This window comes from Streptomyces sp. NPDC054794, assembly GCF_053611585.1.
Window position 1 is genome coordinate 61,905 of record NZ_JBSHAQ010000031.1, and the last position, 52,329, is coordinate 114,233.

The 52,329-nt window shown below is 70.8% G+C and carries 50 protein-coding genes and 6 pseudogenes; 23 read left to right on the forward strand and 33 right to left on the reverse strand.

Annotated elements, in window-relative coordinates:
- Both ACWGKT_RS29305 and ACWGKT_RS29310 read right to left on the reverse strand, forming a co-directional pair.
- On the reverse strand, positions 1-1,505 hold a 1,505-nt coding region (locus tag ACWGKT_RS29305; protein ID WP_453276057.1), incomplete at its 3' end, for a tetratricopeptide repeat protein.
- 974 nt (positions 1,506-2,479) lie between these two features.
- Entirely contained in the window at positions 2,480-2,623 is a 144-nt protein-coding gene (locus ACWGKT_RS29310) for a hypothetical protein (RefSeq protein WP_453276058.1), read from the reverse strand.
- Positions 2,624-3,689: 1,066 nt separating this feature from the next.
- Here ACWGKT_RS29310 and ACWGKT_RS29315 point away from each other — a divergent pair.
- Together ACWGKT_RS29315 and ACWGKT_RS29320 are read left to right on the forward strand one after the other, a co-directional pair.
- Positions 3,690-4,127: a DUF5959 family protein gene (locus ACWGKT_RS29315; RefSeq protein WP_453276059.1), complete on the forward strand. Its 438-nt coding sequence runs from the start codon at positions 3,690-3,692 to the stop codon at positions 4,125-4,127.
- Between the two features lie 977 nt (positions 4,128-5,104).
- A pseudogene (locus ACWGKT_RS29320) lies at positions 5,105-5,272 on the forward strand (flavoprotein); the annotation flags it as partial.
- A 246-nt stretch (positions 5,273-5,518) separates the two neighbouring features.
- On the opposite strand, the pseudogene ACWGKT_RS29325 reads toward ACWGKT_RS29320, so the two are convergent.
- Positions 5,519-5,701: pseudogene (locus ACWGKT_RS29325) on the reverse strand (imine reductase family protein); the annotation flags it as partial.
- A 143-nt stretch (positions 5,702-5,844) separates the two neighbouring features.
- Between ACWGKT_RS29325 and ACWGKT_RS29330 the strand changes: the two are divergent.
- Together ACWGKT_RS29330 and ACWGKT_RS29335 are read left to right on the forward strand one after the other, a co-directional pair.
- A complete protein-coding gene (locus tag ACWGKT_RS29330) occupies positions 5,845-6,333 on the forward strand; it encodes a hypothetical protein (RefSeq protein ID WP_453276060.1) in 489 nt (162 codons plus the stop codon).
- A gap of 47 nt (positions 6,334-6,380) precedes the next feature.
- A pseudogene (locus ACWGKT_RS29335) lies at positions 6,381-6,641 on the forward strand (MFS transporter); the annotation flags it as partial.
- Positions 6,642-6,689: 48 nt separating this feature from the next.
- Here the strand turns inward: ACWGKT_RS29335 and ACWGKT_RS29340 are convergent.
- The 3 genes from ACWGKT_RS29340 to ACWGKT_RS29350 form a co-directional block, all read right to left on the reverse strand.
- Positions 6,690-6,869 (reverse strand): hypothetical protein, encoded by a 180-nt coding sequence (locus tag ACWGKT_RS29340; protein ID WP_356154978.1) that lies wholly within the window; start codon positions 6,867-6,869, stop codon positions 6,690-6,692.
- Between the two features lie 86 nt (positions 6,870-6,955).
- Positions 6,956-7,831 (reverse strand): undecaprenyl-diphosphate phosphatase, encoded by an 876-nt coding sequence (locus ACWGKT_RS29345; RefSeq protein WP_235453241.1) that lies wholly within the window; start codon positions 7,829-7,831, stop codon positions 6,956-6,958.
- A gap of 195 nt (positions 7,832-8,026) precedes the next feature.
- Positions 8,027-8,497 (reverse strand): winged helix-turn-helix transcriptional regulator, encoded by a 471-nt coding sequence (locus tag ACWGKT_RS29350; RefSeq protein ID WP_356154973.1) that lies wholly within the window; start codon positions 8,495-8,497, stop codon positions 8,027-8,029.
- A 117-nt stretch (positions 8,498-8,614) separates the two neighbouring features.
- On the opposite strand from ACWGKT_RS29350, the gene ACWGKT_RS29355 reads away from it, so the two are divergent.
- A complete protein-coding gene (locus tag ACWGKT_RS29355) occupies positions 8,615-9,784 on the forward strand; it encodes a thiolase family protein (protein WP_453276061.1) in 1,170 nt (389 codons plus the stop codon).
- Between the two features lie 7 nt (positions 9,785-9,791).
- Here ACWGKT_RS29355 and ACWGKT_RS29360 read toward each other — a convergent pair whose 3' ends face one another.
- The gene (locus ACWGKT_RS29360; RefSeq protein ID WP_356154968.1) at positions 9,792-10,574 is read right to left on the reverse strand and encodes a TVP38/TMEM64 family protein; all 783 of its coding nucleotides are present in this window, start codon (positions 10,572-10,574) and stop codon (positions 9,792-9,794) included.
- A 49-nt stretch (positions 10,575-10,623) separates the two neighbouring features.
- On the opposite strand from ACWGKT_RS29360, the gene ACWGKT_RS29365 reads away from it, so the two are divergent.
- The 3 genes from ACWGKT_RS29365 (at position 10,624) to ACWGKT_RS29375 (ending at position 13,739) form a co-directional block, all read left to right on the forward strand.
- Positions 10,624-11,346 (forward strand): DNA alkylation repair protein, encoded by a 723-nt coding sequence (locus tag ACWGKT_RS29365; protein ID WP_453276062.1) that lies wholly within the window; start codon positions 10,624-10,626, stop codon positions 11,344-11,346.
- A gap of 285 nt (positions 11,347-11,631) precedes the next feature.
- Complete coding sequence (tuf, locus tag ACWGKT_RS29370; RefSeq protein ID WP_356154961.1) at positions 11,632-12,813, forward strand: elongation factor Tu; 1,182 nt, start codon at positions 11,632-11,634, stop codon at positions 12,811-12,813.
- An 80-nt stretch (positions 12,814-12,893) separates the two neighbouring features.
- Entirely contained in the window at positions 12,894-13,739 is an 846-nt protein-coding gene (locus tag ACWGKT_RS29375; protein ID WP_453276063.1) for a spermidine synthase, read from the forward strand.
- 38 nt (positions 13,740-13,777) lie between these two features.
- Here the strand turns inward: ACWGKT_RS29375 and ACWGKT_RS29380 are convergent, their stop codons facing one another.
- From ACWGKT_RS29380 to ACWGKT_RS29395, 4 genes and pseudogenes are all read right to left on the reverse strand, one after another.
- On the reverse strand, positions 13,778-14,518 hold the full coding sequence (locus ACWGKT_RS29380; RefSeq protein ID WP_453276064.1) for an SDR family NAD(P)-dependent oxidoreductase: 741 nt from the start codon (positions 14,516-14,518) through the stop codon (positions 13,778-13,780).
- 194 nt (positions 14,519-14,712) lie between these two features.
- Positions 14,713-14,802: pseudogene (locus ACWGKT_RS29385) on the reverse strand (DUF4291 family protein); the annotation flags it as partial.
- A gap of 626 nt (positions 14,803-15,428) precedes the next feature.
- Positions 15,429-16,424 carry a hypothetical protein gene (locus ACWGKT_RS29390; RefSeq protein WP_453276065.1) on the reverse strand — a complete coding sequence of 332 codons (996 nt, stop codon included), beginning with the start codon at positions 16,422-16,424 and terminating at the stop codon, positions 15,429-15,431.
- A 477-nt stretch (positions 16,425-16,901) separates the two neighbouring features.
- Complete coding sequence (locus tag ACWGKT_RS29395; RefSeq protein ID WP_453276066.1) at positions 16,902-17,255, reverse strand: hypothetical protein; 354 nt, start codon at positions 17,253-17,255, stop codon at positions 16,902-16,904.
- A 36-nt stretch (positions 17,256-17,291) separates the two neighbouring features.
- Here ACWGKT_RS29395 and ACWGKT_RS29400 point away from each other — a divergent pair, with 36 nt between their 5' ends.
- From ACWGKT_RS29400 to ACWGKT_RS29415, 4 genes are all read left to right on the forward strand, one after another.
- The gene (locus ACWGKT_RS29400; RefSeq protein WP_453276067.1) at positions 17,292-19,031 is read left to right on the forward strand and encodes a restriction endonuclease; all 1,740 of its coding nucleotides are present in this window, start codon (positions 17,292-17,294) and stop codon (positions 19,029-19,031) included.
- 174 nt (positions 19,032-19,205) lie between these two features.
- A complete protein-coding gene (locus tag ACWGKT_RS29405; RefSeq protein WP_453276068.1) occupies positions 19,206-19,799 on the forward strand; it encodes a DUF4291 domain-containing protein in 594 nt (197 codons plus the stop codon).
- 445 nt (positions 19,800-20,244) lie between these two features.
- Positions 20,245-20,784 carry a hypothetical protein gene (locus tag ACWGKT_RS29410; protein WP_453276069.1) on the forward strand — a complete coding sequence of 180 codons (540 nt, stop codon included), beginning with the start codon at positions 20,245-20,247 and terminating at the stop codon, positions 20,782-20,784.
- A 74-nt stretch (positions 20,785-20,858) separates the two neighbouring features.
- Positions 20,859-22,208, forward strand: a complete 1,350-nt coding sequence (locus tag ACWGKT_RS29415; RefSeq protein ID WP_453276070.1) for a VanZ family protein — start codon at positions 20,859-20,861, stop codon at positions 22,206-22,208.
- Here the strand turns inward: ACWGKT_RS29415 and ACWGKT_RS29420 are convergent.
- Positions 22,111-22,638 (reverse strand): DUF4291 family protein, encoded by a 528-nt coding sequence (locus tag ACWGKT_RS29420; RefSeq protein ID WP_453276071.1) that lies wholly within the window; start codon positions 22,636-22,638, stop codon positions 22,111-22,113. The two genes, ACWGKT_RS29415 and ACWGKT_RS29420, sit on opposite strands and share 98 nt — an antisense overlap.
- Positions 22,639-22,730: 92 nt before the next feature.
- Here ACWGKT_RS29420 and ACWGKT_RS29425 point away from each other — a divergent pair, with 92 nt between their 5' ends.
- Together ACWGKT_RS29425 and lnt are read left to right on the forward strand one after the other, a co-directional pair.
- Positions 22,731-23,225: a nuclear transport factor 2 family protein gene (locus ACWGKT_RS29425; RefSeq protein WP_453276072.1), complete on the forward strand. Its 495-nt coding sequence runs from the start codon at positions 22,731-22,733 to the stop codon at positions 23,223-23,225.
- A gap of 72 nt (positions 23,226-23,297) precedes the next feature.
- Positions 23,298-24,872 carry an apolipoprotein N-acyltransferase gene (gene lnt, locus ACWGKT_RS29430; protein ID WP_453276073.1) on the forward strand — a complete coding sequence of 525 codons (1,575 nt, stop codon included), beginning with the start codon at positions 23,298-23,300 and terminating at the stop codon, positions 24,870-24,872.
- Here lnt and ACWGKT_RS29435 read toward each other — a convergent pair.
- Positions 24,790-25,701, reverse strand: coding sequence for a Gfo/Idh/MocA family protein (locus ACWGKT_RS29435; protein WP_356154936.1), 912 nt, complete (start codon positions 25,699-25,701; stop codon positions 24,790-24,792). The genes lnt and ACWGKT_RS29435 overlap by 83 nt on opposite strands.
- Before the next feature lie 97 nt (positions 25,702-25,798).
- Between ACWGKT_RS29435 and ACWGKT_RS29440 the strand changes: the two genes are divergently transcribed.
- Both ACWGKT_RS29440 and ACWGKT_RS29445 read left to right on the forward strand, forming a co-directional pair.
- Complete coding sequence (locus ACWGKT_RS29440; protein ID WP_453276074.1) at positions 25,799-26,311, forward strand: DinB family protein; 513 nt, start codon at positions 25,799-25,801, stop codon at positions 26,309-26,311.
- A gap of 113 nt (positions 26,312-26,424) precedes the next feature.
- The gene (locus ACWGKT_RS29445) at positions 26,425-26,892 is read left to right on the forward strand and encodes a hypothetical protein (RefSeq protein WP_453276075.1); all 468 of its coding nucleotides are present in this window, start codon (positions 26,425-26,427) and stop codon (positions 26,890-26,892) included.
- A 54-nt stretch (positions 26,893-26,946) separates the two neighbouring features.
- Here the strand turns inward: ACWGKT_RS29445 and ACWGKT_RS29450 are convergent, their stop codons facing one another.
- The 7 genes from ACWGKT_RS29450 to ACWGKT_RS29480 all read right to left on the reverse strand — a co-directional run bounded on the left by ACWGKT_RS29450 (position 26,947) and on the right by ACWGKT_RS29480 (position 33,007).
- Entirely contained in the window at positions 26,947-27,456 is a 510-nt protein-coding gene (locus ACWGKT_RS29450; protein ID WP_356154928.1) for a hypothetical protein, read from the reverse strand.
- 108 nt (positions 27,457-27,564) lie between these two features.
- Positions 27,565-28,248: a uracil-DNA glycosylase gene (locus ACWGKT_RS29455; protein WP_356154925.1), complete on the reverse strand. Its 684-nt coding sequence runs from the start codon at positions 28,246-28,248 to the stop codon at positions 27,565-27,567.
- A 99-nt stretch (positions 28,249-28,347) separates the two neighbouring features.
- Positions 28,348-29,922 carry an ABC transporter substrate-binding protein gene (locus tag ACWGKT_RS29460; protein WP_453276076.1) on the reverse strand — a complete coding sequence of 525 codons (1,575 nt, stop codon included), beginning with the start codon at positions 29,920-29,922 and terminating at the stop codon, positions 28,348-28,350.
- Between the two features lie 223 nt (positions 29,923-30,145).
- The gene (locus ACWGKT_RS29465; protein ID WP_453276077.1) at positions 30,146-30,898 is read right to left on the reverse strand and encodes an SDR family oxidoreductase; all 753 of its coding nucleotides are present in this window, start codon (positions 30,896-30,898) and stop codon (positions 30,146-30,148) included.
- Between the two features lie 11 nt (positions 30,899-30,909).
- Positions 30,910-31,671 (reverse strand): 3-oxoacyl-ACP reductase FabG, encoded by a 762-nt coding sequence (gene fabG, locus ACWGKT_RS29470; RefSeq protein ID WP_356154921.1) that lies wholly within the window; start codon positions 31,669-31,671, stop codon positions 30,910-30,912.
- Positions 31,672-31,796: 125 nt separating this feature from the next.
- Positions 31,797-32,246, reverse strand: coding sequence for a DUF3037 domain-containing protein (locus ACWGKT_RS29475; RefSeq protein WP_453276078.1), 450 nt, complete (start codon positions 32,244-32,246; stop codon positions 31,797-31,799).
- Positions 32,243-33,007, reverse strand: a complete 765-nt coding sequence (locus ACWGKT_RS29480) for a HipA family kinase (RefSeq protein WP_453276079.1) — start codon at positions 33,005-33,007, stop codon at positions 32,243-32,245. Before ACWGKT_RS29480 ends, ACWGKT_RS29475 begins: the two co-directional genes overlap by 4 nt.
- A 186-nt stretch (positions 33,008-33,193) precedes the next feature.
- On the opposite strand from ACWGKT_RS29480, the gene ACWGKT_RS29485 reads away from it, so the two are divergent.
- Positions 33,194-33,694, forward strand: coding sequence for a Rieske (2Fe-2S) protein (locus ACWGKT_RS29485; RefSeq protein ID WP_356154914.1), 501 nt, complete (start codon positions 33,194-33,196; stop codon positions 33,692-33,694).
- 3 nt (positions 33,695-33,697) lie between these two features.
- On the opposite strand, the gene ACWGKT_RS29490 is transcribed toward ACWGKT_RS29485, so the two are convergent.
- On the reverse strand, positions 33,698-34,342 hold the full coding sequence (locus ACWGKT_RS29490) for a cysteine hydrolase (protein WP_453276080.1): 645 nt from the start codon (positions 34,340-34,342) through the stop codon (positions 33,698-33,700).
- Positions 34,343-34,418: 76 nt separating this feature from the next.
- On the opposite strand from ACWGKT_RS29490, the gene ACWGKT_RS29495 reads away from it, so the two are divergent.
- Complete coding sequence (locus ACWGKT_RS29495; RefSeq protein ID WP_235453265.1) at positions 34,419-34,889, forward strand: pyridoxamine 5'-phosphate oxidase family protein; 471 nt, start codon at positions 34,419-34,421, stop codon at positions 34,887-34,889.
- Between the two features lie 279 nt (positions 34,890-35,168).
- Here ACWGKT_RS29495 and ACWGKT_RS29500 read toward each other — a convergent pair whose 3' ends face one another.
- On the reverse strand, positions 35,169-36,071 hold the full coding sequence (locus tag ACWGKT_RS29500; protein WP_453276081.1) for a LysR family transcriptional regulator: 903 nt from the start codon (positions 36,069-36,071) through the stop codon (positions 35,169-35,171).
- Positions 36,072-36,145: 74 nt separating this feature from the next.
- On the opposite strand from ACWGKT_RS29500, the gene ACWGKT_RS29505 reads away from it, so the two are divergent.
- Positions 36,146-37,081, forward strand: coding sequence for a DMT family transporter (locus ACWGKT_RS29505; RefSeq protein ID WP_453276082.1), 936 nt, complete (start codon positions 36,146-36,148; stop codon positions 37,079-37,081).
- A gap of 70 nt (positions 37,082-37,151) precedes the next feature.
- On the opposite strand, the gene ACWGKT_RS29510 is transcribed toward ACWGKT_RS29505, so the two are convergent.
- Positions 37,152-38,483: an aminotransferase class I/II-fold pyridoxal phosphate-dependent enzyme gene (locus ACWGKT_RS29510; RefSeq protein WP_453276083.1), complete on the reverse strand. Its 1,332-nt coding sequence runs from the start codon at positions 38,481-38,483 to the stop codon at positions 37,152-37,154.
- 82 nt (positions 38,484-38,565) lie between these two features.
- Between ACWGKT_RS29510 and ACWGKT_RS29515 the strand changes: the two genes are divergently transcribed.
- Positions 38,566-39,249: a pyridoxamine 5'-phosphate oxidase family protein gene (locus tag ACWGKT_RS29515; RefSeq protein ID WP_453276084.1), complete on the forward strand. Its 684-nt coding sequence runs from the start codon at positions 38,566-38,568 to the stop codon at positions 39,247-39,249.
- Here ACWGKT_RS29515 and ACWGKT_RS29520 read toward each other — a convergent pair.
- The 3 genes from ACWGKT_RS29520 to ACWGKT_RS29530 form a co-directional block, all read right to left on the reverse strand.
- Positions 39,231-40,208 (reverse strand): DMT family transporter, encoded by a 978-nt coding sequence (locus ACWGKT_RS29520; RefSeq protein WP_453276085.1) that lies wholly within the window; start codon positions 40,206-40,208, stop codon positions 39,231-39,233. The two genes, ACWGKT_RS29515 and ACWGKT_RS29520, sit on opposite strands and share 19 nt — an antisense overlap.
- Positions 40,209-40,385: 177 nt before the next feature.
- On the reverse strand, positions 40,386-41,390 hold the full coding sequence (locus ACWGKT_RS29525) for an EamA family transporter (RefSeq protein ID WP_453276086.1): 1,005 nt from the start codon (positions 41,388-41,390) through the stop codon (positions 40,386-40,388).
- Positions 41,391-41,436: 46 nt separating this feature from the next.
- A complete protein-coding gene (locus ACWGKT_RS29530; protein ID WP_453276087.1) occupies positions 41,437-42,039 on the reverse strand; it encodes a Clp protease N-terminal domain-containing protein in 603 nt (200 codons plus the stop codon).
- A gap of 260 nt (positions 42,040-42,299) precedes the next feature.
- Here ACWGKT_RS29530 and ACWGKT_RS29535 point away from each other — a divergent pair, with 260 nt between their 5' ends.
- On the forward strand, positions 42,300-42,728 hold the full coding sequence (locus ACWGKT_RS29535; protein ID WP_356154888.1) for a type II toxin-antitoxin system Rv0910 family toxin: 429 nt from the start codon (positions 42,300-42,302) through the stop codon (positions 42,726-42,728).
- A 66-nt stretch (positions 42,729-42,794) separates the two neighbouring features.
- Here the strand turns inward: ACWGKT_RS29535 and ACWGKT_RS29540 are convergent, their stop codons facing one another.
- Entirely contained in the window at positions 42,795-43,418 is a 624-nt protein-coding gene (locus ACWGKT_RS29540; protein WP_235453274.1) for a PadR family transcriptional regulator, read from the reverse strand.
- Positions 43,419-43,517: 99 nt separating this feature from the next.
- Positions 43,518-45,899, reverse strand: a complete 2,382-nt coding sequence (locus ACWGKT_RS29545) for a phosphoketolase family protein (protein ID WP_453276088.1) — start codon at positions 45,897-45,899, stop codon at positions 43,518-43,520.
- Positions 45,900-45,952: 53 nt separating this feature from the next.
- Here ACWGKT_RS29545 and ppk2 point away from each other — a divergent pair, with 53 nt between their 5' ends.
- Positions 45,953-46,756, forward strand: coding sequence for a polyphosphate kinase 2 (ppk2, locus tag ACWGKT_RS29550; RefSeq protein ID WP_356157475.1), 804 nt, complete (start codon positions 45,953-45,955; stop codon positions 46,754-46,756).
- A 17-nt stretch (positions 46,757-46,773) separates the two neighbouring features.
- Here the strand turns inward: ppk2 and ACWGKT_RS29555 are convergent, their stop codons facing one another.
- The gene (locus tag ACWGKT_RS29555; protein WP_453276089.1) at positions 46,774-47,670 is read right to left on the reverse strand and encodes a universal stress protein; all 897 of its coding nucleotides are present in this window, start codon (positions 47,668-47,670) and stop codon (positions 46,774-46,776) included.
- A gap of 35 nt (positions 47,671-47,705) precedes the next feature.
- Positions 47,706-48,611, reverse strand: coding sequence for a universal stress protein (locus ACWGKT_RS29560; RefSeq protein WP_453276090.1), 906 nt, complete (start codon positions 48,609-48,611; stop codon positions 47,706-47,708).
- Between the two features lie 220 nt (positions 48,612-48,831).
- Here ACWGKT_RS29560 and ACWGKT_RS29565 point away from each other — a divergent pair, with 220 nt between their 5' ends.
- A complete protein-coding gene (locus ACWGKT_RS29565) occupies positions 48,832-50,550 on the forward strand; it encodes a SulP family inorganic anion transporter (protein WP_453276091.1) in 1,719 nt (572 codons plus the stop codon).
- A gap of 13 nt (positions 50,551-50,563) precedes the next feature.
- On the opposite strand, the gene ACWGKT_RS29570 is transcribed toward ACWGKT_RS29565, so the two are convergent.
- The 3 genes and pseudogenes from ACWGKT_RS29570 to ACWGKT_RS29580 form a co-directional block, all read right to left on the reverse strand.
- Positions 50,564-51,487: a carbamate kinase gene (locus tag ACWGKT_RS29570; RefSeq protein WP_453276092.1), complete on the reverse strand. Its 924-nt coding sequence runs from the start codon at positions 51,485-51,487 to the stop codon at positions 50,564-50,566.
- A gap of 3 nt (positions 51,488-51,490) precedes the next feature.
- Positions 51,491-51,934: pseudogene (locus ACWGKT_RS29575) on the reverse strand (ornithine carbamoyltransferase); the annotation flags it as partial.
- Positions 51,934-52,329, reverse strand: a pseudogene (locus ACWGKT_RS29580) (amino acid permease); the annotation flags it as partial. The pseudogenes ACWGKT_RS29580 and ACWGKT_RS29575, both read right to left, overlap by 1 nt.

Below are 52,329 nucleotides of genomic sequence, written 5' to 3' on the forward strand. Positions count from 1 at the left end.
ACCCGCTCGCGCAGGTCGAGGGCGTCCTGGACTCGTCCGGCGGCGCGGTAGGAGTCGGCGAGGTTGTTGCGGGCGGTGAGGGTGTCGGGGTGGTCGGAGCCATGGATTTCGCTGCTGCGCCGAACCGTTCCTTCGTCGAACTCGATCGCCTGCTGGTAGAGACCCGCGTCCGTGAGGCTGTGGCTGACCTTGTGGATGCACGGGTGGATGGCAGGCAGCCACAGAGCCGAGTGGGTGTACTGGTCAAGACGGACAGTGTTGGCACGCAGAGTGTCCGACAGTTCCCGGTCCTCGTGGTCGAGGCCGGGCCAGAGACTGCGGATGGCGTCGGCCGCGCTGCGGGCAATGGCGGTCAGCGCACCGGGCTGGATGGTCTCGCGGACGGCGCGGGCGGTCAGGGCGTGCAACCTGACGGGAGTTGTGTCGGTGTCTTGGGTGACGAGGCCGTAGGTGCGCAGGCGTTCCAGTGCGCTGTGGATGTCTGCCTCGGTGACGGCCGGGCGGTATTGGCGCAGCCAGCGGCGCTGTGAGGGGCGGGCGGTGCGTAGGTGCTGGAGGGCTGGGGGCGTGGTCCACAGAGCGGCGGGGTGGCCGAGCGGGTCCATGAGAGAGGCGAGGTGCAGCAGGTGCCGTGCCAGGCGGGTGGTGTCGGCTTCCTCGACTGCATCGAGGGAGATCAGCAGGGAGGTGGTGACGGGGCGTCCGTAGCCTTCGGTGTCCGCGCTGGGCGGAAGCAGATCGCCCAGCCTGCTGCCGGTGTCGCGCAGCAGCGTGAGGTAGTCGGCCATCGTGCGGCGTTTGTTGATGAGGTAGGCGGCGGCGTGGCCGAGCGCGAGTGGGAGGTGACCGAGTTCCGTGGCGAGGTCGTCCGCCTGGTCGGGGTTGTGAAGGTGAGGGTGGCCGGCGTCGGTGAGACGGCGGTGGAGATAGGCGCGGGCCTCCTCCGCCGTGTAGAGGCCGAGCCGGATGAGCGTGCGGCCCTGGCCGCTGAGCTGGGCATCGTCGCGCCGGGTGGTGGCCAGCACCCAGCCGTTGCGGGGGCCGTTGTCGGGCCACCATTCCTCGACGTGCGCCGGGTTGGTGATGTCGTCCAGCACCACCAGCCAGGCCCGCTCCGTCGACGACAGCCACCGCAGAAACTCCCGTGCAGCCGCAGTGCTGTCCTCCCGTGAAGCCCCCGGAAGGCACAGTCGTTCGGCCGCTTCCGCATAGGCGGTGATGATCTGGTCCGGGCCGGTGGCTCTGGCCCACACCAGAACGTCCAGACCCGCTCCTCCGGAACGCTCCCGGTCCCGCAGATCCCGCGCCAGGGAGGCCGCGAGCTGGCTCTTGCCCACCCCGCCGGTTCCCGACAGCACCACCTCACCGCCCTTCGACCGCGCCTCCTCCGCCCTCTCGCGCACGTGCGTGCGTGGCTGGAACGCCGCAGCCAGCCGCGGCACACTCCCCACCCACACCGGCCACTGCACCGACGGCCCCGGCACCGGCGGGGGATGCACAGGCATATCCCCCGCGACCTGGATGACATATCCCTGCGCCTGTGCCTGCTGCCGGGCACGGCGCTGCCCTGAACGCTCCACCACCCGTCCCCTGCCTCAGCCGCGGTTCCCGCCGACCTGGTCAATGTCACCGCTGCCCTCGCTGCGAGCCTTCTGTCGCACGTCCTCACCCCTCGTACCAATGGGCCCTGAGGTCCCCGTACTGCCCCCTGTCTGCCGGATACCGCCCAGCCCACGCGCTGATTGCCGAACCCGATGGCTCCCGGCCCCGCCGGCCTGCGACGCCCACCAGCCCAGCGCGGCTAAGACACCCGCAGCGACCACACTGGCCACCGGACCGATCACCTGCCACGGGTCGTCGCCGCCCTCCAATAGCACCGCCCACGGCACCGCCACGGCAAAAAACGCCCCGACCGAACCCGCCACCGCCACCAGCCACCGCACCACGGCGTTCACCGCCACCCCCGATCCGCGCAGCCAACTCATTGTGAAATCCACTATGTTGGCACGCAGACACCCGCACGCACCCGAAGAAGCCGGAATCCGCACCGACCGGTCATGGGCACTGCGATACTGCGACCCGTGGAACCGGCCGCCCCAGCCACGACGCATCCCAGGGCGGGATCCCCGCGAGGACACGGACGGTGCTCGCGCCGAACTGGCCCGGTACGCCAAGGACGACACAGAGCCTGTGGCCGTGATGCAGCACAGGCCGTTCACCAAGAGCACAACAACAAGGCCCAGGTCTCTGACTTGGGCCTTCTCTGTGGAGCGGGTGCCGAGAATCGAACTCGCGCTCTTAGCTTGGGAAGCTTGGGTTCTCAGTGAGAGGCTGCTTGGCTGAACTGCGGCGGAGCGGGCGCGGGGCCTCACTGACCGGCGGCCTGGTCCCCGCCATTCCCCGTGGTTCCCCGCACGATCTGGCACGTGTCTGGCACGGGATCGGCCGTCCGATCTGTACGTCTGCCTTGAGCCACGGACTACTCGAACGTGATCGCAGCTCGTAGAGCTTGTGCGAAGAAGTTCCAGTGACCGCTGGCGGGCAGATTGCGACCGGCGTCGCTGTACGCGCCGTCCGCGTCGTCCAGGTGGTACGGGTTGATCGAGGAAGGCAAACGGCCCACGCAGCAGGTGATCGACAACGACCCCGTGCTGTCGTTCGTGCTGCGTCTGCGCGATCAATCGGAGCCGCGAGGCCTTCCGGCGTTGACGGCGCACATTCCTAGCCTCGCCAGCGAAGCCAACGCACAAAGTACGGACAGAGGTTGAGGTCTGGAGTGTGTCCAAAGGCGGTCGGCTTGCGACAGGATTGCACAGCACTGGCAAGGTCGAAGTCGGGATACCCGCGACCTTCCAGGGAAGGATCTCGAGTGCATCTCAGTGAGTCGGAGGGGGCTGCTCATGAGCGGTACATCACGGTCGCGTCACGACAGGATAGAGCCGGAGCCGCCGCCCGAGCGCGGCTCCGATCGCTTCAGCGACGATCCCCCTGATCCCCTCGCCTCGCTGCTGGCCAAGGTCAACAATGGGGAACACATTTCGACTCCTGGAGACAACGCGGGCGGCGAAGACCGCGACCCCCATGACGAGGAATGGCGGGAACATGATCGCCACGGCCCCTATGCGCAGGGGCGTCGCCGGAGGAACTAACGCACAGGGCGGAGTCCCCGTCTGCGGCAGTGCATGCGGGGACTTGGCGTGAGGGCTGCTCACGCGGGCTGGAGCGGGGCGGCTTGCAAATCGACGAGCAGACGGCGCGCGCCGGGCGACAGCTCGCCCCCGTACGGGCACATGTGGGCCCGACCGTCTCAACGCGGTGGTCGGCCAACTCCACCGGTACAGCTGGGACCACCTGGAGGACGAGTACGGCTTCCTGACAGACCAAGCGATCGACCCTGAAAAGGACCCGCTGGAGACCATCCCGGCCGAAGAGTTCCAACGGGTGTGGACTCGGTGAGCGGGCTGGACAACCACTTTAGGAGCGAGGTGAGGTGGTGTGGCGTTGAGCTGCGGAACCGCCACTTGGACTGGAATGGGATCGGCCACCCCCTGGCGACCGGCGTTCCCCGCGGCTCCCCGCTGGATCTGGCACGGGTGTGGCACGGGGAACTTCTGATCCGTAGCTCTGAACCTTCATGATGCCCACGTCATCCTGTCGGACTCTGCCCGTATCGTGCACGCAAGCTCTGGATGCACGACCGACGAAGGGGAGCGCGGGTGGACGAGTGGGTCCCCGTTGACTTGATACATCTGACTGACGGACGAGACGTCTCCCTCGTCCTACGTACGGTTGAGCGCCACGAAGCCCGACGTGCCCGGGTGCGAGCCGAGTGCCTGATAACTACGGATTTCGTGAACGCCCGCTTGCAGACCAACATCTGGCTTGATCATCTCGAAGAGTGGAAGGAAGCACTGAGACGCCTCAGTGCTGGTGAAGACGCCAGCTGGCCGCAAGGGAGTCGAGGCCTGGAGCTGTACTTTCATCCACACGAAAACGGCTGGCTCTCCATCTCGATCCATGACCCCGACAGGTTGACGGTGGCTCTGGGACTCCAGCCAACGGCTGAGTGGATTGATGAGCATGAGGCAAACCTTCAGCGTCTACGTGACGCCTGCGGCGAGCCCTGAAGACAAGCAAGACGTTGCTAACTGAGCTCTACCCGGCCTCACCCACCCAGCTCCCATCCCGTCCGCCGTCGACCCACACACCGTGGAGCGGGCGTGGTTCAGGGGCGTCAAGGTGGAGCGCGCCACTGTACGAACGACCTTGACGCCCCTGGGCCGCGTCTGCTCGGCTCTGCCTGGGTCGATGGTGGACGGGATGGGAGCACCCCGCGCGCGCCATTACGGGCCCGCAGTCGGGAACGGCGCCCCCCTCCATCCCGGTGCCGGCCGATCCCCCGCCGGAGGCATGGCGTTGGCCGTGGGCCGCGCTATGCGGTGATCGCCTCATGGCCTTCGGCCCTATCCCCCTGTGGGCGCGCGTCGGCGCAGCGCGGGCGGAGCGGGCCGGAGGCAGGAGCGGCGCCCGCAGCGGAGCCGGGAAGCGCGCCCGGCGGAGCGGAGCGCAGCCGGGGCTTGAACCCGTGAAGAAGGTTGTAACTCAGTCGGCTGCCTGGGGGCTGCCTGGGGTGCTGCGGCCTCCGCGGCACAGGAATCAAGGATCCCGACCCACCAGAATCCACCGAGCCCCCTTCCTGCCAGGGAAGGGGGCTTAGCGAGCCACAGAGTCATGTGCGAGCCGGGAGCAGCCCTAGACCCACTCCACCTCGGAGACGACCCCCGAGGCCTCCCTAGGGCCCGGCAGCGGCGTCCGAGAAGACGCCACCGGCGCCGACGGGCGAGGACGCGAAGCGCCAAGCGTGGACAGCGCGGCAGTCACCTCGTCCTCACTCGCTCCCGCCAACGCCTCAACCACCCGATCGAGCGCCTCGCTCACCTCAGTGCGCGTGACCACTCGAAGCCGGCGTCGGCGCAGCGTTCTTGACCGTTAGCGGCAGCAACTTCTTCCCGGTCGGGCCGATTTGTATGGCCGTATCCATCTGCGGACAGATGGGGCAGTCGAAAGCCCCATTCATCGGTGGGCGCCGGTGCGAGCCCGTTGACTGGACGATCAGGTGCCCGCGCTGGAGGAGCTGACCGGGCACCCGGTGCGCAGCCGCTACAAGCTGCCCAAGGACCCCGATGTCTGGCCTCCTGCCGATGTGGCCGTCCTGGCTCCAGCGACCTTCAACACGTCAATCAATGGGCTCTGGGGATCACAGAGAAGTTCGCCAGAGCAGAACTCGTGAAGTTGACACCGAAGGATCAGCATCTTGAGTTTCTGCCATCGATGTTGGCGGAGGTGGCAGCCCATAAGGAGGCCGGTCGCGCTATTGCGGCAACCGTCGTCCCGTCCCCTCACTGGGGCCCCGCAGGTCACCAAGTGCCTCTTCGGGGCGGGGGCTGTGCCCACTGGGTCCAGGGTGATCCATGGGTGCAAACCTACGGATGTGCTTCGTCGTTCCTACACTGCGTCGTCACATCGGGGCCTGGCCGGGGAGAGTCCGGCAGGCGTGCCCTGCATCGGGGATCCTCAGCACCTCGACCAGACTGGCGTCACGGTCAGAGCCGTGGCCTGCGGTTTCCGCCCGCTGCATCGCGGTCCTCAGCAGCTCGGGCAGGGCGTTGTCGACGCCTCGGAGTGCCACGGCGTGGATGAGGTGATTGAGCGCGAGACCGAGTTCCTGGTGGACTCATCACCCGCGCCTGCTTTATCCGGTTGCTTTTCGCGGGACAGGTTTGGCGTTTCGGTGCAGCTGAGGCGTAAGTGGCCTACGAGTCTCTTCAGGCTTAGTGTGATTGTATGGGCGAACTAACAGTAGAGGAACGCGCCCAGCAGCACAAAGACGGCTGCAACAAACGGGCACGCGAGCACCAACTTTCGTACGAGAGGTATCGGCGACGGGCGGCGTTGCTTAACGGGATCGCTGCCGTGTCCGGTGCCCTCGCAGGCGGAACGCTTCTGTCTGGGGCCGAAGGCGGAACCGTCTGGGCCTATGTTGCTGGATCCCTCGCTGCGATTGGGGCCATTGCTGCATCTCTAGAGGTGCGGCTCGGTTACACGGCTCAGACGCAAGCGCACGGGCGGGCGGCCTCGCGCTTCGCCACGTTCAGGACTGCCTTCTACGACTTGGCTGATGTCGAGGCCCCTGACCAGGACAAGGTCCGCCTCAAGTTGGATGAACTCACCCAACGCAAAGCGGAGTTGGAAGAAGTCGCGCCCTTGGTCGAAGAATGGGCCAGGAAAAAGCGAGAGCAAGAGGCCAAGCGGCGGAGGGAGGAGGGGAAGTAACTCGCTTTGGTGCAGCTGCCAAAAGGCTACATTCACCAAGGTGTTGCGCGCTGCACCAGGAGATACCCGAGGACAAGCTCTCCCGCGTCTCGGCCTACGATTGGTTCGGCTCCGTCGCCCTGCTGCCTCTCGCGATGGTGCTGGCGGGCTCCGCCGAGCAGGCGTTCGGGCGCACGGCCTCGCTGTGGGGCTGCTCGGGGCTGGTCGTGCTGGTCACGGCGGCGGTGCTGACCGTGCCGGACGTACGGAATCTGACCCTGCGCACCAAGCACGCCACGGAGAACCGCGGGGCCGCCCGCGCCGACGCCCGGGTCGAGCAGCGGGCGTCGGCCGCGCGGCGGGGGCCGCCGCCGGGGTCAGGCCGCCTCGATGATCTCGTCCCGTACCGCCTCGGCCCACTCGACCACCAGCAGTTCGTACTCCGCGCGGTCCTGGGCCGAGAGGTATCCACCCGCACGCAGCCACAGGGCCCGGATCTGCTCGTTCACCTGGGCAGCAGACCGCACGGAACCAGGGGTCGCGGAATCGGGGGACATGCGGCCAAGCGTAGGCGCAGGAGCTGACACTGCGCTACCGGCCCGCTACGCAGACCGTATGGGGTTGGTCACGGCTCCCGGCGCCGCTACTCCGCCACCTCGGCCGCGTGCGGGCTCAGCACGCCCGCCGTCACCAGTCCGATGATGACGACGCCGAGCGCGACGCGGTACCAGACGAACGGCATGAAGCTCTTGTTGGAGATCCACTTCATGAACCATGCGATGACCGCGTACCCGGACACGAAGGCGATCACCGTGGCGAAGAGCGTCGGGCCCCACGACACGTCGTCGCTCTCCATCGCGTCCTTCAACTCGAAGAGCCCGGAGGCGAGTACGGCCGGAATGGCGAGCAGGAAGGAGTAGCGGGCGGCCGCCTCGCGCCGGTAGCCCATGAACAGGCCGCCGCTGATCGTGGCGCCGGAGCGGGAGACGCCCGGGATGAGGGCGCAGGCCTGGCAGAGGCCGTAGATCAGGCCGTCCTTGACGCGGAGGTTCTCCAGCGTCTTGCGCTGCTTGGGCGCCCGGTGCCGGCCGCCCGTCTCGTCGCGCGCCGCCAGCCGGTCGGCGATGCCGATGACGATGCCGACGACGATCAGCATCGTCGCGGTGACCCTGAGATCGCGGAACGGCCCCTCGATCTGGTCCTTGAGCGTCACGCCCAGCACACCGATCGGGATGGAGCCGACGATCACCAGCCAGCCCATCTGGGCGTCGTGGTCGCCGCGCATCGACTTGTCGACCAGCGACCGCGTCCAGGCCGCGATGATCCGGCCGATGTCCTTGCGGAAGTAGATCAGCACCGCGGCCTCGGTACCGATCTGCGTGATCGCCGTGAAGGCCGCGCCGGGGTCCTCCCAGCCCGAGAAGGCCGCGGTCAGCCGCAGATGCGCGCTGGAGGAGACCGGGAGGAACTCGGTCAGCCCCTGGACGAGTCCGAGGACGAGGGATTCAAACCAAGACATGGAGGTACGGCGTCCAGTTGCTGATCGGGGAAGGGCCGGGTCGAACGACGAACGGACGTGTGATGATCATGAATGTGGTGATCATTCGTGTCCCCGGGCAGCGTAGCGCCCCGCAGTGACGGGCCGGACACAGGGGTTCACCGGACGCCCACGACCGCGCAGTTGACGAGAGCCCTCACCGCGCCGCGTTCACCGTCAGGCCGCCGTCGGACCCGCCACCGTCCAGCCCGGCGCCTGCGGGTGGGCCGAGACGTCCTCGTGGCGCACCTCGTCGCCGCAGACCGAGCAGGTGACGACGGGGAGCAGTTCGTTGCCGCAGATGTGCTCGATGACCATGGGGCGGTCGTCGTCCTTGCGCAGATGGCGGTCGCCCCACGCCATGAGGGTCATCAGGACCGGCTCCAGTTCGAGCCCCGCCCGCGTGGGTCGGTACTCGAAGCGCTGCGGCCGCTCGCTGTAGGCGCGCTTGGTCAGGATCCCGGCGTCCACGAGCCGGCGCAGCCGGGTGGCCAGGATGTCGCGCGGCGCGCCGATGTTGCGGACCAGCTGGTCGAAGCGGCCGTTGCCCAGGCACACCTCCCGCAGCACGAGGAGGGAGTACTTCTCGCCGACGAGGGCGAGGGCGTCGGCGATGGAGCAGGGGCGCGGGTCCTTCGTGGCGGCCATGGCGCCCAGTCTAGGTGAGGGTTTGATTTTCCAACCCGGCGAGTTATGGTGAGTTTGGATTTCCTACTCACCGGTAATCGCGCCGGTCACCGCCCGGCGGCCAAGGAGGCCCGCACCATGCGTGACGCAGTCATCGTCGAAGCCGTACGCACCCCCATAGGGAAGGGCAAGCCGAACGGCTCCCTCGCACACGTCCACCCCGTGGAGCTCCTCGCCCACACCCTGCGCACCCTCGTCGAGCGCTCCGGCGTCGACCCGGCACTGATCGACGACGTCATCGGCGGCACCGTCGACCAGGTCGGCGAGCAGGCCATGAACACCACCCGCTACGCCGTCCTGTCGGCGGGCTTCCCCGAGACCGTCCCGGCGACCACGGTGGACCGCCAGTGCGGCTCCTCCCAGCAGGCCGTGCACTTCGCCGCCCAGGGCGTCATCTCGGGGGCGTACGACCTGGTCGTCGCCTGCGGTGTGGAGTCGATGAGCCGGGTGCCGATGTGGTCGAACGTGCCGCCCGGCAAGGACCCCTTCGGCCCCGGAGTGGCCGAGCGCTACCCCGAGGGTCTCGTCCCGCAGGGCATCAGCGCCGAGCTGATCGCCGCCAAGTGGTCCATCACGCGCGAGCGGATGGACGCCTTCGCCGTCTCCTCGCACCACAGGGCGGCCGCCGCCTGGGACGCGGGGCTGTTCGACGCCGAGGTGGCGCCCCTGGACGGCGTGGCGCGCGACGAGTGCGTACGGCCCGGCAGCACCCCCGAGATCCTCGGCGGCCTCAAGCCGGCCTACTACGACCCCGGCTTCGCCGAGCGCTTCCCGCAGATCGGGTGGAGCGTCACCGCGGGCAACGCCAGCCCGATCAACGACGGCGCCTCCGCCGTGCTGATCACGTCCAGCGATACCGCGGCCCGCCTCGGCCTGCGCCCGCTGGCCCGACTGCACAGCTTCGCCGTCACCGGCTCGGACCCGCTGCTCATGCTCACCGGCGTGATCCCGGCGACCGAGAAGGTGCTGCGCCGGGCCGGCCTGGACATCGGCGACATCGACCTGTTCGAGGTCAACGAGGCGTTCTCCAGCGTGGTCCTGGCCTGGCAGCAGGAGACGGGCGCCGACCTCGCCAAGGTCAACGTGCACGGCGGCGCGATCGCCCTCGGTCACCCGCTCGGCGCGAGCGGCACCCGGCTGACCACCACCCTGGTGCACGCCCTGCGCGAGCGCGGCGCCCGCTACGCCCTGCAGACGATGTGCGAGGCGGGCGGACTCGCCAACGCCATGATCCTGGAGAACGTGTGACGGAACGTCAGCTCGCGCGCAGGTGGTGGCGCTTGCGCCAGGCCACCACCGCGCCCGCCACGGTCGGTACGGCGATGCACGCCATCGCGATCAGGAAGGCCGGCGAGGTCGGCGACGAGGCACGGGCGCCCGCGACCGCGTAGGCGGCGGTGTTCGGCACCGAGCCGAGCGCCGTCGCCAGCAGGAACGGCGACCAGCCCATGCGGGACACGGCGGCGCAGTAGTTCGCGGCCCAGAACGGCACGCCCGGGAACAGCCGCGCCGCCATCATCGAGCGGAACCCGTGCCGGCTGAGCTGGCCGTCGGCCGCCTTCAGCCAGCGGCCGCGCAGCAGCGGGCGCAGCGCCTCCTGGCCGAGCATCCGGCCGAGGCCGAAGGCGGCCGCGCCGCCCAGCACGGTGCCCGCGAGCGAGGCGCCCAGCCCCAGCTGGGAGCCGAACAGGGCGCCCGCCGCCAGGTTCAGCAGGGGCCGCGGCACGAACGCCACCGTGCACAGCCCGTACAGCACCACGAACGCGGCCGCCGCCGCACTCCCGCCGAACTGGGGCGGCCACCCGTGAGTGATCAGCTTCTGCGGCTCGAACAGCAGCACCGAGGAGGCGGCGGCCGCGAGCAGCACGACGAGCAGGGACAGCCGCGACCAGGGCGACAGCAGCACGCGCGTGCAGCGCGCCGCGAGAGTCGCGCGCGGCACGGGCGCCGCCGAGGCGACGGCTACGGTGAGCTCCGTGACGGCGGCCCGGGGACAGGCCGTCGCGGTGCCCCCAGAGCGGTTGGTGGCATCGAGCATCCGGTGACACTAACCGACGAAGATGTCTGATCGCCGTATGGTTCGTCTCATGACCGTCACAGGTGCGGGCCCGGTGGACGTGCCCCACAGCGCCCTCGCCGACACGCTGCTGGAGCGGCTCACCGGCGCGTACTCCGCGGCCGCCGACCGGGAACGCGCCGCGGCCATGCGGGCGTACATGAAGGACGTGGCCCCCTTTCTCGGGATCCCCACCCCAGACCGCCGTGCGCTGTCCCGCGCGGTGCTGGCGGGCACCTCGCGCCCCGACGAGAGCGACTGCGCCGCGCTCGCGCTGCGCTGCTGGGAGCTGCCCGAGCGCGAGTACCACTACTTCGCCGTCGACTACCTGCGCCGGCACGCGGCCCGCTGCTCGTCCGGCTTCCTGCCCGTGGCCCGCCACCTCCTCACCACCGTCCCCTGGTGGGACACGGTCGACCTGCTCGCCGCGCACCTCGTCGGCGCCCTCGTCGCCGCCGACCCCGAGCTGGTCGCCGACATGGACCGGTGGATCGCGGACGACGACCTGTGGGTCGCCCGCACCGCCCTGCTCCACCAGCTGCGTTACAAGGAGCGGACCGACACCGACCGGCTCTTCGCCTACTGCCTGCTCCAGTCCGGCCACCCCGACTTCTTCATCCGCAAGGCCATCGGCTGGTGCCTGCGCGAGTACGCCAAGACCGACCCGGAAGCCGTCCGGGACTTCCTGGCACGCGAGCGGGGCCGGTTCGCGCCGCTCACGGTCCGCGAGGCCCTGAAGAACATCGGGGCCTGACCCCGCGCCGGGGCGAGGGCGCGCCGCAGGGGCGCGCGGAGCTGCGAAAAACCATTCGACGGGGGGCCGGGCGTCGGCGATGATCGGCGTCATGTTCCGGTACGCCTTCGTCCTCGCAGCATCCGCGGTCGCGGATGCTCCGAAGGCTGCCGTGCCGATCTTCCAGGCCGCCGTCGACGGCGCCCGAAGCTGACCCTCTCCGGAACGTCCGGCGGACCCCGCAGGGGGAGGGTCGGCGAGTCCTTGGGGTCCCCGTCACCACTTACGAGGCTTCGAGGTAGAGCCATGCCCAAGACGGCATACGTGCGCACCAAGCCGCACCTGAACATCGGCACGATGGGTCACGTCGACCACGGCAAGACCACCCTGACCGCCGCCATCACCAAGGTCCTCGCCGAGCGCGGCACCGGCACGTTCGTGCCGTTCGACCGCATCGACCGCGCCCCGGAGGAGGCCGCCCGCGGCATCACCATCAACATCGCGCACGTCGAGTACGAGACCGACACCCGGCACTACGCGCACGTGGACATGCCGGGCCACGCCGACTACGTCAAGAACATGGTCACCGGCGCCGCGCAGCTCGACGGGGCGATCCTCGTCGTCTCCGCGCTCGACGGGATCATGCCGCAGACCGCCGAACACGTGCTGCTCGCCCGGCAGGTGGGCGTCGACCACATCGTGGTGGCGCTCAACAAGGCCGACGCCGTCGACGACGGCGACGACACTGTGCTGACCGACCTGGTGGAACTGGAGGTACGGGAGCTGCTCACCTCGCACGGCTACGGGGGCGACTCCGTGCCCGTCGTACGGGTCTCCGGGCTCAAGGCCCTGGAGGGCGACCCACGTTGGACGGCGTCGATCGAGGCGCTGCTCGACGCCGTGGACACCTATGTGCCCATGCCGGAGCGGTATCTGGACGCGCCGTTCCTGCTGCCCGTCGAGAACGTGCTCACCATCACCGGGCGGGGCACGGTCGTCACCGGCGCGGTCGAGCGCGGGACCCTCCGGCTCGGGGACCGGGTCGACGTGCTCGGCGCCGGCGTTGAGAGCGTCGTCACCGGCATCGAGACCTTCGGCAAGCCGATGGAGGAGGCGCAGGCCGGGGACAACGTGGCGCTGCTGCTGCGGGGCGTCGCGCGGGACACGGTGCGCCGCGGCCACGTGGTGGCCGCGCCGGGCAGCGTGGAGCCCCGCCGGCACTTCACGGCGCGGGTGTACGTGCTGTCGGGGCGCGAGGGCGGCCGTACGACGCCGGTGTCGAGCGGTTACCGGCCGCAGTTCTACATCCGGACCGCGGACGTGGTCGGGGACGTCGACCTCGGTGAGGTGGCCGTCGCGCGGCCCGGGGACACGGTGAGCATGACCGTGGAGCTGGGGCGGGACGTGCCGTTGGAGCCGGGGCTCGGGTTCGCCATCCGTGAGGGCGGGCGGACGGTCGGTGCGGGGACGGTCACGTCCGTGGGCTGACCGTCGTACCAGGGGAGCCGCGTGGCCGGTCACGCGGCTCCCCCGCACGCGATGTCACCGGTCACCGGCACAATGGGGACGTGAGCGACCCGATACCCGTACTGCGCACCACCGACCACGGCACCGCCAAACTCATGCCCGACGTCGACCGTGAGCGGGCCTGGCTGCTCACGGTCGACGGGGCGCCGCAGTCGTACGTCGACCTGGACGAGCCGACGCATCTGGAGTTCGAGTACACGCGTCGGCTCGGGTACGTGCTGGACACGGTGGGCGAGCCGGGGCGGCCGCTGGATCTGGTACACCTCGGCGGCGGCGCGCTCACGCTGCCCCGGTACCTCGCGGCGACCCGCCCCGGCTCCCGGCAGGACGTCGTCGAGGCCGACGGAAAACTGCTGGAGCTGGTCGCCGAGCACCTGCCGCTGCCACCGGGCGCCGGCATCGCGCTGCACCACGCGGACGCCCGCGTCTGGATCGAGGCCGCGCCGGACGACTCGGCCGACGTACTGATCGCCGACGTCTTCGGCGGCTCCCGGGTCCCCGCGCACCTCACCTCGCTCGCGTACGCCCGTGAGGCCGAGCGCGTCCTGCGGGCCGACGGTGTCTATCTGGCCAATCTCGCCGACGCGGCGCCGTTCGCCTTCCTGCGCTCCCAACTGGCCACCTTCGGGGCCGTGTTCGAGGAACTGGCGCTGATCGCCGAGCCGGGCGTGCTGCGCGGCCGCCGGTTCGGCAACGCGGTCCTCGTCGCCTCGCACCACCCCGTCGACACGGCGGCCCTGTCCCGGCGCGCCGCCTCCGACGCGTTCCCGGCCCGCGTCGAACACGGCACCGCGCTCAGGGAGTTCGTCGGCGGCGCCCGCCCGGTGCGCGACGAGGACGCCGTGCCGTCGCCCGCGCCGCCCGACGGGGCGTTCGGCATCGGCTGAGCCGTCCCACGCGGCGGTACTGCGGGTGGCGGGCAGGCTCAGCGCCCGCCCGCCACCCGCAGTACCGCGCCCGTCGTGTAGGAGGCGTCCGGCGACAGCAGCCAGGAGATCGCCGCGGCGATCTCCTCCGCCCGGCCGGGGCGGCGCAGCGGGACCGTGTCGGACATGCGGTGCGCGCGGTCGGGGTCGCCCATCGCCGCGTGCATCTCGGTGTCGATCACGCCGGGGGCGACCGCGTTGACGCGGACGCCGTCGGGGCCGAGTTCCTTGGCCAGGCCCAGGGTCAGGGCGTCCACGGCCGCCTTGGTGGCCGCGTAGTGGACGTACTCGCCGGGGCTGCCGAGGGTCGCGGCCGCCGAGGTGACGTTCACGATCGCGCCGCTCCCCCGCGCGCTCATCAGCCGGGCGGCCAGGCGCGAACACAGCAGTGTGCCCAGCAGGTTGACGTCGAGGACCCGGCGCAGGACGGCGGGGTCCGTGTCCGCCAGCCGTCCCAGCGGCCCCGTCACCGCCGCGTTGTTCACCAGACCGGTGACCGGCCCCAGCCGCTCCTCCGCGGAGTCGAAGAGCCTTTCCACATCGGCTTCGACGGCGGTGTCCACCCGCACGGTCACGGCACGCGCCCCCGCCGCGCGCACGCCCTCGGCCACCGTCTCGGCGGCCTCGCCGTCACGGATGTACCCGACCACCACGTCGTGCCCGTCGGCCGCGAGCCGCAGGCAGGTCGCGGCGCCGATCCCCCGGCTGCCGCCGGTGACGACCGTGACGAGACGTTTCATGGGAGACCTCCTGGTGCGGCGGACGGGCACGAAGATCGACTCACTCTACGACCGCGGGGCCCGCCCGGTCCGATACGGGTCCGGGGTCAGGCCCGCAGGTGTCCGAGCGCGTCGTCGTCCATCGGACAGGGCCGCTCCACCGGCGACAACGCGGTCGCCCGGCCGAGTTCACCCGCCCTGACCAGAGCGTGCTTCTCGACGGCGAGGACGGTCTCCTGACCCTCCTTGGTGCCCCAGCCGCAGCGGTACGTCATCCACAGGAGAGACGGCCTGACCCATGTCAAGCCTCGCTCGCAAACCCTTTGCGAAGCTGGGCCACTCCCCCTTGCCCGACCGCAGGCCCCCGCGAGGCCCGTACCTGAAACGTCGTAGCCTTCGCCTCGTGACCGGAGAGAACCAGCAGACTGACGACCTCAACACCCAGGTTCCACCTGATCACCAGTCGCCATGGGACAGCACGGATTGGGCGAGACTTCGCACCGCCCGAGGCAACGGGGGATTTCTACCGGCCGCGCTGTCGCGCCTTCTGGACCCCGACCCAGCGGTTCAGATCAGGGCCATCAGCGAGCTGGAGCCGGTGTACCACCAGAACAGCTTCTACGAAGCCACTCTCCCCACGGCCCTGTACGTGGCCGCATCCTTGACCACCCCGCTACCGCGACCGCCGCAACCGGCCGACAGGCTGATCCGGAAAGTCGCCATCCCCTCCGGGCAGCCCTGCTGGACTGGCTTGGGACACTTGCCTACGACGCCGACGACGAGTGCCTTGCCATCGGCCAACGGCACTTCAAGGGCAACCACCTCGACGACTACTACCCGGAAATGCGCGCCTTCCGGGACCAGCGCCCGCCGTTCTACCGTGACTGACGATGTGGTGATCCATGTGCTGGCGAGGGCGGCCGCGGCCTGATCAGAACAGCGTGAGTGCTTTGGCTATGCGCCGCGAAGTGCCCTTGTGCGTGACCCATCTGCTCAGGGTCTCCAGCTCGGTCCGTGCTGCCCGGCGCCCGAGCAGAGCCAGCGCGACGATGCCCGCCTCAGCCACTTGAGGCGAGCGGGGGGCGTCTTTGGACCGATGGTCCAGGGAGGTCTCGACGAGGCCGACAAGGGCACGGACGGTGTCCGGCCGAGGCGGAAGGAGGGAAAGCATCCAAGCGAGTCCACGCAGCACGTGAGCGTTGTACGGGTCGAAACACGCGTTCACATCGAACTGAAGGTGCGGATGACCGAGAAGCGGGACGGTGCGATCCAGATGAGCCAGCTCCAACCACCCGAGAACTGCTCGTCGCGCCTCCTCCGGGCCAACAGCGTCCAGCAGGACCGACCCGGTTCGTCTCCACTTCGCCGATGGTGCGTCGGCCGTCGCGGGGGCCGCATGCCCCAGCAGCCGCTGCCACGGCTCTCCTCCGGCAGTTGCTTGCTCGAGAGCCGCGTCGGCCCACGGTTCACCGGGATTGAGCACCGGACCAGGGAAATGAGCCAGTAGGTTTCGCATTCCGGGTTCCGCGCCGTTCGCGGCCGCCTGCGTGCGACGGAAGCCCGGCAGGTTCACCGTCGCGCTTGTGCGCCGGAAGGCGGCCAGGACGGCGGTGTCGGGAGTACGCCCGGCTGCAAGTTCCGCGTCGGCCAGTTCCCAGATCCGGTGGGTCGACCAAATGACGTACTGGTCCCTCAACCGGGAGAGCTGTTCCTGGCGTTCGGCAGCCAACAGGTCCCCGTCGAGGCCACGGACGACTCCGGAGGCGACCATGAGCAGTTCGGTGCGGAGGTATCCCGGATTCCGCCTGAACTCCTCGGCCGACCAGTCGTCTTCCACATGGGCGTACCAATGGGCCCATATACCGGCGAGCTCCAGCCGGTCCTTGTCGGGCAGGGCCCGTAGGAGCTCCATGTTCTCGAACCCCACGCCCGTCATGGAGCCGTTGTTGCAGGCGGCCCGCATGACGGCGCGAGACAGCTCTGGCAGATCGCCCCGCTCGGCGAGGGCTCGGTAGTGAGCGGCCTGTTCTCCCAGGACCTGGGTGTTCCCCATCCATCTGCTCATGGCCGGCAGCGTAGAAGGGGCCACTGACATCGAACGCGTCCCCACCCCTGGGGGCTCAGGCGTTCTCCCGCCTCCGTACAGCGTCCGCTACCCCGGACGCAGGCGACCGCCAGGGGTCTGCCAAGGCGGCTTGATGATCCATGTCAAGCCGCGTTCACAAACCTTTCTGGGACTGGTGCAGCCGGCGGGATCAACGCTGGGAAGGGCGACCGTTTGGGCACCGCGGCCCAGAGCACCCATGGCTACCCTTCAGTCTCGCTGACCTGCAGGGATGGCCCGAGTAGGCCGCCTTTGCCGAGTGGATATGCGAGACGGCGATTGCTGGATAGAGTCGTCTCGTTACAGCTGGTTGTGGGGACAACCAAAGGGCCGTTCGGCTGCCAACGTCCTGGGGAGGGCCTGCAGCACATGAGTCGTCGCTCTACTGGTCTCGTCGGCGTCTGGGCCGAGATGCAACGCCAGCAACAGCGCCAGTTGGAAGCCGAAGCCAGACGGCGGAGACAAGAGGAGCAGCAAGCGCGCGCCTATCAGCGGCGAGCCACCCAGAGCCACCGCGAGTACCGCCAGGCAGAGGCACAACGCGGTACGGAAGAACTGGACGCGCAGGTTGCGTCGCTCCAGGGCCTTCTCGCTGTCGGTTGTCAGGCGCGGGCCTTCAGGACAGCAGCACTCATGCGGGCTGAGGAGGTCCAACCCTTCTCTCCGGGAGCCTTGGCCTACCCCGTGCCCATGCCGAACCCGGATCAGTACCAGGCGCAGGGTGGCTGGACTGCGAGCCGCCGGGCGCAAGCTCAGGCCGAAGCGCGGGCGTGTTTCGAACGGGACTGGCAGGCTGCACAGGCTGCGGAGACTCAGCGCCAGCAGCAGCTTGCCGCATCTCAGAGGGAGTACGACCAGTGGGCCGGTGCCCAGCTGGCGGAGGTTCGCCGACACAATGCTGGCGTTCGTGAGGTGACCGAGGGGGTCAGACGTGGAGACCCCGATTCGGTGGTCGAGTACTTCTCCGCCGCTCTCTACTCGTCGACCGCATGGCCTGAGAACTTCCCTCGACAGTTCTCTGCGGCGTACGACTCAGCAGCGCGGCAGCTGGTCCTCGATTGGGAGCTCCCGGGGTACGGCGTGGTCCCCGAAGCGAAGTCCGTGCGGTACGTGTCCTCGCTCGACCAGGACAAGGAATCCCCTCGCCCCGTGGGCCAGCGTCGGGCTCTGTACAGAGAGGTCGTCGCGCAGTGTGTGCTCCTCGTCCTGCATGAACTCTTCGCCGCGGACGAGCTGGTTGTACTCGAATCCGTGATCTTGAACGGATTCGTGGATGATCACGATCCTGCGACTGGGCGGCGTGGCCACCTTTTCCTTGCGACTGTCATGGCTGCGCGGTCCTCGTTCCGTGATCTGCACTTGGCTCAGGTGGAGGCGGTCAGTTGTCTGACCGACGGACTTCGAGGGCAGCTTTCAGCACGGCCGGACCAACTGACCCCAGTGCGACCGAACCGTCGGCCGCAGGATGTCGGCAACCGTGTTGTCGCTCACGGCAGCGATGATGAACCGGACCTGTACGACATGGATCCGATCGCATTCGAGAACCTCGTGGCTGATCTCTTCCGGGCCATGGGGATGCAGGCAGTCACCACCCAACGTTCGAACGACGGCGGTGTGGACGTCAACGCGCTGGACCCGACACCGATTCGCGGCGGCAAGATCGTCGTGCAGGTGAAGCGCTACCGCAACACGGTGCCACCCACCGCTGTACGTGACTTGTACGGGACCGTGCACGATGCCGGTGCCAACAAGGGTGTCCTCGTGACGACGTCAGGATTCGGCCCCGGCTCACACACCTTCGCCAACGGCAAACCCCTGGAACTGATCTCAGGAACGGAACTCGTCGACCTGCTGCATCGTCATGGTCTGCGTGGGCGACTGGGCGAAGGAGGCCGCCCTACCACGGGGCAAGCGACACCGACGAGCCCGGAACCTCAACTGCCAGCCGACTACAACATCCTCGGCATGTCTTGGTCCGGAAGCGTCGCCCTGGACGTGTGCGCTCTCGTCTGTCGCGGCAACCGTGTCCTCAGCGATGATCACTTCGTCTTCTTCAACAACCACCAGACACCCGACGGCACCGTGCGAGCTCTACCTGCTACTGCGCCGGACAAGGCCGCGATCTGCGTGGCCTTCGACGGGCTGCCGGAGACGGCCGACCGATTCGTGCTCGTGGCCGCGATCGACCCGGAGATCAACCCGGACGCCGATCTCTCCGGTTTCACGGACGCCTGCATCCGACTTCTGGATCCGGGTATGACCGAACTGGGGCAGCTTGAGGTCTCCGACGGCCGGCCCCACGAGACCGCCCTGGTACTCGGCTCGTTCCGCCGAAGGCCCAATGGGGACTGGGACTTCGTACTCGGCGGCAAGGGCTACACAGGCGGCCTGGAGGAACTCGTCAAGGACTACGGCGTCGAAGTGGAGTAGAGCCTGCGTCCGCCACCTCGCGTGCGGCATTGTCGAGATGTCGCTCCATGCGCCGGACGCGTTTCGGCTCGCATGGGCGACTGCCTGCCGCTTGCGGCTGACGTGCTCCGGCGGATCGAGCAGCGGGTCGAAATTCGGTGGTCATCTGAGTTGGCCGAGCCCACGCTGTATGCCATGGAAGAACCGCCCCGCAGGATCCGCGCGCTCCACACGGCGTCCACGATCACCGTCTACCAGGCGTACCGCCCGGAGATCGGCGGACCCGCCGCCCGCAAGGGTCGTTTCCCGGCCGCGTGGAAGCCTGACCGCATGACGTGGATCAAGCCCAGCTTCATGTGGATGATGTACCGCTCCGGCTGGGGCACGAAGGAGGGGCAGGAGACCGTCCTCGCCGTCGAGATCACTCGCGACGGCTTCGACTGGGCGCTGCGCCATGCCTGCCTGTCGAGTTACGTTCGCGGACTGCATCCCGATCGCGGCACCTGGCAGCGTGACCTCAAGCGCGCACCGGCCCGTGTCCAGTGGGATCCCGAACGCGATCTGCACCTGCGTCCCCTGCCGTACCGCTCGCTGCAACTGGGGCTCTCGGGTGAGGCATCGGCGCGTTACGCGGACGAGTGGATCGTGTCCATCCGCGACGTGACCCCGCTCGCCCACGAGATCCACGCCCTCGTCAAGGACGGCCAACTGGACTCAGCTGCCCGACTGCTCCCCCAGGAGCAGGGATACCCCGCCGGCGAAGAGCTACTGGCCCACCTGTGTCCCTGACCGGCTGTCCGGCACAACGGCTGGCATCACCCACGGGTCACAAGGCGGCAGAGGTTTGTGAACGCTGCTTGATGATCCATGTCAAGCCTCGCTCACAAACCATTCGCGAACCTCACTCGGCTCGGCGAGAGGGGGCGGCGGATTCCTACCGGACACGCTCTCTCACCTCCTCACCCCCGACCCAGCGGTTCATATCAATAGCCATCCTCGCAATCGGTACTCTAGGTTGATCAGGATGCTTGAGGCCCTGACCAGGCCACCAGAGCATGCGCCGCGCGAGAGTGCGATGGCGTCCTAGGGGGAGTAATTCTATATCCCGGCTTTCCGGGAATATTTGCAGGCAGTCACGCTCGCGTCCCGTGCCTGAATCATCTCCTGATCCGAGGGCTCCATCGATTGCCCTGCGGGCGTCGCTTGTCCTAGTGAATCAGGGGAGGATTCTTTGATGCGCTCCATGCGTAATGGCGGCCGAGCTGCCACCGTCTTTGCTGCGCTTGCGTTCGTCCTGGCGCCGACTGTCGGATACGCGGCCGACGACGTGCCCACCGGCGCGGCGACAACCGCCGAACCCGGAAACGGCACCGACCAGACCGACGGTGTCGACACCTCAACGGACGAGCCGTCCGGGCTCTCTTCCGCGTCGCACACCTACTGCTCGCACGACGGCTACACCGCGACGGGCGACCCTCGGCAGCGCTGCACCAAGCTCGACAACGGTTACCTCTTCCACTGGAAGAACACCCTCGACACTGAAACGCGCGCCTACACCAGGTACGAAAAGACTGGCGGTGACAGCGTTTCGGTCCCGCTCGGCTTCAGCTACAACGGCACCGAGCACTGGAGCGGTTACTTCTCCATGGATTCGGGTGACGCGAAGACGAAGTCGTGGAGTTTCGGTGCACGGAACAGGGACTGCAAGTCGACGATCGGTCTCCTGCAGCAGCGGAGCCATGACAAGGTTCAGACGCCGATAGCGAAGTGCTGATCTGACAACGTTTCGTGTGCGCCCCCGAATCTCCTTCGGGGGCGCTTTAGGGTCACCAACAGAGAGGATATGAGGTGTTCGGCGCTGTCTTCGGTGACGACATGTGGTTCCTGGCCGGGCTCACGATCGTTGCCACAATCGTGGGGCTGTCCGCGTGGGCAATGGCCCGCCGGCGCCAAGTGCCACACTCCTCCTGGTGGTTGCCCCTGGCCTTCTGCCTGACCGGCGTGCTCGGCGTCACGCTCGCGCTGCGCGGAGGCGAGGCAGGCCGTGCCGAGTGTGTGATCAATCATGAGGTCACTGAGCCGCTGTACACCACACAAGGGTTGTGGAACCTGGCGATGTTCGTCCCGCTCGGCCTGTTCGGCGTGCTGGCACTGCGCCGGCCGCTTCCCATACTTGTCGGTGTCCTGGCCCTGCCCTGCCCTATCGAACTCGCCCAGGCCCTGACACCGTTCGTGAGCGGAATCTGCGACAGCGCCGACGTGGAGATGAACGCCGGTGGGGGCATTCTGGGCGTGGCCTTGGGGCTCGTGCTGGTGCGGGGGCGCGTCGCGTGGAAGGCGTGGGCCCGTCCCACCTTGATCGTGGCCGCGGTGCTCGCTGTGACGGGGATGGCGGTCTGCCAGACCGCGATCACCCTGGACCACGTGGACGGCTCCGGCGTCCGGGACGCGCACGGTGCCGAGCGGAAGGCCGCCGAGCGGGCCATCCATCAGGCATTCGGGAACTACTATCACGTCGGTGCCGTACGCGTCAGCCCCGGCCTCGACGGGTACAACGGCTGGTTGTCCATCCAGCTGTCCGATGGATTTCCCGCGGAACTGATGTGGCCCGGTGGGCGCCAACTGAACGTGAGCTTCGAAAACTCCACCCACCCGACCAAGGCCAGCTTTCCGGTTTCTGGTGTCGGAAAGCCCCGTGATGTTCGGAGTGCGTACCTCGTCGCCCGCGCCTACATGAAGGCCCACTACCCCTGGGCCGAGGCAGCCTCCTGGCACGAGACCCGACCTGTGGGCAGCAAGGCCGAGTTCGGATGGCTCTCCTCTTGGCGGTTCAAGGAGCACGGGGTGGTGATGCCCCGCAGCCTCGACGTGCAGATCAATCGAGCCGGCCGTGTCTCGCAGATGCTGGTGGACCTCGGGCCCACGCACGTGGACCTTCCCGCCCAGCTGATTTCGGCGAAGCAGGCCGAGGCGATCGCGAGGAAGAAGCAGAAGAAGAACGGTGCCGATGTCGGGGGGCTGAGGATCCGGGCCGACGTGTTGAAGGTCGAACGTGCCAAAGGCTGGCAGGGCCCCTGGCGTGTGGTGTGGTCCGTGAAGATCACTGACACAAAGTGCACGCCCGACGAGGACGGCTCTGGTTGCGAGCCGTTCGACACGGTCGTCGACGCGGGCACCGGTCAGATCTACGACGAGTGAAGGGCGGCCCTTTGCTGGCCGAACCATCGGCGGGCTCAGCGTGACCGGGATGAGCCGGAGCAGCGGCGGCGAAGTGTCTCGCCGGCCAAGTCGCAAGCATGAAGGTTGGTTCAATGCGCGCCCAGCTGCGCAGTTTGAGCACTCGGCGGTCGCATCCCGAGCGTAGAGGGATCGCCGCACTCACGCGCTCACCCCCGTGCGGCGTCGGTCTCTGGTGGCGCACAGGAGTCTGCCAAAGCGGCATGATGACCCAGGTCATGCGGTCGCGCTTCCACGTGGACGGAAAGCGCCCGTTTCGGGCGGCGGGGAGGCCGATTCCGGGGCGGTAGGCCTGGTGGACGGTGACGGTGGACTCCGTGTGGCGGGCCCGGATGCGGAACCGGGGTTCCTGGTCGACCGGTTGATCGTTCTGCTCGTGCTGATCATTCACTCGAACAGGGTCGGGGCTCTCCCGGCTCGAACACCACTCAATATCGGCGCAAGCCTCTTGGCTCCGCCCGCGCCGTGCCCAACACTGTGCCGATGACGCAGCGCGTGGAGCTCGCGACCGTGTTGGACCGACTGGCCGTGGACGGGCTGGTCACGGAGTACGCGGTGGCGGTGGACGACGGTGACTGGGCGGCGTATCGACGGCTGTTCACGCCGGACGGGCGGGCGGACTACCGTTCGGCCGGCGGGATCGAGGGGGACGCGGGGCAGGTCGCCGCGTGGCTGACGGAGAGCCTGGGGCTGTTCTCGATGCGCCAGCATCTGATCGTCAACCGCCGGCTGCGGTTCGGGATCCTGGAGCAGGACACCGGGGACACCGCGCGGGTGCTGGCGGACTACGTCAATCCGATGCGGTTCGCGGGCGACGGCGACGGCGGGTCCACGGCGCCGGACTTCGTGTGCGGCGGCCGGTACTCCTTCGGGTTGCTGCGGACGGCCGAGGGGTGGCGGCTGCGCGAGGTGGTCGTCCAGGAGAAGTGGCGCCGGCTCGACGGAACCGGCCCGCGCCGCACGTCCCCGGCCGAATGATCCGAGGCCCCCTGTCGGAGATCCGCTTCCCGTGCGCACACTGGAGGGACCAGCCGGGTAGGGAGGCGACGTATGAAGACGTTCGACCGGTGGCTCACCTCCCCGTGGCGTCGCTGCGTCGTCGCCGCGCTCACGGGTGCCCTGCCGGTGTTCGCCTTCCCGGCGCCCGCGCTGTGGTGGTTCGCGTACGTCGCCCTGGTCCCGTGGCTGCTGCTCGCGCGCTCGGCGCCGACCGGGCGGCGGGCGCTGTACGACGGCTGGCTCGGCGGGTTCGGGTTCATGGTGGCGGTGCACCACTGGCTGCTGCCGAGCCTGCACGTCTTCATCTTCCTGATCGCCGCGCTGCTCGGCGCGCTGTGGGCGCCCTGGGGCTGGCTGACGCGGCGGTTCCTCGGCGGCGTGCCCTCGCCCGGCCGGTGCGCGGCCGCGCTGCTGGTGCTGCCGTCCGCCTGGCTGGCGGTGGAGCTCGTCCGGTCCTGGCAGGGGCTCGGCGGCCCCTGGGGCATGCTCGGCTCCAGCCAGTGGCAGCTGGAACCGGCGCTGCGGCTCGCCTCGGTGGGCGGTGTGTGGCTGCTCAGCTTCCTGGTGGTGGCGGTCAACGTCGCGGTCGCCGCGCTGGTGGCGGTGCGCGCCGCCCGGATGCCCGCCGTCGCCGCGCTCGCCGCCACGGCGGCGGCGACCTCAGCGGCCTGGGTCTGGTCGCCCCGCCCCGATGTCGACGGGCATGTGCGGATCGCCGTCGTCCAGCCCGGCGTCATCGGCGGTCCGGACAGCACGGGGCGGCGCTTCGACCGGGAGGAGCAGCTGACCCGGCGGCTCGCCGGGCAGCACCTCGACCTGATCGTGTGGGGGGAGAGCAGCATCGGCTTCGACCTCGGTCAACGGCCCGACCTGGCGCGGCGCGTCGCGGCCCTGTCCCGGGAGACCGGCACGGACATCCTGGTCAACGTGGACGCCCGCCGCTCCGACCGGCCCGGCATCTACAAGAGCTCGGTCCTGATGGGCCCGCACGGCCCGACGGGCGCGCGGTACGACAAGATGCGGCTGATCCCGTTCGGCGAGTACATCCCGGCGCGCTCCCTGCTGGGCTGGGCGACCTCCGTCGGCAAGGCGGCGGGCGAGGACCGGCGGCGCGGCACCGAGCAGGTCGTGATGGACGTCGGGCACGGGATGCGGGTCGGCCCGCTGGTGTGCTTCGAGACCGCGTTCCCGGACATGAGCCGCCATCTCGCCGAGGACGGCGCGGACGTGCTGATCGGCCAGTCGGCCACGTCGACGTTCCAGGGCAGCTGGGCGCCCGAGCAGCACGCCTCGCTCGCCGCGCTGCGGGCCGCCGAGACCGGCCGGCCCATGGTGCACGCGACGCTGACCGGGGTCTCCGCCGTCTACGGGCCGAGCGGGCAGCGCCTGGGCCCGTGGCTCGGCACCGACGCGAGCACGGCCCGGGTGTACGAGGTGCCGCTGGCGCACGGCATCACGCCGTACGTCCGCTTCGGCGACTGGCCGGTGCACGGCGCGCTGCTCGTGCTGGTGGCCCTGTGCGGCACCGAGGGCGTGCGGGCGCTCAGGCTGCGCCGGACCGGTCCTGAACCGCGCGTACCACCCGCTCGCACAGTGCGTGAGTCTCCAGTGCGTCACGGGCACTGAGCACCTTGCCCGCGCGTACGGCGTCGAGGAACGCGAGCACCGCCTGCTCCATGCCGCGCTGCCGGGCGACCGGCACCCAGTCGCCGCGCCGGCGCACCGTCGGCTGGCCCTTGTGGTCGATCACCTCGGCGAGGTTGACCACCTGACGCTTGGTGTCCTGCCCGGAGACTTCGAGGATCTCCTCCGCCGAGCCGCTGCGCCGGTTCATCACGCCGAGCGCGGTGAAGCCGTCCCCGGCGAGCTGGAGCACGACGTGGTGCAGCAGACCGTCCTCGACGCGGCCGCGCACGCCGACGTCGTCGATGGCGCCCGGCGCCAGGAACCGCAGGGTGTCCACGACGTGGATGAAGTCGTCGAGGATCATCGTGCGCGGGTCCTCCGGGAGCCCGATGCGGTTCTTCTGCATCAGGATCAGCTCGCGCGGATGGTCGGCGCACTGCGTGTAACCGGGGGCGTGGCGCCGGTTGAAGCCGACGGCGAGGGATACGCCGCGCTCCTCGGCGAGCGCCACGAGGCGTTCGGAGTCGGCGAGTTCGTAGGCGAGCGGCTTGTCGACGTACGTCGGTACGCCCGCCTCCAGGAGCCGCGTGACGATCTCCGGGTGGGCGGGGGTGGGCGCGTGCACGAAGGCGGCGTCGAGGTCCTGGGCGAGCAGGGAGTCCAGGGTCGTGTGCCGGCTGTCCTCGGGGAGGTGGAGGCCGTCGGCGACCCGGGCGAGCGTCCCGGGCGTGCGGGTCTGCAGGTGCAGCCCGATGTCCGGCCGCGTGCCCAGCACCGGCAGGTACGCCTTCTGCGCGATGTCGCCGAGTCCGATGCAGCCGACCTTCACGTGCCCTCCCCCAGCGGTTGACCGACGATGTCTGCTGGAAGCATACGGCGGCCGTAATTGCCTGGTGGGGCGGATCGAGGTGGGTCAGGATGCGGGTATGACGACCGAGCGCCGTGAACCCGCCCAGAACGCCGACGAACGCGCGATGCTGGAGGGCTGGCTGGACTACCACCGGCAGACGCTGGCCCACAAGTGCGCGGGCCTGGCCGACGAGCAGCTGCGGACCGCGTCGGTTCAGCCGTCCCCGCTGTCGCTCATGGGGCTGGTGCGGCACATGGCGGAGGTGGAGCGTGGCTGGTTCCGCAAGGTGCTGGTGGGCGACGACCCGGGGCCGATCTACTACAGCGACGAGGACCGGGACGGCGAGTTCCATCTCACCGAGGCGGACACCTGGCAGGAGGCGTACGACACCTGGCAGGCGGAGATCGCCGTCGCCCGGCGCCATGCGGCCGGCCTCGCCCTGGACGATCTCTCCACGGGGTCGAGCCACATCACCGACGAGCCGTTCAGTCTGCGCTGGATCTACACCCACATGATCGAGGAGTACGCCCGGCACAACGGCCACGCCGACCTGATCCGCGAGCGGATCGACGGCGCCACCGGGGACTGACGTCAGCCCGGGCGGCGCGGTGCCCCTCGTACGGGGAAGGAGATCACCCGTGCGGGGCATCATCCGCCTGTGTGCTGTACCCGGGCGGGCGCCGACCCAGCAGAGTTGCGCGGGTGCAACGAACGACGACCACCGCAACGCTTCTGGTCACCGTGGCCGTCTCGGCCCTCTCCGGCTGCGTGACCGTCCAGCGCCCGCCGGCCCCCGGTCCCTCCGTCGGTACGGTACCGTCGCCAGCCTCGGCGCCCCGGCCGGACGGCAGTGCCGAGCCGAGGGTCGTGCAGGCGCCGGCGCGGGAGGCGCTGGAGATGGTCGGCCCGGCCCGACGGCCGACGCGCGCCGAGACGCCGCAGCCACGTCGGCCCGCGACCCCCGCGACGCCCCGTCGGCTCTCGCCCCCGCGCGCACACCCCCGTCCGCAGCCGCACCGGCGGGCCTCCCCGCAGCCGCAGGCCGAGATCCCCGCCGTCTCCCCCGCGCTGCCCGCGCCGCCGGACGTCTGCGCGCTGGGCAGGCAGTACGGTGGCTGGCGGCCGGACAGCCCTCAGGCGGCGATCTGCGCGCAGACGTACGGGCGTTGAGGCCGCGCGGACGCAGGGGCGTCGGGCCCGCGCGGACGGGCAGGCGGTGAGTGCCTACGTCGGCCGCTGACGCGGCGGCCCCCAGGGCTGGGGGCCGTCCTCGCCCAGGCGCAGTTCCAGTCGGCTGATCGCCGCCCGGACCCCGTCGCCGTAGCTGTCGTCGGGCAGGGCCACGGCCGCGCCGCGGGCCCGGTGCAGATGGCTGCGGGCGGCTTCGGGGCGGTCGAGCTTCATGTAGTCGGCGGCGAGGTTCAGGTGCAGGGAGGGGTAGAAGGCGCGCAGCGCGGCGGCCTCCTGCGCCGTACGCTCCTCGGTCGTGTCCTGTGCCGCCGACAACGCCCGCAGGTCCCAGGCCAGTTCGTCCGAGGGGTCGTCCTGGGTGTCGGCCAGGTAGTGCGCCAGGGTGCAGCGGTGCAGCGGCTCGCCGTCGTGGCCGATCTCCGCCCACAGGTCCAGCAGACGGCGCCGGGCCTCCTCGCGGTCCCCGGCGTGATGCAGCATGACGACCTGCCCGATCCGGGTCAGTACGGCATCCGGTGCCGCCTGCTCCTGTCGCTCCGCCACCGCGCCCTCCGCCACCTCGTCGGCTGTCCCCCCGACGCTATCCGGCGGCACCGGCAAACGCGGTCAGGCGGCCCCGTACGACACAGGGCCGCGCCGCCGGAGGGCCGGTCAGCCCAGGTTCGGGACGGTCCAGTCGATCGGCTCGTGGCCCTGCCGGGCGACGGCCTCGTTGATCTGGGTGAACGGGCGGGAGCCGAAGAACTTCTTGGCCGACAGCGGCGAGGGGTGCGCGCCCTTGACCACGACGTGCCGGCTCTCGTCGATCAGCGGGAGCTTCTTCTGCGCGTAGTTGCCCCACAGGACGAAGACCGCCGGATCGGGGCGACCGGCCACGGCCCGGATCACCGCGTCCGTGAACTTCTCCCAGCCCTTGCCCTTGTGCGAGTTCGCCTCGCCGGCGCGCACCGTGAGGACCGCGTTGAGGAGCAGGACACCCTGCTGGGCCCACGGCATCAGATAGCCGTTGTCCGGGACCGGGGTGCCGAGCTCCTCCTGCATCTCCTTGTAGATGTTGCGCAGCGAGGGCGGGGTCTTCACCCCGGGGCGGACCGAGAAGCACAGGCCGTGGCCCTGGCCCTCGCCGTGGTACGGGTCCTGCCCGAGGACGAGGACCTTGACCTGGTCGTACGGCGTGGCGTCCAGCGCGGCGAAGACCTCGTCCCGCGGCGGGTAGACGGGACCCTTCGCCCGCTCCTCCTCGACGAACTCCGTCAGCTCCTTGAAGTAGGGCTGCTGCAGTTCGTCGCCCAGAACCCCGCGCCAGGACTCGGGCAGCATGGCGATGTCGGTCACGTCAACGTCCTCACGGTGTGCGGTCACTTGCGGTGGTGCAGGTCTCAGAACCTACAGGCGACCACTGACAACCGACCTCCTGCCCGAGGAACAGCCCGCCTACCAGCTGGTCTTCCTCGACAGGTCCCACATCATCATGATGGCCGACGGGTCGAGCGAGCGCTCCGCGCCGGAGATGTCGGCACTCGCGGCCAGGTACTGCTTGCCCTGCCACAGCGGCAGCAGCCGCGCGTCGTCCGCCAGGATCGACTGTGCCTCCCGGAACTCCTTCACCACCTGGGCACGGTCGCTCTCCCGGCGGGACTGGGGCAGCAGGACGTTCGTGATCCGGGGCGACGCGTAGGGCGTGCCGACGGCGTTCTGCTCGCCGACGAACGGCGCGATGAAGTTGTCGGCGTCGGGGAAGTCGGGGGACCAGCCGCGGCCGAACACCGGGTACTCGCCCTTCTGGTAGCCCACCACGTACTTGTTCCAGGGGCGGCCCTGCAGCGTGACGGTGAACAGGCCGGACGCCTCCAGCTGGCGCTTGATCTCCCGGAACTCCTTCGCGGTCGCCGAGCCGTAGCGGTCGGTGGTGTACCAGAGGGTGAGCGGCACCTTCTCGTGGATGCCCGCGCCACTGAGGATCTTGGCGGCCTTGGTGACGCTGGGGTCGCCGAAGTCGTCGAAGAAGGCGGTGCTGTGCCCGGTCAGGCCGGCCGGGACCATGGAGTACAGCGGCTCGACGGTGTCCTTGTAGATCCGGTGCGCGATCTCGCTGCGGTTGATCAGCTGCGCGATGGCCCGGCGGACGGCGGCCTTGCCGGCCCAGGGGTCCTTCGGGTTGAACACGAGGTACTCGATCTCGATGCTCGGTCCCTCGATGAGGTCGATGTCCTTGTTGCCCTGCCCCTGGAAGGCGATCACGTCGTCGGCGGCCAGGCCGCGGAAGGTGAGGTCGAGCTTCTTGTTGCGCAGGTCGTCGGCGAGCGCGCCCGAGTCCTGGAAGTAGCGGATGGTCACCGCGTCGTTCTTGCGCTGGGCGAAGCCCTTGTAGTGCTTGTTCCCGACCAGGACGGCTTGCTTGCCCTCCTGGTAGGACTCCAGGTTGTAGGGCCCGGAGCCGATCACCTTGCCGTCCTTGCGGAGCTTGTCGGCCGGGTACTCCGCGGGGTCCACGATCGACATGCCGGGTGTGGCCAGCACGAACGGGAAGGTGGCGTCCGGCTTGTTCAGGTGGAAGACGACCTGGCGGTCGCCCAACGCCTGGACCCGGTCGAGGCTGCCGAGCAGGCCGGCGGGGCCGGTACTGACGTTGATCTTCTCGATCCGATCGATCGAGTACTTGACGGCCTGCGCGTCCAGCTTGTTCCCGTTGGAGAAGGTCAGGCCGTCGCGCAGCTCGCAGGTGTAGACGGTGTTCGACTGCGAGAAGCTGCACTTCTCGGCCGCGTCGGGCTGCGGGGTGGTCGCGCCGTCGGGGTAGCTGAGCAGGGTCTGGTAGATGTTGCGGAAGAGCTCCCAGGACTGGTCCCAGGAGGCGGCAGGATCCAGCGTGCTGGGGGCACTGGTGGTGCCCACGACGATCGGGTCCTTGCTGTCCGGGCCACCGTCGGAAAAGACGCTGCACCCGGCCACCAGGGTTATGGATGCAACCGCCGCCGCACTTTGCAGGCATCGGTTCCGGTTGAACACGCGCACGCTCCTCGATCTGCCATACCAAGGGTCGGCCGACCATACCGCAGCAACACGCCGGGTCAACCTGCTTCGTACCCGGGCTTGATCAGCTTGTTTCTGACTACGTTGTCATGGGGCCGTGGTCCCCTGAAACGATGACAAGGGCGCCGTTTCCGTCAAGGAAACGGCGCCCTTGTGCGCCCGATCGTTATGCCGCGCGGCGGTCGGTCGAAGCGGTTGCTCAGACGACGCCGGCGTTCAGGAAGATGCCGCCGTCGACGACGAGCGTCTGGCCGGTGATCCAGTCGGACTGCTCCGAGGTGAGGAACGCGGCGGCGCCGCCGATGTCGGAGGGCACGCCGAGCCGGGCGAGCGGGTAGGCCGAGGCGGCCTCCTCCTCGCGGCCCTCGTACAGGGCCTGGGCGAACTTGGTCTTCACCACGGCCGGGGCGATCGCGTTGACCCGCACCTTGGGCGCGAACTCGTGCGCCAGCTGCTGGGTCAGGTTGATCATCGCGGCCTTGCTGACGCCGTACGCGCCGATGAACGGCGACGGGGCGAGGCCCGCGATCGAGGCGATGTTGACGATCGCGCCGCCGTTGTCCTTCTGCCAGGCGTGCCAGGTCTTCTGGGCGAAGCCGAGCGCGGAGATCACGTTGGTCTCGAAGACCTTGCGCGCGACGTCGAGGTCGAGGTCGGCGATCGGCCCGAACACCGGGTTGGTACCGGCGTTGTTGACCAGGAAGTCAACGCGGCCGAAGGCCTCCATGGTGCGTTCGACGGCCTCGGCCTGGTGGTCCAGGTCGTGCGCCTTGCCGGCGACACCGATGACCCGGTCGGCGCCGAGCCGGTCGACGGCCTCCTTGAGGGCTTCCTCGTTGCGGCCGGTGATGCAGACGCGGTCGCCGCGCGCGACGAGCGCCTCGGCGACGCCGTAGCCGATGCCTCGGCTGGCGCCCGTGACGAGCGCGACCTTGCCGGAGAGTTCAGTCATGTCCGTGATCCCTAGTCGAGCGGTCCGCCGGCGACGTACAGCACCTGGCCGGAGACGAAGCCGGCGGCCTCGCCGGTGAAGAAGGCGATGGCGTTGGCGATGTCCTCGGGCTCGCCGACGCGCTGGACGGGGATCTGGGTGGCGGCGGCGGCCTTGAACTCCTCGAAGCCCATCTTGACGCGCTCGGCCGTGGCCTTGGTCATCTCGGTGGCGATGAAGCCCGGGGCGACGGCGTTGGCGGTGATGCCGAACTTGCCGAGCTCGATGGCGAGGGTCTTGGTGAAGCCCTGCAGACCGGCCTTGGCGGCGGAGTAGTTGGCCTGGCCGCGGTTGCCCAGCGCCGAGGAGGAGGACAGGTTGACGACGCGGCCGAAACCGGCGTCGACCATGTGCTTCTGGATGGCCTTGGTCATCAGGAACGAGCCGCGCAGGTGCACGTTCATGACCATGTCCCAGTCGGACGCCGTCATCTTGAACAGCAGGTTGTCGCGGAGCACGCCCGCGTTGTTGACGAGGATCGTCGGCGCGCCGAGCTCCTCGACGACCCGGGCGATGGCGGCCTCGACCTGGGCCTCGTCGGAGACGTCGGCGCCGATCGCGACGGCCCGGCCGCCGGCCGCGGTGATCTTCTCGACGGTGTCCTTGCAGGCGGCCTCGTCGAGGTCGATGACGGCGACGGCGCGGCCCTCGGCTGCCAGTCGTACGGCGGTGGCCGCGCCGATGCCGCGCGCGGCACCGGTGACGACGGCGACCCGCTGCTCAGTGGTGGACATTGCTGTTTCTCCTCGCCCTTGAGAAAGCCTGATCTGCGGTGAGCGACCGCTTAGTACCTTCAGCAGACGTGACGCTAGAAGCCCTGGCACCCGGTGTCAACGGCACACCCGGTGCATGTGATCCATTACCTCACCAGAAGGTCCAGCAACCGTCGCGTCTCGGCCCCCGGGTCGGCGGTGAGCCCGGTGTGCACCGGGCCGGGCTGCACGACGGTCGAGCGGGGCGCGATCAGCCAACGGAAACGCCGCCCGGCGTCGTCGTCGGCCGCCTGCCCGGCCGCCGCCCCGCCGCCGCAGACCCCCTCGACGGCACCCAGCGCGGCGCGCACACCGGCCACGTCCGCGGCCGGGTCCAGGGCCAGCAGCCTGGCCTCGTCCAGATGAGTGCGGGCGCCGAGGTACGCCTGGGCGCGGCAGTACACGATCACGCCGGCGTTGATGCACTCGCCGCGCTCGACGCGCGGGACGACCTTCAGCAGGGCGTACTCGAACACGTCCCGGTCGCCGCCCTGACCCGTCCGGGTGATGTGACGCTGGGTCACATGACCGGCCATGTGGATGAGCCGCTCGCTCACTTGCCCTCCTCGATGCCGGTGACGCGTTCATGGACGGTGCCGGCCCGCGCGAGCAGCGGCCGCGCGTACGCCCGCCGCAGGTCGTCCGGGGTGTCGAAGCCGGGCTCGTCGGCCAGCCAGGCGTCCGGGATCTCGGCGGTGACCTCGGCGAGGAGGTCCTCGGTGACGCGCGGGGCGAGGTCGGCGGCGGCGCCCGCGACATCGGGGCCGAAGCGGGCGAGGGCGTGGTCCGAGACGTCGTACGGGCGGGCGGCGGAGGCCTCGGCGCCGGGCCAGTTGTGGTGCCAGATCATGGTCGCCCCGTGGTCGATGAGCCACAACTCGCCCTGGTGCATGAGCAGGTTGGGGTTGCGCCAGGACCGGTCGACGTTGTTCACCAGCGCGTCGAACCAGACGATCCGCCCGGCTTCTTCGCGGCTCACCGGGAAGGCGAGCGGATCGAAGCCGAGTGCGCCGGAGAGGAAGTCCATGCCGAGATTGGTGCCGCCGCTGGACCGCAGCAGTTCCTGCACCTGCTGCTCGGGCTCGCCGAGCCCGAGGACCGGGTCGAGCTCGATGGTCACCAGGCGCGGCATCCGGAATCCGAGCCGGCGGGCCAGCTCCCCGCAGACCACCTCGGCGACCAGCGTCTTGCGGCCCTGACCGGCGCCGGTGAACTTCATGACGTACGTCCCGAAGTCGTCGGTCTCGACGAGTCCCGGCAGCGAGCCGCCCTCACGCAGGGGCGTGATGTAGCGGGTCGCGATGACTTCCTTGAGCATCGCCCCAGGTTACTGGGGAGTCCGCGGGTGTCCGACAGCGGAACGACAGCTCTGGCTTACGGTCGCCTGATCTCGAAGGCGACACCATCTCGAAGTCGACAAGATCTCGACGCCGTCTGAACGGGTGGTGCCCGCGGCCCGTACCCCTGGACGGATCAGGCAAGCTACGCGGAAGGGAACCCCCTCATGAGCAGCGCATCGTTCAGGCCCGCAACGGGACCGGCCCGCCGCACCGTCGTGGCGGCGGCCGGAGCGGCGGGGCTCGCCGCCGCGCTGACCGCCTGCGGGTCGGGCGACGACTCGTCCGACTCCTCCTCGGCCGCCGGTTCCGGCGGCTCGCAGGACGGCAACGCGTCGAGCGCCGGTGGTTCGGGCGGCGGCGACAACGCCGCGGCCGGGGGCACCGCGCTCGCGAAGACCTCCGAGATCCCGGAGGGCGGCGGGAAGATCTTCAAGGACCAGGGCGTGGTCGTCACGCAGCCGAAGGCGGGCACCTACAAGGCGTTCTCGTCCAAGTGCACGCACCAGGGCTGCGCGGTGGGCAGTGTCGCCGACGGTGTGATCGTCTGTCCCTGCCACAACAGCCACTTCTCCGCCGAGGACGGCAGCGTGAAGCAGGGCCCCGCGACGAAGCCGCTGCCGGCCGCGAACATCACGGTGTCGGGCGAGGACATCAAGCTCGCCTGACCGTCAGGCCCGGCGGCGCGGCCGCTTGAGGCTGCCGAGCACCTCGTCCGTGGTCGCGACCGTGGCGACCAACGCGAGGGTGTGACGGATCATCGCGGGGGTGTAGTCCGAGGGCACCCCCGCGATGGCGTCCCTCGGCACGACGACGTTGTAGCCGCGGTTCACGGCGTCGAACACCGTATTGGGGATCGCCACGTTGGCCGAGACCCCGGTGACGATCAGCGTGCGGCAGCCGAGGTTGCGCAGCAGCGCGTCGACGTCGGTGCCCTGGATGGGCGACAGGCCGTGCAGCCGGCGTACGACGAGGTCCTCGTCGGCGACCTCGACGGGCGGTGCGACGCGCACCGCGGTGGTGCCGGACAGTTGCTGGACGGGAAGGCGTTCGGCGGCGCGAAACAGCCGGGCGTTGCGGTTCGCGCCCAGGCCGTCCGGACGGCGCTCGGCGATCGCGTGCATCACCTGGACGCCCGTCTCGTGCGCGGCGGCGACCAGCCGGGCGACGTTGCCCAGGGCACCCGAGGCGCGGGCCTCCTGGGCGAGTTCGGGCAGCGCGCTGTCGGGTCCGACGACCCCCTGCTGGCACTCCACGGTGAGCAGGACGGTGCTCGCGGGGTCGAGGAGTTCGGTGAGCTGTTCGTGCGACGCCATGACGCCCCCTTTCGCCGGGATGCGGAGCGGGCGAGACTAACCAGCATTGCGTGCGAGGGGAAGAAGAGGGGGCCGCATGACAGTCACTCAGCAGCGCCGGGGCCGGAAGATCATGATGACGCCGGGCGAGCTGGACGAGTTCCTGACCACCCAGCGGACCTGCCGGGTGGCCACCGTGACCACGGGCGGCGCCCCGCACGTCAGCGCCCTGTGGTTCGCCTGGGACGGCAGCGCGATGTGGCTCTACTCGGTGGTGCGCAGCAAGCGGTGGACCGACCTGCGCCGGGATCCGCGGGTGGCGATCGTGGTCGACTCCGGCGAGGAGTACGACCAGTTGCGCGGCGTCGAGCTGTCCGGCTCCGTGGAGTTCGTGGGCGAGATCCCGCGCACCGGGCAGCTGTGCGCCGAACTCGACACCGCGGAGACGCTGTTCGCGCGCAAGAACTTCGGCCTGGACGAGATGCCGCACGACGGGCGGCACGCCTGGGCGCGGCTCAGGCCGGACAAGATCGTCTCCTGGGACTTCCGCAAACTGGGTGCGCCGTAGGGCAGTTGACGGGAGCTCTGCGCGGCGGGGCGCGCGGCGCCGCAGCCGACAGGCGGCCCGACCCGCTCGACGGTCAGCCGACAGCCGCAGCCGCCGCGCGCAGAGCCTCGACCGCCGTCCGGATCGACGGCCGGCGGTCGGCATCGGCCCGCCAGACGACATACACATGACGGCGCACGCTGCTTCTGCAGGACGGTGCGCCGTAGGGCAGCTGACAGGGGCTCAGCGCAGCAAGCCGCGCGGCGCCGCAGCCGACAGGCGGCCCGACCCGCTCGACGGTCAGCCGACGGCCGCAGCCGCCGCGCGCAGAGCCTCGACCGCCGCCCGGATCGACGGCCGGCGGTCGGCATCGGCCCGCCAGACCACGTACACATGACGGCGTACGTCCTGCTTCAGCGGGACGGTGACGATTCCGGGCGGTACCGGGTAGCGGCCCAGCAGGGGCGCGATGCACACGCCCAACCCGGCGGCGACGAGCCCGAGTTGGGTGTGGGTCTCGGCGGCGCGGTGGCCGACGATCGGCTCGACGCCGCGCGAGCGCAGCGTGAACATCAGCCACTCGTGGCAGAACTCGCCCTCGCCCCAGGTGATCCACTCGTCCTCGGCGAACTCCCCGAGGTCCACCTCGTCCCGGTCGGCCAGCCGGTGCCCGGCGGGCATGGCCACGTCGGCCGGGTCGTCCAGCAGGGACGCCTTGACCAGGCCGTCGGGGACCGGCATCGGCTTGTTGTACCAGTCGAGGACGACCGCGAGATCGAGGTCGCCGCGCACCACCGAGGCGATCCCGCTCTCCGGTTCCAGCTCGCTGGAGCGCACGCGCAGCGCCGGGTGCTGGGCACGCAGGGCCGCGAGCGCGGTGGGGAAAAGGCCGCGGGCGGCGGTGGGGAACGCGGACAGTCTGAGTTCGCCGACGACCTGGCCCCGGTACGCCTCCAGCTCCGACTGGGCGAGCTCCACCTGGGACAGGATCCGCGCCGCGTGCTCGGACAGCAGCCGCCCGGCGTCGGTGAGGCGCACGCCGCGCCCGTTCTTGGCGAGGAGCTGCTGGCCCACCTCCCGCTCCAGCTTGCCCATCTGCTGCGAGACCGCGGAGGTGGTGACGTGCAGGGCCTCGGCCGCGCCGCTGACCGAACCGTGCCGGGCGAGGGCGTCGAGGGTGCGCAAGCGGTCCAGGTTCAACATGTAAGCAATACTACGAGGTATCGCATGCGAATTCTCGATTGTGCTACGAGGTTGGGTCCCGCATCGTTGGGGACATGACGACCGTCGCCGCGACCCGCACCGAGTCCCCCACCGCCCCTCACACCTGCCCCCGCCTCGACTGGCGGCTGCGTTTCGGCGCGCTCTCCCTGATCTGGGGCTTCAGCTTCCTGCTGATCAAGGTGGGCACGGACGGGTACGCGCCGTTCCAAGTCACCCTGGGCCGACTGGTGTTCGGTACGGCGGTGCTCGCGGCGGCGATGGCGGTGAAGCGGGAACGGCTCCCGCGCGGCGCCCGCACGTGGGGCCATCTGACCGTCGCGGCGTTCCTGCTGAACGCCCTGCCCTTCTCGCTCTTCGCCTACGCGGAGCTGACGATCCCGTCCACGCTGGCCGGCATCTGCAACGCCACCTCCCCGCTGTGGGGCATGGCCCTGTCGCTGGTGGCGCTGTCCGAGGACCGGCCGACACGGCTGCGGGTGGCCGGCCTCGGCCTCGGCTTCCTGGGTGTGCTGACGGTCCTCGGCGCCTGGCAGGGCTTCAGCGGCCTGGACGCCACGGGCACGACGATGGCCCTGCTGGCCTCGCTCAGCTACCCGGTCGGCTGGATCTACGTGCGCCGCACCCTGGCCGGCTCGGGCCGCTCCCACCTGTCGATGACGGGCGCGCAGCTCCTGCTGGCCACGGTCCAACTGGCGGTCGTGACCCCGCTGTTCACCGACTTTCCCGCCCATGTCTCGCTCGTCCCGCTGCTGGCGATCGCCGCGCTGGGCGCCCTCGGCACGGGGCTTGCGGTGCTGATCCAGTACGGGTTGGTGGCCGAGGTCGGCCCCACGACGGCCCAGATGGTCACGTACTTCATCCCGGTCATCGCGACGGCGGCGGGCGTCGCGATCCTCGGGGAGTCGCTGCGCTGGACCACACCGGTGGGCGCGGTGATCGTGCTGGCGGGGGCGGCGCTCACCCAGGCCCGGCCGAAGCGGGGTGCGTGAGCGCACGTACCCCCTCGACCGCGCGTACCCCCTCTACCGCATGCCCCCTCACCCCCACCCGACCCCTCGACTACACGTAGCTCCGCGCCGGTCCCGGGCCCACCGCCGCCGCCACCGCCTCCGCCAGGGGCACGACCTCCGGCTCGGTCAGCGTCGAGACCGTGATCCGGACGGCGGGCGGTGAGCTCAGCCGGAAGCGGGCGCCAGGGGCGACGGCCCAGCCGGCGTGCAGCAGGGCGGCGACCGTGGCGGTCTCGTCGGGGACCGGCACCCACAGGTTCATACCGCTGCGGCCGTGGGAGCGGACACCGCGCTCGGCCAGGGCGCCGGCGAGGAGCTCCCGGCGTCCGCGGTAGGCCGCCGCCACCGCCGCCGCGTCCACCGCGCCGTCCGTCCACAGCCGGACCACGGTGCGCTGGAGCAGCCGGCTCACCCATCCCGGGCCCAGCCGCTGCCGTCCGCGGACCCGGTCGACGGTGACGGAGTCGCCGGTGAGGACGGCGAGGCGCAGGTCGGGGCCGTAGGTCTTGGCGACGGAGCGGACGAAGGCCCAGTGGTGGGTGGCGCCCGCCAGGGGGTGCAGGGGCAGGTCGACGGTGCCGTGGCCGTAGTCGTCCTCGACGAGGAGGGTGTGCGGGTGTTCGCGCAGGGCGGCACGCAGGGCCCGCGCGCGGGGGCCGCTCACCGAGGCGCCGGTGGGGTTCTGCGCGCGGTCCGTGACGACGAAGGCGCGGGCGCCGGACTCCAGCGCGCGGCGCAGGTCCTCGGCGCGCGGCCCGTCGTCGTCGACACCCACGGGGACCGTGCGCAGCCCGAGCGCCGGAATCAGGTCGAGGGTGCGGCCCCAGCCGGGGTCCTCCACGGCGACGGCGTCCCCCGGCCTGAGATGGGCCGCGAGGACGCGCTCGACGGCGTCCAGCGAGCCGGAGGTCGCGGTGAGCGGGCCGTCGGGCACCCCGTCGGCGTCGAGTTCGGCCCGCACGATCCGGGCCAGCGCGGGCTCCACGGGCTCGGCGCCGTACAGGATCGGCTCCCGGTCCCCCTCCTCGGCCACGGCGGCCAGGGCGGGCGCGAGCGCCGGGAGCAGGGCGGGGTCGGGGTTGCCGCTGGACAGGTCGCGCACCCCGGCGGGCACGACCACGTGCGGCCGCTCGCGGCCCGTCGTGGCCGGTTTCGATCGGATGCGGCTGCCCCGGCGGCCGGCGGTCTCGATGACGCCGCGCTCGCGCAGGCTGCGGTAGGCGGCCGCGACGGTATTGGGATTGACCCCCAGCCGGGTCGCCAACTCCCGCATCGGCGGCAGCAGTTGACCCGGTTCCAGGTCCCCGGCGCTCACCGCGCACTCGACGCTGGCCGCGATCTCCGCCGCACCACGCCCTTGAATCGGATACTCTCCTAGCACAAAGCACATTATGCACTAGTGCAATACAGAACGCCAGTCAGCACGCCAGCCATCTCGCCGGCCAGACCGCCAGGAGAGCACCATGCAGGACACCGAGCCGACGCCGTCGCAGCCCGCCGCCTACGCCCCCACCGACCGCACCGTCCCCACACGCGCCGCGCACAAGGCGTCGTACGACAAGGAACTGGTGCACGCGATACTCGACGAGGGCTTCGTCTGCCACCTCGGCTTCGTGCGCGACGGCGCGCCGGTGGTGCTGCCCACGCTGTACGCCCGGGTCGGCGAGCGGATGTACGTGCACGGCTCCACCGGGTCGCGCCCGCTGCGGATGACCGGTGAGGCCGACCCGGGGCTCGCCGTCTGTCTGACGGTCACCCACCTCGACGGCCTGGTCCTGGCCCGCTCGGCCTTCCACCACTCGGTCAACTACCGCTCCGTGGTGGTGCACGGCGCCGCCCACCAGGTCACCGACCCCGAGGAGCGGCGGCTGGCCCTGGACGCCCTGGTGGACCAGGCCGTACCGGGCCGCTCCGCCGACTCCCGGCCCGCCAACCGGAAGGAGCTGGCCGCCACCGCGGTGATCCGCCTCGACCTGGAGGAGGTCTCGGCCAAGGTCCGCACCGGCGGCGCGATCGACGAGCCCGAGGACCTCGACCTCCCCCACTGGGCGGGCGTCCTGCCGCTCCGCAAGGGGTACGAGGCCCCGGTCGACAACGCCGACCTCGCCGCCGGTGTCGAACCGCCGGGCTACCTCAAGGCGCTCTGAGGCCGGTCCGACACCGGCCGAGGCGCGGCGACGGCCCGTGCCTCACGGGCCTCCGCCGCCGCCAGCCCCGCGACCGAGCCCAGCATCAGCAGGGTGCCGGCCACGGTGGAGGCGGTGAGGTGTTCACCGAGGAGGGCGACGGCCAGGACCGCCGCGCTCACCGGCTCCAGGAGCATGATCACGGAGACGGTGGCGGACCGTACGACGGCGGCGCCGGCGAAGTAGAGCGCGTAGGCGAGGGCGGTGGGCACCGCCGCGATGTAGATCAGCAGCACCAGGATCCGGCCGGGGTGGTCGGTGTGCGGGAGCAGGCCCTCGGCCAGGGCGAACGGCAGCAGGCAGAGGCTGGTGACCGCGAACGCCCCCACGGTCGTGCCCGAGGAGTCCGTGCCGCCGTGGCGCCCCCACCAGCGGGTGAGCAGCGTCATGAGGGAGTAGCCGGCCGCGGACAGCAGCGCGAGCAGTACGCCCGAGGGCCGGACGGTCGCGCCCGAGCCGCCGAGCGTCAGCACCGCCAGCCCGGCGAGCGCCCCGGTGACGGCGGCGGCCCCGCCCCGGCCGAGGTGCTCGCCCAGGGCAAGCCGGGCGCCCAGGGCGATGAGGACCGGTCCGGCGCCGAGCGTGACGACGGTCGCGACGGCGAGACCGGTGGCGGACACGGCCGCGAAGTACGCCGTCTGGAAGACGGCGAGCGCGAGGCCGGTGGCCACCGCCTTCCAGATCCTGCGGCCGAGCGGTTCGGGCGCGGCCGCCGGACGGACCCGCGGGCGCAGCAGGCGGCCGGCCAGCAGCAGCACGAGCCCGGCCGCGCAGCGCCAGAAGGAGAGGGTGACGGCACCCATGTCGCCGGCGCGGTAGACCAGCGAGGCGGCGGCGCCCGCGGTGCCCCAGGCGGCACCGGCGACGATCAGATAGAGGAGGCCACGCCCGACGGGCAGACCGAAAGAAGCATTCGACACGAATTGTCTCCGCAGATGTGCAGAAGTTCGGAAGGCGACCCCGGATCAGCGGGGCGCGCGGACTTCTTCTGCGGGCAGCACCGTCTTGCCCGGCCACTGGCCGGGCGTGTTGCCGGAGGCCCGCCTCAGGCGGCCGGAGGCGGAAGGACGAGCGCGTTCGACGGCATGGATGTGAGCTTAGGCGATGGTTTCACGGGCGGACAATTCGCGTTCCGGGGCACCGCTCGCCACCGGCTGGGCGGAGCCCTTGGCGGGGGTCGAGGACTGCGCGATGAACGCGCCCGCCAGGACGACCGCGCCGCCGACGACCTGCGGCGCCGAGAGGTGCTCGCCGAGCAGCACCCAGGCCAGCACGGTCGCGACGACCGCCTCCAGACAGGCCACGACACCGGCGACCTGCGGAGACAGCCGCCGCACCGACACCACACCGGTGACGTACGCGATCACCGTGGCCACCAGGACGATCCAGGCCAGCAGCGCGGCCGCCGGGACCGGGGTGCCGTCCATGTGCGCGGTGCCGGCCAGGACGGAGAAGTCCATGGTCCAGGGGCGGGCGACGGCGGTCAGGACGACCGCGCCGACGAGCAGTCCGTAGGCGATGACGCCGAGCGGGTCCGGTGCCTCCTCCCCCGACTCGCTGCCCTGGTCGGCCAGGACGAAGTAGCCGACCTGGCAGCCCGCCGCGCCGAGCGCGAGCAGCAGTCCCAGGGCGTCGAAGCCGAGCCCCGACCACACCTCCACGACGCAGGCGAGGCCGCCGACCGCGAGGACCACGCCGAGCGCGGCGGCCCGGGTCACCGGGCGCCGCTGCACGAACCGCACCCAGCCGAGCACCAGGGCGGGGGCGAGGTACTCCACGAGCAGCGCGACGCCGACCGGGAGCCGGGATATCGCGGCGAAGTAGCAGGCCTGGACACCGGCCACACCGAGCAGTCCGAACCCGACGAGCAGCGCGGGACGCCGACGCAGCAGGCCGCGGTGACGCACGGCGAGCGGCAGCATCACCAGGGCGGCGCCGGCCACCCGCAGCCACACCACATGGAGCGGGTCGAGCCCCGCCTCGATCAGCGGCTTGGCCGCGACACCGGATCCCCCGAAGGCCAGCGACGAGCCGAGCGCGAGACCGAGCCCGACGCCCTTGCCGCGAGGGCTGTGACTGCTGTCTGACGTATGCACCGGCACATGATGACAGGCGACGACATGACCGTCATCCCCGATGACACCTGTCTCACCGGCTGGACGGGGCCGGGCCCGCGCCCGACCCGCCGCGCCCGAGCACTCGGTGGGCCGCGCCGCCGTCCTCCGCCAACTCCCCCGAGTGGCGGGCGATCCGGGCGAGCAGCTCGGGCACCGCGACTCCGGCGCGGGCGAGCACCTCGACGGCGCGGGCCTCGGGGTCCACGACGATCGCCGCGAGCAGATCGGTGCCCCGGGCCTCGTCGTCACCGCGCAGCCCGGCACGCTCGGCGGCCAGCCGCATGGCGGCCGCGGCCAACGGTGACCAGCCGTCGACGGCCTTCAGGACGGACAGCGCGCCCGAGTCCTCCACAGAGCCCTGCCAGCGCAGGCCGTAGCCGATGCTGCGCTGCACGAGATAGCCGAGCAGGCGGGCGAGCTGCGGGACGTCACCGACGACGGCGCGCACGTCGGGGTCGGACTCCAGCAGGGAGTGCAGGAGGTGGGCGGTGTCGATCTGCCGGTCCCCGTCCCGTACGGCCCGGCGGCGGGCACCGCCGACCACCGCCGCCAGCTCGGCACTGAGCCCGGCGACGTCGTCCGCGCGGCGGCTGCCCTGGTCCTCGGCGGACTGATGGGGAATACGCGGTGGCACGCTCCCAGCTCATCAGCCTCACCGGCGCCGGTCATCCACGGGGGGAAGCATTTTCACGTCCCACGAGAAGTGGACATCGCCGATCGGAATATCCTCCTTGCGGAGGAGATCAGGCCGAGACAGGGCCCTCCACGCCGATCCATGGCAGTCGATGTCCGTCCACACCTCTCCACACTTCCTGACGGTTCATCAGTATTGAATGTTCGGGGCCCGGCGGCTACGTTCCGCGACACGTCAGCCCGACACGAAGAGGTGGTCGCATGGCCGAAGTCAGCGCGGAGGCACGCATCCAGGCACCGGCCGAGAAGGTGTGGGCCAAGCTCACGGACTGGTCGGCGTACGGGGAGTGGAACGCGACCCACACCAGCTTCCCCAAGGGCGGCCCCGAGACCCTGGCGGCCGGCGGCACCTTCCAGGAGAACATGAAGCTGATGGGCTTCCCGGCCGAGGTCGAGTGGACCATCGACGAGTTGGAGCCGGCCCGGTTGTTCGTGATCCGCGGCAAGGGTCCGATGGCGGTGAGCCTCCTCACGCGCTACACGCTCACCCCGGACGGCGACGCGACGACGGTGCGCATCGACGGGGAGTTCACGGGCGCGGCGGTCTCCCTGATGGCGGGCAAGCTCAAGGACTCGGCGACGGCCGCGCTGAACGAGTCGTTGCGCAAGCTGGCCGGGCTGGTGGCCTGACCGACCACCCCTCACCCACGACAGGGCGCCCCGCGGACGAGTCCGCGGGGCGCCTTGTTCGTACGGTCAGTCCTCGTCGGCGAGGATCAGGTACAGCTTCTTGCGGGCCTCGTTGATGACGGTCACCGCCTTGTCGCGCTGCTCCTTGCTGCCGGTCTTCCAGACCTGGCCGAAGGCCTCCATCAGACCGAAGCCGGCCTGGCGGATCTCACCGAGGGCCTCCCAGTCGACCCCGCGCGAGGCCTCCTCCCAGGGGGCTTCGGGACCCTCGTCGGCCGCGGCGCGGCCCGCCTCGGTGAGCGAGAACAGCTTCTTGCCGCCCTCGCTCGCGCTGGCGATCAGGCCCTCGTCCTCCAGCAGCTGGAGCGTGGGGTAGACCGAGCCCGGGCTCGGCTTCCACGCGCCGCCGCTGCGCTCGGCGATCTCCTGGATCATCTCGTAGCCGTGCATCGGCCGGTCCTTGAGCAGGGCCAGGATCGAGGCCCGTACGTCACCGCGCCGCGCCCTCCCCCTCGGGCCGCCGCGCCCTCGATGCCCCCAGGGGCCCGGTCCGAAACCGGGACCGCCGGGACCACCGGGGCCGCCCGGACCGAAGGGTCCGAAGGCGGCGCGGAGCCCCTCGAAGTCGCCCCGGTCGCGCCGGGAGAAGCCCTCGTGTCGATGTCCACGCTCGTGTCCGTGGGAACGCATCGCCATCACTCCATTCCATCGTTGATCTGTCGCGATGCGTCAACGATATATCGGAACTGTTCGGATGACAACCCGCTTCGACGACCGTGGCCGTGGGACTCAGCCGTGCCAGCTCCAGTCCGCGACTTCTGGCAGGTCGACGCCGTGTTCGCGGATCCAGGCGTGGTGGCGGGTGCGGGTGTCGGCCATCTCCTGGCGCACGGCGGCGGCGCGCACCGCGAGGCCGGGGACGCGGTCGATGACGTCCATGACGAGCCGGTAGCGGTCGAGGTCGTTGCGGACGACCATGTCGAACGGGGTGGTCGTGGTGCCGGACTCCTTGTAGCCGCGGACGTGCAGGTTGTGGTGCCCGGTGCGGCGGTAGGCGAGGCGGTGGATCAGCCACGGGTAGCCGTGGTAGGCGAAGATGACCGGCTTGTCGGTGGTGAAGAGGCCGTCGAACTCGGAGTCGGTCATCCCGTGCGGGTGTTCCTCGCGCGGCACCAGCGTGGTCATGTCGACGACGTTCACCACCCGCACCGCCAGCCGCGGCAGATGCCGGCGCAGCAACTGCGCGGCGGCCAGCACCTCCTGGGTCGGCACGTCGCCGGCGCAGGCCAGCACCACGTCCGGTTCGCCGGCGTTCTCGGTGCCGGCCCACTGCCAGATGCCGGCGCCCCGCGCGCAGTGGGCACGGGCCTGGTCCATGGAGAGCCAGTCGAAGCACGGCTGCTTCCCGGCCACGATCACGTTGACGTAGTCCCGGCTGCGCAGGGCGTGGTCCGCGACGGACAACAGGGTGTTGGCGTCCGGCGGCAGATAGACGCGGACGACCTCGGGACTCTTGTTGAGGACGTGGTCGACGAAGCCGGGGTCCTGGTGGGAGAAGCCGTTGTGGTCCTGGCGCCACACGTGCGAGGTCAGCAGGTAGTTGAGGGAGGCGATCGGCGCCCGCCAGGTCAGCTCGCGCGAGGTCTTCAGCCACTTGATGTGCTGGTTGACCATCGAGTCGACGATGTGCACGAACGCCTCGTAGCAGGAGAACAGCCCGTGCCGGCCGGTCAGCAGATACCCCTCCAGCCAGCCCTGGCAGAGGTGTTCGGAGAGGATCTCCATCACCCGGCCGTGCCGGTCCAGATGCTCGTCCACCGGCAGGGTCCCGGCCTGCCAGGCCTTCCCGCTGGCGTCCAAGACGGCCTGCAGCCGGTTGGAGGCGGTCTCGTCGGGTCCGACCAGACGGAAGTCGCGGCGCCCGGCGGTGTCCTTCATGACCTGTTCGAGCAGGGAGCCGAGGACCCGGGTCGGTTCGTGCAGCGTCGCGCCCGGCTTGTCGACCGGTACGGCGAAGTCGTCGAGGGACCGGATCGGCAGGTCCCGTACCAGCACGCCGCCGTTGGCGTGCGGGGTGGCGCCGAGCCGCTTGTCGCCCTCGGGCACGCAGGCCAGGACGTCGGCCACGGGGCGGCCGGACGGGTCGAAGAGCTCGTCGGGCCGGTACGAGCGCAGCCACGCCTCCAACTGCCGCAGGTGCTCCGGGTTTTCCCGGACGCCGGCCAGCGGCACCTGGTGCGCCCGCCAGGTGCCCTCGACCGGCTCGCCGTCCACCACGGCCGGACCGGTCCAGCCCTTCGGCGTGCGCAGGACGATGACCGGCCAGTGCACGCGCTCGCCGATCCCTTCCTCCCGGGCGGTGCGCTGCATCACTGCGATGAGGTCCAGCGCCTCGTCGAGCGCCGCGGCCATCGCGCGGTGCACCTGGTGCGGGTCGTCGCCGCTCACATGGATCGGGTGGTGGCCGTATCCCCTCAGGAGCGCGTCGAGTTCGGCCTCGGGCAGCCGGGCCAGCACGGTCGGGTTGGCGATCTTGTAGCCGTTGAGGTGCAGGATCGGCAGGACGGCGCCGTCGTTCACCGGGTCGAGGAACTTGTTGGAGTGCCAGGAGGCGGCCAGCGGCCCGGTCTCCGCCTCGCCGTCGCCGATCACGCAGGCGACCACCAGGTCCGGGTTGTCCAGGGCGGCGCCGTAGGCGTGGGCGAGCGAGTAGCCGAGCTCACCGCCCTCGTGGATCGAACCGGGCGTCTCCGGGGCTACATGGCTGGGCACCCCGCCGGGGAACGAGAACTGACGGAAGAGCCGCTCCATGCCCGCCGCGTCGCGCGAGACGTCCGGGTAGGTCTCGCTGTAGCTGCCCTCCAGCCAGGAGTTGGCGACCACCGACGGGCCGCCGTGCCCCGGCCCCCAGACGCACAGCGCGTCCAGGCCCCGCGCCCTGATCACACGGTTGAGGTGGGTGTACACGAGGTTGAGGCCGGGCGAGGTGCCCCAGTGGCCGAGCAGCCGCGGCTTGATGTGCTCCGGCCTCAGCGGCTCGGTCAGCAGCGGGTTGGCCATCAGATAGATCTGACCGGCCGCCAGGTAGTTCGCGGCGCGCCAGTGCGCGTCCAGAGTGCGCAGTTCGGCGTCGGAAAGTACGGTGGCGTCCTGGTGTTCGACCTTGGACATGGGTGAGACTCCGGAAGTCGTCGACGTAGAGGTCATCGGGCGGTGGAGGCGGCATGGCCGACAAACAGGCGGCGGAGCTGCCGCGGAAGGTGTACGAGAAGGAACTGCTGCGCCTGCAGACCGAGTTGGTGAAGATGCAGGAGTGGGTGCGGGCGGAGGGCGCCCGGCTGGTCGTCGTCTTCGAGGGGCGGGACGCGGCGGGCAAGGGCGGCGCGATCAAGCGGGTGACCCAGTTCCTCAATCCCCGTGTGGCACGCGTCGCGGCGCTGCCCAAGCCGACCGAGCGCGAGCGCACGCAGTGGTACTTCCAGCGGTATGTGGAGCACCTGCCGGCCGCCGGGGAGATGGTGCTGTTCGACCGGTCCTGGTACAACCGGGCCGGCGTCGAGCATGTGATGGGCTTCTGTACGCAGCAGGAGTACCAGCGCTTCCTGCGCCAGTGCCCGATCTTCGAGCGGATGCTGGTGGAGGACGGGATCCTGCTGCGCAAGTACTGGTTCTCGGTGAGCGACACCGAGCAGCAGGAGCGGTTCCGGCGGCGCCTCGACGATCCGGTGCGGCGCTGGAAGCTGTCGCCCATGGACCTGGAGTCGATCACCCGCTGGGAGGCGTACTCGCGGGCCAAGGACGAGATGCTGGTGCACACCGACGTCTCCGACGCGCCCTGGTACGTCGTCGAGAGCGACGACAAGCGCCGCGCCCGGCTGAACATGATCGCCCACCTGCTCGGCTCCGTTCCGTACCACGAGGTGACCCCGAACGTGCTCGCCCTGCCCGAGCGGCCGCAGTCGACCGGCTACGAGCGTCCGCCGCGAGACCTGCAGACCTACGTCCCCGATCACGCGGCGAGCCTCTGAGCGGCCGGCCGTCGCGTTCACACCCGGTGGGGTACGACCGCGACGGGACAGGCGGAGTGGTGCAGTACGCCGTGCGTGACCCGTCCCAGCTGGAGTCCGTGGTGCCCCGGCTCGCGCCGGGCACCCACGACCAGCAGGTCGGCGTCGAGCGAGGCGTCCAGCAGCGCCCGGCGGGCCTGGCCCTCGACGATGCGCCGCCGCAGGTCGACGTCCGGGTACCGCTCGGCCGCCTCGCGCACGGCCGCTTCCAGGGTCTCGGCGGCCCGCCGCTCGTGCAACCGGGCGGGCTCGCCGGCGAGCAGGGGATGATCGGTGCTCTCGTGCGCGGGGCACCGCCAGGCCCGTACCGCTTCCAACGGCACCCCGCGCAGTGCGGCCTCCCGCGCGGCGAAGCGCACCGCCGCCGCGGAACCGCCGGGTTCGTCGCCGACGCCCACGACGACGCGGCCGCGCGTGGCCGGTGCGGCCCGGTTGTCGTGGCTGCCGCGCAGGACGATCACCGGGCAGTCCGCGTGGGCGGCCACGGCCAGGCTGACGGAGCCGAGCAGCAGTTCGGCGAGGGTGCCGCGCCCGCGGCTGCCCAGCACCAGCGCACCGGCGTCGCGGCCGGCCCGCACCAGCGCGTACTCCGGTTCCTCGGGCAGGACGTCGGTGGAGATCTTCAGGTCGGCGTGGCGGCGCTCGGCGCGCCGCGCGGCGGCCGCGACGATGTCCTCGGCCAGGACCTGCTCGGACGGCTTGCCCGGGTCCTGGCCGAGGGCGACGCCCTCGTACCGCTCCCACAGCGAGGCGTACACCAGTCGCAGCGGTACGCCGCGCAGGGCGGCCTCGTCGGCCGCCCAGTCGACGGCCCGCAGGCTGGGCTCGGACCCGTCGACGCCGACGACCAGCGGGCGGTCCGGAGGGTTCGTCATGGTGGCTGCTCCTCAGGGGGTGGGCCGGCGCGGGCTCAGTCGTGCGGGACGACCGCGACCGGGGCGGTGGAGTGGTGCAGGACGTCGTGGGTGACGGGCCCGACGCGGGGGCCGAGCGGACCGCGGCGGACCCGGCGGCCCACGACGAGCAGGGAGGCCTCGCGGGCGGCGTCGACGAGGTGGTCGGCGGGGGTGCCGCAGTGGGACTCCTCGGTGACCTCGACGTCCGGGAACTTCTGCCGCCACGGGCGCAGCACCTCGGTCACCAGGGTGGTCTCCCGCAGCGCCAGGGCCCCGTGGAGTTCGAGGTCCACGCAGAGGCCGTAAGCGTAGGACGGCGGCGGGTTCCAGCCGTGGACGACGCGCAGGGCCGTACCCCGGCGGGCGGCCGCGGTGAACGCGAACTCGATCAGCTCCGCGCTCGGGGAGTCGGCGTCGAGGCCGAGGACGACCGGCCGGAAGGGGGGCGCGGCGGACGGGATCCCGGCCGGGTCCATCAGGTGCTCGTCGGCGGCCTGTTCGCCGGCGCGGACCAGGACGACCGGCCGCTCGGCGTGGGCGACGACCGCGAGTCCGACCGAGCCGACGAGGAACCCGCCGATGCCGCTCACTCCGCGCGAGCCGAGGACCAGCAGTTCGGTGTCGCGGGCCGCGGCGGCCAGGAGGTCGGCGGGGCGGCCGGGCCGCTGCTCGGTCCTCACGTCGAGGCCGGGATGGCGCAGGGCGAGTCCCTCGGCCGCCTCGCGCGGAATCCTCTCGCTCCAGTGCTGCTGGGTCTCGGCCCCGAGGAGCGGCGCCTGGGCCATGGGCTCCGGCACCGGCTCCCAGACGTGCAGCAGCGTCAGCGGCAGCCCGAGCAGCTCGGCCTCGCGGGCCGCCCACTCTGCGGCGGCACGGCTCTCGGGCGAGCCGTCGAGGCCCACCGTGACGGTCCGGGTCATGATCTCCAACCTCCTGAGTCGGGCTGCATCGGGGATCTGCTACGAGCCTCTTGCGTAAACGGAGTTGAGGGCAGGGGCCGCAGGTCCCGGAAGGGGCCCGACCGGCCCTTGGACGCTCCGCGACACGGGGGCCATGTGCCGGGCGCCATGCCCGCCGCACGGCTGGCGACGGCGCCGTACCTCGGTGGATCATGAGGTCAGGCACGGAGAGAGGCGGCTCATGACCCAGGGTTCGGCCGAGCGCGTCGCGGGGTGGCACCGCCTGGCGCCCGGGCTCGGTGTCCTGCTCGGCTACCGCCGCTCCTGGCTGCGGGGCGACCTGCTGGCCGGCGTGACGGTGGCCGCGTACCTCGTGCCGCAGGTCATGGCGTATGCCGGGGTGGCCGGGCTGCCGCCGGTCGCCGGGCTGTGGGCGATCCTGCCGGCGCTCGGGCTGTACGCGCTGTTCGGCTCCTCACGGCTGCTGTCGGTGGGCCCCGAGTCCACCACTGCCCTGATGACCGCCACCGTGGTCGCCCCGCTCGCGGCGGGCGACCCCGGGCGGTACGCCTCGCTGGCGGCCGCCCTCGCGATCACGGTCGGCCTGCTGTGCGTGGTGTCGTGGGCCGTCCGGCTCGGCTTCCTCGCGGACCTGCTGTCCCGGCCGGTGCTGATCGGCTATCTCGCGGGCGTGGCCCTCATCATGGCGGTGGACCAGCTGCCCAAGCTCACCGGCGTCGAGACGACGGGCGCCGAGTTCTTCCCGCAACTGTGGTCCTTCGTCACGCACCTGTCCGACGCCGATCCGGCCACGGTCGTCCTGTCCGCCGTCGCGCTGGTGTTCCTCTTCGTGGTGGCCCGGTACCTCCCCGCCGTGCCGGGACCGCTGCTCGCCGTGGTCCTCGGCACGGCCGCCGTGGTGGCGTTCGACCTGGACGGGCGGTACGGCATCAAGGTCATCGGTGAGATCCCGTCAGGGCTGCCCGACCTCGCCGTCCCGGAACTGAGCGAACTGCCCCGGCTGGTCCTGCCCGCGCTGGGCGTGCTCATCGTCGGCTACACCGACTTCATCCTCACCGCGCGAGCGTTCGCCGGGCACGAGGACGAGGGGCCCGCCCTCCGCGCCAACCAGGAGTTCCTCGCGCTCGGAACGGCCAATCTCGGCGCGGGTCTGCTGCACGGGTTCCCGGTGAGCAGCAGCGCCAGCCGCACCGCGCTCGCCTCCTCGGCGGGCGCGCGCAGCCAGGCGTACTCCCTGGTCGCGGGCGCCGCGGTGCTCGCCGTCCTGCTCTTCCTCAGCCCGCTGATGAGCCGTACGCCCTCGGCCGTCCTCGGCGCGCTCGTGATCTACGCCGCCGCCCGCATGATCGACGTCGCGGGCTTTTGCCGGCTCTCGTCCTTCCGCCGTCGCGAACTCCTGCTCGCCCTGGGCTGCCTGGCCGGGGTGTTGGTCCTCGGCATCCTGTACGGCGTGCTGGTGGCCGTCGGTCTGTCGGTGGCGGAGCTGCTGACCCGGGTGGCCCGCCCGCACGACGCGGTCGAGGGGCTGGTGCCCGGGGTGGCGGGCATGCACGACGTGGACGACTACCCCCAGGCCCGTACGATCCCCGGGCTGCTGGTCTACCGCTACGACTCGCCGCTGTTCTTCGCCAACGCGGAGGACTTCCGGCGCCGGGCCCTGGCCGCCGTCGACGAACAGGCCGAACCGGTCCGCTGGTTCGTGCTGAACGCCGAGGCCAATGTGGAGGTCGACATCACCGCCCTCGACGCGGTCGACGAGCTGCGCCGCGAACTCACCGGCCGCGGCATCGTGTTCGCGCTCGCCCGGGTCAAGCAGGACCTGCTGGACGACCTGACGGCGTACGGCCTCACGGACTCCGTCGGACCGGATCTCGTCTTCCCGACGCTGCCGACGGCGGTGGCCGCCTACCGCCGCTGGACCGGGACCCGGCCCGACTGACTCCGGCCCGAGGTCAGCCGCCCATCAGGTCGGGGCGGATCAGCGTGCCCGACCTGCCGTGGACGATCTCGTACGCCGCGTCCAGGGCGCCGATCGCGGCCAGGCCTCCGGTGCGCTCGACGAACCGGGCCGCCGCCTCGGCCTTGGGCCCCATGGAGCCCTCGGGGAAGCGTCCGCGGCGCAGGTCGGCGGGCGTGGCGTCCAGCAGGGCGCGCTGCCCGGGGGTGCCGAAGGCCTCGTACACATGGGGCACGTCGGTGAGGATGAGCAGGAAGTCCGCCTTGAGGTCCTCGGCGAGCAGGGCGGCGGTGAGGTCCTTGTCGATGACGGCTTCGAGGCCGCTCAGGGCCCCGGTGTCGCGGTCGGCGGTGACGGGGACGCCGCCGCCCCCGGCGCACACGACCAGCGTGCCGCCGGAGAGCAGCGCCTGGATGGTGTCGGTCTCGACGACGTGCTCCGGCACCGGGGAGGGCACCACCCGCCGCCAGCCGCCGGTGTCCCGGGCGATGTGCCAGCCGCGCTCGCGGGCCAGCGACTGGGCCACGTCCCGGGGATAGACCTGGCCGACGAACTTGGTGGGCCGGGCGAGAGCCGGGTCGTCGGCGCGGACGAGGGTGTGGGTGACGAGCGCGGCGACCCGGCGGCCGGGCAGGGCGTCGTGCAGGGTGCGGGCCAGCAGGGAGCCGATCATGCCCTGGGTCTGCGCGCCGAGCAGGTCCAGCGGGTAGGGGGCGCTCAGGGCGGGGTCGGCCGCGCTCTCCATGGCGAGGAGGCCGATCTGGGGGCCGTTGCCGTGCGTGATGACGAGGTCGTGGTCGCGGGCGAGGGCGGCCAGGGCGGTGGCCACCCGGTCGATGTTGGCCTGCTGGACGGCCGCGTCGGGGCGTTCGCCGCGGTGCAGCAGGGCGTTGCCGCCGAGGGCGGCGACGATGCGCATGGGTCAGGCCTCCAGGGTGGCGACGAGCACGGCCTTGATGGTGTGCAGCCGGTTCTCGGCCTGGTCGAAGACGATCGACGCGGGCGAGGAGAAGACCTCGTCGGTGACCTCCAGACCGTCCAGGCCGTAGGTGTCGAAGAGGTCCTGGCCCAGGCGGGTGCGCCGGTCGTGCAGGGACGGCAGGCAGTGCATGAACCGGACGTCCGGGTTGCCGGTGAGCGCCAGTGTCTTGTCACTGACCTGGTACGGGAGCAGCAGTTCGATGCGCTCGGCCCAGGTGTCGGCGGGCTCGCCCATGGAGACCCACACGTCGGTGTGCAGGAAGTCGGCGCCGCGTACGGCGGTCTCGACGTCCTCGGTGAGGGTGAGGCGGGCCCCGCTGCGCGCGCCCAGGGTGCGGCAGCCGGCGACGAGTGCGGGGTCGGGCCACAGGGCTTTGGGGGCTAGCTGAACACGGTGATCAGCGAGGCCGGCACGGTCGAGGCGACGATGCCGAAGGCGGGCACCCCGCCCAATCCGCGCAGCCGGGCGAAGGCGGCCGGGAAGAGGCCGTCGCGGGCGGCGGCGTACGGCATCTCGGCGCACAACATGGTCCAGCCGTTGAGGGCGCCGATGCCGGAGACGACGGCCGCGACGGCGACGAGGTCACCGGCCCAGGTGCCGCCGAAGATGTTGTTGGCGGCGTCGGTGAACGGCGCCGTGGAGGAGCCGAGGTCGGCGTGCGACACGGTGCCGAAGACGGCGAGGGTGCCCAGGATGTAGATGACGGCGCAGGCGAGGGTGCCGTAGACGGTGGCGCGCGGCACGTTCCGCCGTGGGTCCCGGACCCGGCCGGCGACCAC

Coding starts and splice junctions, on each gene's coding strand:
- ACWGKT_RS29315 (WP_453276059.1), top strand. CDS start 3,690: ATGCACGACCGACGAAGGGGAGCGCGGGTGGACGAGTGGGTCCCCGTT.
- ACWGKT_RS29330 (WP_453276060.1), top strand. CDS start 5,845: ATGGGCGAACTAACAGTAGAGGAACGCGCCCAGCAGCACAAAGACGGC.
- ACWGKT_RS29340 (WP_356154978.1), bottom strand. CDS start 6,869: ATGTCCCCCGATTCCGCGACCCCTGGTTCCGTGCGGTCTGCTGCCCAG.
- ACWGKT_RS29345 (WP_235453241.1), bottom strand. CDS start 7,831: ATGTCTTGGTTTGAATCCCTCGTCCTCGGACTCGTCCAGGGGCTGACC.
- ACWGKT_RS29350 (WP_356154973.1), bottom strand. CDS start 8,497: ATGGCCGCCACGAAGGACCCGCGCCCCTGCTCCATCGCCGACGCCCTC.
- ACWGKT_RS29355 (WP_453276061.1), top strand. CDS start 8,615: ATGCGTGACGCAGTCATCGTCGAAGCCGTACGCACCCCCATAGGGAAG.
- ACWGKT_RS29360 (WP_356154968.1), bottom strand. CDS start 10,574: ATGCTCGATGCCACCAACCGCTCTGGGGGCACCGCGACGGCCTGTCCC.
- ACWGKT_RS29365 (WP_453276062.1), top strand. CDS start 10,624: ATGACCGTCACAGGTGCGGGCCCGGTGGACGTGCCCCACAGCGCCCTC.
- tuf (WP_356154961.1), top strand. CDS start 11,632: ATGCCCAAGACGGCATACGTGCGCACCAAGCCGCACCTGAACATCGGC.
- ACWGKT_RS29380 (WP_453276064.1), bottom strand. CDS start 14,518: ATGAAACGTCTCGTCACGGTCGTCACCGGCGGCAGCCGGGGGATCGGC.
- ACWGKT_RS29400 (WP_453276067.1), top strand. CDS start 17,292: ATGCCGAACCCGGATCAGTACCAGGCGCAGGGTGGCTGGACTGCGAGC.
- ACWGKT_RS29405 (WP_453276068.1), top strand. CDS start 19,206: ATGGAAGAACCGCCCCGCAGGATCCGCGCGCTCCACACGGCGTCCACG.
- ACWGKT_RS29410 (WP_453276069.1), top strand. CDS start 20,245: ATGCGCTCCATGCGTAATGGCGGCCGAGCTGCCACCGTCTTTGCTGCG.
- ACWGKT_RS29425 (WP_453276072.1), top strand. CDS start 22,731: ATGACGCAGCGCGTGGAGCTCGCGACCGTGTTGGACCGACTGGCCGTG.
- lnt (WP_453276073.1), top strand. CDS start 23,298: ATGAAGACGTTCGACCGGTGGCTCACCTCCCCGTGGCGTCGCTGCGTC.
- ACWGKT_RS29440 (WP_453276074.1), top strand. CDS start 25,799: ATGACGACCGAGCGCCGTGAACCCGCCCAGAACGCCGACGAACGCGCG.
- ACWGKT_RS29465 (WP_453276077.1), bottom strand. CDS start 30,898: ATGACTGAACTCTCCGGCAAGGTCGCGCTCGTCACGGGCGCCAGCCGA.
- fabG (WP_356154921.1), bottom strand. CDS start 31,671: ATGTCCACCACTGAGCAGCGGGTCGCCGTCGTCACCGGTGCCGCGCGC.
- ACWGKT_RS29480 (WP_453276079.1), bottom strand. CDS start 33,007: ATGCTCAAGGAAGTCATCGCGACCCGCTACATCACGCCCCTGCGTGAG.
- ACWGKT_RS29485 (WP_356154914.1), top strand. CDS start 33,194: ATGAGCAGCGCATCGTTCAGGCCCGCAACGGGACCGGCCCGCCGCACC.
- ACWGKT_RS29490 (WP_453276080.1), bottom strand. CDS start 34,342: ATGGCGTCGCACGAACAGCTCACCGAACTCCTCGACCCCGCGAGCACC.
- ACWGKT_RS29495 (WP_235453265.1), top strand. CDS start 34,419: ATGACAGTCACTCAGCAGCGCCGGGGCCGGAAGATCATGATGACGCCG.
- ACWGKT_RS29500 (WP_453276081.1), bottom strand. CDS start 36,071: ATGTTGAACCTGGACCGCTTGCGCACCCTCGACGCCCTCGCCCGGCAC.
- ACWGKT_RS29505 (WP_453276082.1), top strand. CDS start 36,146: ATGACGACCGTCGCCGCGACCCGCACCGAGTCCCCCACCGCCCCTCAC.
- ACWGKT_RS29515 (WP_453276084.1), top strand. CDS start 38,566: ATGCAGGACACCGAGCCGACGCCGTCGCAGCCCGCCGCCTACGCCCCC.
- ACWGKT_RS29535 (WP_356154888.1), top strand. CDS start 42,300: ATGGCCGAAGTCAGCGCGGAGGCACGCATCCAGGCACCGGCCGAGAAG.
- ACWGKT_RS29540 (WP_235453274.1), bottom strand. CDS start 43,418: ATGCGTTCCCACGGACACGAGCGTGGACATCGACACGAGGGCTTCTCC.
- ACWGKT_RS29545 (WP_453276088.1), bottom strand. CDS start 45,899: ATGTCCAAGGTCGAACACCAGGACGCCACCGTACTTTCCGACGCCGAA.
- ppk2 (WP_356157475.1), top strand. CDS start 45,953: ATGGCCGACAAACAGGCGGCGGAGCTGCCGCGGAAGGTGTACGAGAAG.
- ACWGKT_RS29555 (WP_453276089.1), bottom strand. CDS start 47,670: ATGACGAACCCTCCGGACCGCCCGCTGGTCGTCGGCGTCGACGGGTCC.
- ACWGKT_RS29560 (WP_453276090.1), bottom strand. CDS start 48,611: ATGACCCGGACCGTCACGGTGGGCCTCGACGGCTCGCCCGAGAGCCGT.
- ACWGKT_RS29565 (WP_453276091.1), top strand. CDS start 48,832: ATGACCCAGGGTTCGGCCGAGCGCGTCGCGGGGTGGCACCGCCTGGCG.
- ACWGKT_RS29570 (WP_453276092.1), bottom strand. CDS start 51,487: ATGCGCATCGTCGCCGCCCTCGGCGGCAACGCCCTGCTGCACCGCGGC.